44 protein-coding genes are annotated in these 51,272 nt (G+C 71.5%); 16 read left to right on the top strand and 28 right to left on the bottom strand.

The genetic code is table 11. The features are described from left to right. Window positions 1-986 precede the first annotated feature (986 nt). Entirely contained in the window at window positions 987-2,189 is a 1,203-nt protein-coding gene (locus FM076_RS16225; RefSeq protein WP_173871451.1) for a LacI family DNA-binding transcriptional regulator, read from the bottom strand. Between the two features lie 356 nt (window positions 2,190-2,545). Between FM076_RS16225 and hisC the strand changes: the two genes are divergently transcribed. From hisC to cydD, 4 genes are all read left to right on the top strand, one after another. Next, window positions 2,546-3,670 carry a histidinol-phosphate transaminase gene (gene hisC, locus FM076_RS16220; RefSeq protein WP_173871449.1) on the top strand — a complete coding sequence of 375 codons (1,125 nt, stop codon included), beginning with the start codon at window positions 2,546-2,548 and terminating at the stop codon, window positions 3,668-3,670. Window positions 3,671-3,899: 229 nt separating this feature from the next. Beyond that, window positions 3,900-5,450 (top strand): cytochrome ubiquinol oxidase subunit I, encoded by a 1,551-nt coding sequence (locus FM076_RS16215; RefSeq protein WP_345945046.1) that lies wholly within the window; start codon window positions 3,900-3,902, stop codon window positions 5,448-5,450. A 28-nt stretch (window positions 5,451-5,478) separates the two neighbouring features. Beyond that, on the top strand, window positions 5,479-6,486 hold the full coding sequence (gene cydB, locus FM076_RS16210) for a cytochrome d ubiquinol oxidase subunit II (RefSeq protein WP_173871448.1): 1,008 nt from the start codon (window positions 5,479-5,481) through the stop codon (window positions 6,484-6,486). 155 nt (window positions 6,487-6,641) lie between these two features. Next, window positions 6,642-10,265 carry a thiol reductant ABC exporter subunit CydD gene (cydD, locus tag FM076_RS16205; RefSeq protein WP_173871445.1) on the top strand — a complete coding sequence of 1,208 codons (3,624 nt, stop codon included), beginning with the start codon at window positions 6,642-6,644 and terminating at the stop codon, window positions 10,263-10,265. Here cydD and FM076_RS16200 read toward each other — a convergent pair. The 6 genes from FM076_RS16200 to FM076_RS16175 form a co-directional block, all read right to left on the bottom strand. Beyond that, entirely contained in the window at window positions 10,228-10,425 is a 198-nt protein-coding gene (locus tag FM076_RS16200; protein WP_173871443.1) for a hypothetical protein, read from the bottom strand. The genes cydD and FM076_RS16200 overlap by 38 nt on opposite strands. A 403-nt stretch (window positions 10,426-10,828) precedes the next feature. Then, window positions 10,829-11,056 carry a hypothetical protein gene (locus FM076_RS16195; RefSeq protein WP_173871441.1) on the bottom strand — a complete coding sequence of 76 codons (228 nt, stop codon included), beginning with the start codon at window positions 11,054-11,056 and terminating at the stop codon, window positions 10,829-10,831. Window positions 11,057-11,141: 85 nt separating this feature from the next. Beyond that, complete coding sequence (locus FM076_RS16190) at window positions 11,142-11,651, bottom strand: hypothetical protein (protein ID WP_173871440.1); 510 nt, start codon at window positions 11,649-11,651, stop codon at window positions 11,142-11,144. Between the two features lie 91 nt (window positions 11,652-11,742). Next, window positions 11,743-14,100 carry a DUF6571 family protein gene (locus FM076_RS16185; protein ID WP_173871438.1) on the bottom strand — a complete coding sequence of 786 codons (2,358 nt, stop codon included), beginning with the start codon at window positions 14,098-14,100 and terminating at the stop codon, window positions 11,743-11,745. A gap of 33 nt (window positions 14,101-14,133) precedes the next feature. After that, window positions 14,134-14,550, bottom strand: a complete 417-nt coding sequence (locus tag FM076_RS16180; RefSeq protein WP_173871436.1) for a type VII secretion target — start codon at window positions 14,548-14,550, stop codon at window positions 14,134-14,136. A gap of 223 nt (window positions 14,551-14,773) precedes the next feature. Next, complete coding sequence (locus FM076_RS16175; RefSeq protein WP_173871434.1) at window positions 14,774-15,655, bottom strand: Cof-type HAD-IIB family hydrolase; 882 nt, start codon at window positions 15,653-15,655, stop codon at window positions 14,774-14,776. A 220-nt stretch (window positions 15,656-15,875) separates the two neighbouring features. Here FM076_RS16175 and htpX point away from each other — a divergent pair, with 220 nt between their 5' ends. The 3 genes from htpX to FM076_RS16160 all read left to right on the top strand — a co-directional run bounded on the left by htpX (window position 15,876) and on the right by FM076_RS16160 (window position 18,506). After that, window positions 15,876-16,781: a zinc metalloprotease HtpX gene (gene htpX, locus FM076_RS16170; RefSeq protein ID WP_173871432.1), complete on the top strand. Its 906-nt coding sequence runs from the start codon at window positions 15,876-15,878 to the stop codon at window positions 16,779-16,781. A 333-nt stretch (window positions 16,782-17,114) separates the two neighbouring features. Then, window positions 17,115-17,723: a PspA-associated protein PspAB gene (gene pspAB / locus FM076_RS16165; protein ID WP_173871430.1), complete on the top strand. Its 609-nt coding sequence runs from the start codon at window positions 17,115-17,117 to the stop codon at window positions 17,721-17,723. 162 nt (window positions 17,724-17,885) lie between these two features. Further along, complete coding sequence (locus tag FM076_RS16160; protein ID WP_173871429.1) at window positions 17,886-18,506, top strand: hypothetical protein; 621 nt, start codon at window positions 17,886-17,888, stop codon at window positions 18,504-18,506. A 122-nt stretch (window positions 18,507-18,628) separates the two neighbouring features. On the opposite strand, the gene FM076_RS16155 is transcribed toward FM076_RS16160, so the two are convergent. Further along, the gene (locus tag FM076_RS16155) at window positions 18,629-19,333 is read right to left on the bottom strand and encodes an isochorismatase family protein (RefSeq protein ID WP_173871428.1); all 705 of its coding nucleotides are present in this window, start codon (window positions 19,331-19,333) and stop codon (window positions 18,629-18,631) included. Window positions 19,334-19,374: 41 nt separating this feature from the next. Between FM076_RS16155 and arsC the strand changes: the two genes are divergently transcribed. Beyond that, the gene (arsC, locus tag FM076_RS16150) at window positions 19,375-19,728 is read left to right on the top strand and encodes an arsenate reductase (glutaredoxin) (protein ID WP_173871427.1); all 354 of its coding nucleotides are present in this window, start codon (window positions 19,375-19,377) and stop codon (window positions 19,726-19,728) included. 829 nt (window positions 19,729-20,557) lie between these two features. Here the strand turns inward: arsC and FM076_RS16145 are convergent. Continuing rightward, on the bottom strand, window positions 20,558-21,199 hold the full coding sequence (locus tag FM076_RS16145) for a PhzF family phenazine biosynthesis protein (protein WP_173871426.1): 642 nt from the start codon (window positions 21,197-21,199) through the stop codon (window positions 20,558-20,560). On the opposite strand from FM076_RS16145, the gene FM076_RS16140 reads away from it, so the two are divergent. Next, window positions 21,188-21,361 (top strand): hypothetical protein, encoded by a 174-nt coding sequence (locus FM076_RS16140; protein ID WP_173867896.1) that lies wholly within the window; start codon window positions 21,188-21,190, stop codon window positions 21,359-21,361. The genes FM076_RS16145 and FM076_RS16140 overlap by 12 nt on opposite strands. On the opposite strand, the gene FM076_RS16135 is transcribed toward FM076_RS16140, so the two are convergent. After that, window positions 21,356-21,853: a hypothetical protein gene (locus FM076_RS16135; protein ID WP_173871425.1), complete on the bottom strand. Its 498-nt coding sequence runs from the start codon at window positions 21,851-21,853 to the stop codon at window positions 21,356-21,358. The genes FM076_RS16140 and FM076_RS16135 overlap by 6 nt on opposite strands. Window positions 21,854-22,043: 190 nt before the next feature. Here FM076_RS16135 and FM076_RS16130 point away from each other — a divergent pair, with 190 nt between their 5' ends. Then, window positions 22,044-22,940, top strand: coding sequence for an LLM class flavin-dependent oxidoreductase (locus tag FM076_RS16130; protein WP_173871424.1), 897 nt, complete (start codon window positions 22,044-22,046; stop codon window positions 22,938-22,940). A gap of 73 nt (window positions 22,941-23,013) precedes the next feature. On the opposite strand, the gene FM076_RS16125 is transcribed toward FM076_RS16130, so the two are convergent. From FM076_RS16125 to FM076_RS16115, 3 genes are read right to left on the bottom strand one after another with little or no spacing between them, the layout of a single operon-like run. Beyond that, entirely contained in the window at window positions 23,014-24,051 is a 1,038-nt protein-coding gene (locus tag FM076_RS16125; protein WP_173874792.1) for a MerR family transcriptional regulator, read from the bottom strand. Between the two features lie 46 nt (window positions 24,052-24,097). After that, complete coding sequence (locus FM076_RS16120; protein WP_173871423.1) at window positions 24,098-25,939, bottom strand: SDR family oxidoreductase; 1,842 nt, start codon at window positions 25,937-25,939, stop codon at window positions 24,098-24,100. After that, window positions 25,936-26,787 (bottom strand): M24 family metallopeptidase, encoded by an 852-nt coding sequence (locus FM076_RS16115; protein WP_173871422.1) that lies wholly within the window; start codon window positions 26,785-26,787, stop codon window positions 25,936-25,938. Before FM076_RS16115 ends, FM076_RS16120 begins: the two co-directional genes overlap by 4 nt. Window positions 26,788-27,116: 329 nt before the next feature. On the opposite strand from FM076_RS16115, the gene FM076_RS16110 reads away from it, so the two are divergent. From FM076_RS16110 to FM076_RS16095, 4 genes are read left to right on the top strand one after another with little or no spacing between them, the layout of a single operon-like run. Then, window positions 27,117-28,082, top strand: coding sequence for an ATP-binding cassette domain-containing protein (locus FM076_RS16110; protein WP_173874791.1), 966 nt, complete (start codon window positions 27,117-27,119; stop codon window positions 28,080-28,082). Beyond that, complete coding sequence (locus FM076_RS16105; RefSeq protein WP_173871421.1) at window positions 28,072-28,989, top strand: ABC transporter permease subunit; 918 nt, start codon at window positions 28,072-28,074, stop codon at window positions 28,987-28,989. Before FM076_RS16110 ends, FM076_RS16105 begins: the two co-directional genes overlap by 11 nt. Next, entirely contained in the window at window positions 28,986-29,936 is a 951-nt protein-coding gene (locus FM076_RS16100; RefSeq protein WP_173871419.1) for an ATP-binding cassette domain-containing protein, read from the top strand. Before FM076_RS16105 ends, FM076_RS16100 begins: the two co-directional genes overlap by 4 nt. Before the next feature lie 22 nt (window positions 29,937-29,958). After that, window positions 29,959-30,681, top strand: coding sequence for an ABC transporter permease subunit (locus FM076_RS16095; protein ID WP_173871417.1), 723 nt, complete (start codon window positions 29,959-29,961; stop codon window positions 30,679-30,681). A gap of 118 nt (window positions 30,682-30,799) precedes the next feature. Here FM076_RS16095 and FM076_RS16090 read toward each other — a convergent pair whose 3' ends face one another. The 5 genes from FM076_RS16090 to FM076_RS16070 all read right to left on the bottom strand — a co-directional run bounded on the left by FM076_RS16090 (window position 30,800) and on the right by FM076_RS16070 (window position 37,044). After that, the gene (locus FM076_RS16090) at window positions 30,800-32,242 is read right to left on the bottom strand and encodes a CynX/NimT family MFS transporter (RefSeq protein WP_173871415.1); all 1,443 of its coding nucleotides are present in this window, start codon (window positions 32,240-32,242) and stop codon (window positions 30,800-30,802) included. 277 nt (window positions 32,243-32,519) lie between these two features. After that, on the bottom strand, window positions 32,520-33,233 hold the full coding sequence (locus tag FM076_RS16085) for a FadR/GntR family transcriptional regulator (protein ID WP_173871413.1): 714 nt from the start codon (window positions 33,231-33,233) through the stop codon (window positions 32,520-32,522). Window positions 33,234-33,663: 430 nt separating this feature from the next. Further along, a complete protein-coding gene (locus FM076_RS16080) occupies window positions 33,664-34,467 on the bottom strand; it encodes a hypothetical protein (protein WP_173871411.1) in 804 nt (267 codons plus the stop codon). A 268-nt stretch (window positions 34,468-34,735) separates the two neighbouring features. After that, window positions 34,736-36,199, bottom strand: coding sequence for an FAD-binding oxidoreductase (locus FM076_RS16075; protein ID WP_202034921.1), 1,464 nt, complete (start codon window positions 36,197-36,199; stop codon window positions 34,736-34,738). A gap of 230 nt (window positions 36,200-36,429) precedes the next feature. Then, window positions 36,430-37,044 (bottom strand): TIGR03086 family metal-binding protein, encoded by a 615-nt coding sequence (locus FM076_RS16070; RefSeq protein WP_173871409.1) that lies wholly within the window; start codon window positions 37,042-37,044, stop codon window positions 36,430-36,432. A 154-nt stretch (window positions 37,045-37,198) separates the two neighbouring features. Between FM076_RS16070 and FM076_RS16065 the strand changes: the two genes are divergently transcribed. Next, on the top strand, window positions 37,199-38,320 hold the full coding sequence (locus FM076_RS16065; protein WP_173871407.1) for a WYL domain-containing protein: 1,122 nt from the start codon (window positions 37,199-37,201) through the stop codon (window positions 38,318-38,320). 767 nt (window positions 38,321-39,087) lie between these two features. Here FM076_RS16065 and FM076_RS16060 read toward each other — a convergent pair. Further along, complete coding sequence (locus FM076_RS16060; protein ID WP_173871405.1) at window positions 39,088-39,423, bottom strand: hypothetical protein; 336 nt, start codon at window positions 39,421-39,423, stop codon at window positions 39,088-39,090. Between the two features lie 450 nt (window positions 39,424-39,873). On the opposite strand from FM076_RS16060, the gene FM076_RS16055 reads away from it, so the two are divergent. After that, a complete protein-coding gene (locus FM076_RS16055; protein ID WP_173871403.1) occupies window positions 39,874-40,779 on the top strand; it encodes a MerR family transcriptional regulator in 906 nt (301 codons plus the stop codon). Between the two features lie 171 nt (window positions 40,780-40,950). Here FM076_RS16055 and FM076_RS16050 read toward each other — a convergent pair whose 3' ends face one another. From FM076_RS16050 to FM076_RS16010, 9 genes are all read right to left on the bottom strand, one after another. After that, on the bottom strand, window positions 40,951-41,208 hold the full coding sequence (locus FM076_RS16050; RefSeq protein ID WP_173871401.1) for a hypothetical protein: 258 nt from the start codon (window positions 41,206-41,208) through the stop codon (window positions 40,951-40,953). Window positions 41,209-41,463: 255 nt separating this feature from the next. Then, on the bottom strand, window positions 41,464-42,327 hold the full coding sequence (locus tag FM076_RS16045) for a Cof-type HAD-IIB family hydrolase (protein ID WP_173871399.1): 864 nt from the start codon (window positions 42,325-42,327) through the stop codon (window positions 41,464-41,466). After that, window positions 42,324-43,601 carry a serine--tRNA ligase gene (gene serS, locus FM076_RS16040; RefSeq protein WP_173871397.1) on the bottom strand — a complete coding sequence of 426 codons (1,278 nt, stop codon included), beginning with the start codon at window positions 43,599-43,601 and terminating at the stop codon, window positions 42,324-42,326. Before serS ends, FM076_RS16045 begins: the two co-directional genes overlap by 4 nt. A 669-nt stretch (window positions 43,602-44,270) precedes the next feature. Then, window positions 44,271-45,200: a prephenate dehydratase gene (gene pheA, locus FM076_RS16035; RefSeq protein WP_173871394.1), complete on the bottom strand. Its 930-nt coding sequence runs from the start codon at window positions 45,198-45,200 to the stop codon at window positions 44,271-44,273. Window positions 45,201-45,243: 43 nt separating this feature from the next. Next, entirely contained in the window at window positions 45,244-46,734 is a 1,491-nt protein-coding gene (efeB, locus tag FM076_RS16030; protein WP_180217782.1) for an iron uptake transporter deferrochelatase/peroxidase subunit, read from the bottom strand. A gap of 19 nt (window positions 46,735-46,753) precedes the next feature. After that, window positions 46,754-49,021, bottom strand: a complete 2,268-nt coding sequence (locus FM076_RS16025; RefSeq protein WP_430625927.1) for a copper resistance protein CopC — start codon at window positions 49,019-49,021, stop codon at window positions 46,754-46,756. Window positions 49,022-49,032: 11 nt separating this feature from the next. Then, window positions 49,033-49,524, bottom strand: a complete 492-nt coding sequence (locus tag FM076_RS16020; RefSeq protein ID WP_173874787.1) for a copper chaperone PCu(A)C — start codon at window positions 49,522-49,524, stop codon at window positions 49,033-49,035. A gap of 92 nt (window positions 49,525-49,616) precedes the next feature. Beyond that, a complete protein-coding gene (locus FM076_RS16015) occupies window positions 49,617-50,300 on the bottom strand; it encodes an SCO family protein (protein ID WP_428814877.1) in 684 nt (227 codons plus the stop codon). A gap of 213 nt (window positions 50,301-50,513) precedes the next feature. Then, a complete protein-coding gene (locus FM076_RS16010) occupies window positions 50,514-51,230 on the bottom strand; it encodes a YcnI family protein (RefSeq protein WP_173871392.1) in 717 nt (238 codons plus the stop codon). Between the last annotated feature and the right edge of the window lie 42 nt (window positions 51,231-51,272).

Below are 51,272 nucleotides of genomic sequence, written 5' to 3'. Positions count from 1 at the left end.
GTCCGGGGCGCCGGGACGCCGGAGCCGCCGGCAGCGGTCGGACCAGCCGGCGCAACCACTCCGCCCGGCACCCGCGCCGTGACGGCACCCCCCGATTCCACCTGGGCGGCGCCCGAGATCGTGGGGGCTTGAGCGGCGCTTGGGGTTGTGGGGGCCTGGGCAGCGCCTGGGGTTGTGGGGACGGGGGCGGCGCCTGGGGCCGTGGGCGCCTGGAGGGCACCCGAGGTCGAGCGGGGCTGGGCGGCACCCGGAGTCGTGGGCTCCTGCGAGGTTCCCGAGGTTGTGGGCGCCGGGGCGGCGCCCGGAGTCGTGGGGGTGTGGGCGGCGCCCGGTCCCGTCGGGGCGGGGGCCGGGAGGGTGTCCGGAGCCGCCGATCCGGTCCGGTCGGCAAGGGATGCCGTGGGGGCGTGGGGGGTGGCCGGCACCATCGGGGTCGCCGGTCCGGTCGCGCGGGACCGAACCGCGGGTGGCTGAGGGGCCGTCAGTGGGCCGGCTGGCGGGGTGGGACGGGCCGCGGCGGCCTTCGGGCCTGCGGCGTCAGGTGCCGCCGTCAGCGGTGGGACGGGGGCGCCCGGCGCGCCCGGCTCCGCCTGGGCGGGCGACAGCGTCCGCGCGTTGCCCGCGCCACCTGTCGTCGCCCCGCCGTGCCATACGTCGGGTCCCTGACCGGCCCCCTGAGTCATCGACCCCTCCACCATCGCGCCGCCGCCGTGCACCGCAGGACCTCCCCCTTCCCATGGGGCCCCAGTCGCTGGTCTTTCGGCCGGGGTGCCGCCCCAGGTCGGGAGCCGGTCCCGGTGTCGTCCTCCCCCGGCCTCGGGCCGGGGTGCCCCCAATCATAGGAACGCTGGTCGCGGCTTGTGACGCACCTGGGGGCGCCCATCTGGCGAGGTGGCCCGACGGGGAGTGAATTCCTCCTGAATTCTCCCGCTGACGTACCCTACGGAATCCGTGCCCGGGACCCGTACGGCACGCCAGCGGGCCGTTCACTCGGCGGCGGGCGCGCGTGGCGGGCTGACCGTGGTCCGTGCTCCGGCGCGCTGCGAGGACGTTCTCACGAGCAGTTCGGTCGGCATCACCTGCTGGACGGGGCGGGGCGGGGAGCTGCCCTCGATGGCGTCGATCAGCAGTTGGACGACGGTGGTGCCGATGCGGCCGGGCTTCAGCGAGAGCGTGGTGATCGGCGGCGCCGTCGTCGCGTACGAGGCGGACTCGCTGCAGCACACCAGCAGCAGGTCCTCCGGCACCCGCAGTCCGTAGCGGCGGGCGGCGGCCAGCAGGTCGGTGCCGTTGGGGTCGAAGAGGCCGTAGACGGCGTCCGGGCGGTCGGGGCGGGCGAGCAGCCGGTCGGCGGCGACGGCGCCGGCGCAGGGGTCGTGTGCGGGGTAGCGCTCGTAGACGGGGTCCTGGCCGACCCGCCGGCACCAGTCGAGGTAGGCGGCGGTGGAGACCCGGGTGTAGGTGTCGGTGCTGGTGCCGGTCAGGAGCCCGATGCGGCGGGCGCCGGACTCGGCGAGGTGGTCGAGGATGCGGCGGACGGCCGCCTCGTGGTCGTTGTCCACCCAGGCCGCGACGGGCAGCGACTCGCCGGGTTTCCCGTCGGAGACGACCGGCATGCCGGAGCGGACCAGTTCGGTGACGATGGGGTCCTTCTCGGAGGGGTCGACGACGATGGTGCCGTCGAGTGCGACGTTGGACCACACGTCCGGCCCCGACGGGCCGGAGTGGCCGGGGCGGCCGGACAGTCCGGCCACCCCGCGCCGGGCCGGGGCGGGCAGGATCACCAGCGCGTAGCCGCGGGCGAGCGCGGTGGAGGTGGCGGCTCTGGCCATCTCCGCGAAGTAGGGGAACTCGGTGAAGGTGAACGGTTCTTCGCCGTACGTGGTGACGGTCAGGCCGATCAGGCCGGACTTTCCGGTGCGGAGTGTGCGTGCGGCGGCCGACGGGCGGTAGCCCAGCCGCTCGGCGACCTCGCGGACGTGGCTGCGCGTCGTGTCCGGGAGGCGGCCCTTTCCGTTGAGGGCGTCGGAGACAGTCGTGATGGAGACACCGGCTGCGGCGGCGACATCCCTGATGCCCGCCCGCCCGGACAGCCGCCCCCCGCCGCGGGGCTGGGGGCACCTCCCGGCCGGCGGCTGGGGGACGGCGGCCGGGTTGCGGCCCGCCTGATGCTTCTCTGCTGCTGTCATGGCGAGCCGATCGTAGGCCCGCGCCGGGCTGCCGCAGGGGTGGGCGGAATCGGCCCGCGCAGGCACGATTCTGCATGAGCGACTCTTCCTGACGACCATGGAAACCGCAGCTCAGAATGGGGGCATCCTGGGCGTATCCGTCAGTGGTGGCGTGGCTTGCCGTGGCGTACGCCAGGGTCGGGGCCGGGCGCAACTCACCTTGACGAGTGATGCGCGCCACCGCGTCCGCCACCCGCGTACGGCGCGCGCGTCGGCGCACGCGCCCGGCGAGGGAGCCGGTCGCCGCGGGGGGTACGCCGCGCGGGTGAATCCTCTTAAGGTGAAGAGCATTGGCGCGCGACGGAGGAGGAACAGCGGTGAGTGACAGGAACGCGACCAGCCCGCGGTTGCGCGGTGTGCTGGAGGGCATCCCCAGCTACAAGCCGGGGCGTCCGGCCGCCGCCGGGGGGCCGGTCTCCTACAAGCTGTCCTCCAACGAGAACCCCTATCCGCCGCTGCCCGGTGTGCTGGAGTCGGTGACCGCCGCGGCCGGCTCGTTCAACCGCTACCCCGACCTGGCCTGCACCGCCCTGTGCGAGGAACTCGCCGAGCGGTTCGACGTCCCGGTCTCCCACCTGGCCACCGGCACCGGCTCGGTCGGCCTCGCCCAGCAGCTCGTCCAGGCGACCGCCGGGCCCGGCGACGAGGTGCTCTACGCCTGGCGCTCCTTCGAGGCGTACCCGATCATCACCCAGATCTCGGGCGCCACCTCTGTCCCCATCCCGCTGACCGGCGCCGGCGCGGGGCACCTCCCGGCCGGAGGCGGGGGGACGGAGGCGCACGACCTGGACGCGATGGCGGACGCGATCACCGACCGCACCCGTCTCGTCTTCGTCTGCACCCCCAACAACCCCACGGGCCCCGCCATCCCCGGTGCGGATCTGAGGCGGTTCCTCGACCGGGTGCCCGGGGACGTGCTGGTGGTGCTGGACGAGGCCTACCGCGAGTTCGTCCGGGACGAGCGGGTGGTCGACGGCCTGGACTTCTACCGCGACCGGCCGAACGTGTGCGTGCTGCGGACGTTCTCCAAGGCGTACGGCCTGGCCGGGCTGCGGGTCGGGTTCGCCGTCGCCCACGAGCCGGTGGCCGCCGCCCTGCGGAAGACCGCCGTGCCCTTCGGTGTGAGCCAGCTCGCACAGGAGGCGGCGATCGCCTCGCTGCGCAGTGAGGACGCCCTGCTGGAGCGGGTCGAGGCGCTTGTGAAAGAGCGCACACGCGTGGGGGACGAGCTGCGCGCACAGGGCTGGACGGTGCCCGATTCGCAGGCCAACTTCGTGTGGCTGCGGCTGGGCGCCCGTACGGCGGACTTCGCCAGGAAGGCGGAGGCGGCCGGGGTGATGGTGCGGCCGTTCGACGGCGAGGGCGTGCGGGTGTCCATCGGCGAGACCGCGGCGAATGACCTCTTCCTGCAGGTAGCGGCCTCTTTCCGGAAGGAGCTGTAGCCCCTTCCACGGAGGCTGTAGTTCCCTCCCGGGAAGGCTGTAGTTCCCTCCCGGGAAGGAGTGCGGCTCTTCGGCGCCCACGGTGCGGCTTCGGCGCGTGCCGTGGGCGTTCGCGTGCCCGTCCGGAGGACCCCCCCGCGCGCATGTCCGAAATGGGGGCGTCGTACGCTAGGTCTTGTGAATGTGAACGCATTCACGAAGTCCGCCGGGATGTGAGGGAGCAAGTGACGTGACAACCCTGGCATTGGCGCCCGAGACGCTGGCGCGCTGGCAGTTCGGCATCACGACCGTCTACCACTTCCTCTTCGTGCCCCTGACGATCTCGCTGGCCACCCTCACCGCGATCCTCCAGACGGCCTGGGTACGCACGAACAAGGAGAAGTACCTCAAGGCCACCCGCTTCTGGGGCAAGCTCTTCCTGATCAACATCGCGATGGGCGTCGTCACCGGCATCGTGCAGGAGTTCCAGTTCGGCATGAACTGGTCCGCCTACTCCCGCTTCGTCGGCGACATCTTCGGCGCCCCGCTCGCCTTCGAGGCGCTGATCGCCTTCTTCATGGAGTCCACGTTCATCGGACTGTGGATCTTCGGCCGGGACAAGCTGCCGAAGAAGCTGCACCTGGCCACCATCTGGCTGGTGGCCCTCGGCACCATCGCCTCCGCCTACTTCATCCTGGCCGCGAACTCCTGGATGCAGCACCCGGTCGGCTACCGGCTCAACGAGAAGACCGGCCGCGCCGAGATGACGGACTTCTTCGGCATCCTCTTCCAGAACACCGCGCTGGCCCAGTTCTTCCACACCATGACCGCCGCCTTCCTGACCGGCGCCGCGTTCATGGTGGGCATATCCGCCTACCACCTGCTGCGCAGGAAGCACATCCCGGTGATGCGCAGCTCGCTGCGGCTCGGGCTGGTCACCCTCGTGGCCGCCGGACTGCTCACCGCCGTCAGCGGCGACCGGCTCGGCAAGATCATGTACGAGCAGCAGCCGATGAAGATGGCCTCCGCCGAGGCGCTGTGGGAGACGCAGGCGCCGGCCCCGTTCTCCGTCTTCTCCTACGGCGACGTGGACAAGGGCCACAACAAGGTCGCCATCGAGATCCCCGGCGTCCTCTCCTTCCTCGCGCACGACAACTTCCACGACGCCGTCCCCGGCATCAACGACACCAACGCGCACCTCAAGGAGAAGTACAAGGACACGGTGGGCCTGGACGACTACCGGCCCAACATCCCCGTCGCCTACTGGTCCTTCCGCTGGATGATCGGCTTCGGCATGGCGTCCTTCGCGCTCGGCGCCGCCGGCCTCTACCTCACCCGGCGCCGGTTCTGGCTGGCCGAACGGCTGCGCACCGGCGAGGACGAGGTGCCGCGGCTCGCCCTCACCCGGAACCGCGAGCTGAACCCGAAGCTCGGCACCTGGTACTGGCGGATCTCGGTGCTCACCCTCGGTTTCCCGCTGATCGCCAACGCGTGGGGCTGGATCTTCACCGAGACCGGCCGCCAGCCCTGGGTCGTCTACGGGGTGCTGCCCACCGCCTCCGCCGTCTCCCCCAGCGTCTCGCAGGGCGAGGTCCTCACCTCGCTGATCGCCTTCACCTCGCTCTACGCGATCCTCGCCGTCGTCGAGGTCAAGCTGCTGGTCAAGTACGTCAAGGCCGGGCCGCCCGAGCTGACCGAGGCCGACCTCAACCCGCCCACCAGGATCGGCGGCGACCACACCGGCACGGGCACCGATGCCGACGCCGAGTCCGGCGACCGGCCCATGGCCTTCTCCTACTGACCCGCACGACAGACTGGGGCGCTGAGCTATGCAACTGACCGACGTCTGGTTCGTCGTCATCGCCGTTCTGTGGACCGGCTACTTCTTCCTGGAGGGCTTCGACTTCGGGGTCGGCGTCCTCACCAAGCTGCTGGCCCGCGACCGGGCCGAGCGGCGCGTGCTGATCAACACCATCGGGCCGGTGTGGGACGGCAACGAGGTGTGGCTGCTCAGCGCGGGCGGCGCCACCTTCGCCGCGTTCCCCGAGTGGTACGCCACCCTCTTCTCCGGCTTCTACCTGCCACTGCTGCTCATCCTGCTGTGCCTCATCGTGCGCGGCGTGGCCTTCGAGTACCGCGCCAAGCGGGAGGGGGAGCGCTGGCAGCGCAACTGGGAGCACGCCATCTTCTGGACCTCGCTGATCACCGCGTTCCTGTGGGGCGTGGCCTTCGCCAACATCGTCCGCGGCGTGAAGATCGACCAGCACATGGAGTACGTCGGCGGGCTGACCGACCTGCTCAGCCCGTACGCCCTGCTGGGCGGGCTGGTCACCCTGACGCTCTTCACCTTCCACGGCGCCGTCTTCACCGCGCTCAAGACCGTCGGCGACATCCGTACCCGGGCCCGGCGGCTGGCCACCGGGCTGGGGGCCGCCGCCGGAGTGCTCGCCGTCGTCTTCCTGCTGTGGACCCAGGCCGAGCGCGGTGACGGCTCCTCGCTGACCGCTCTCGTGGTCGCCGCAGCCGCGCTGGCCGCCGCGCTCGTGGCCAACCTCGCCGGGCGCGAGGGCTGGTCGTTCACCTTCTCCGGCCTGACCATCGTCGCCGCTGTGGCGATGCTCTTCCTCTCCCTCTTCCCCGACGTCATGCCCTCGACGCTGAACGAGGAGTGGAGCCTCACCGTCACCAACGCGGCCTCCACCCCCTACACGCTCAAGATCATGACGTGGTGCGCGGCCATCGCCACCCCGATCGTGCTCCTCTACCAGGGCTGGACCTACTGGGTCTTCCGCAAGCGCATCGGCACCCAGCACCTCGCCCCCTCCGGCGGGCACTGAGACCGGGAGCGGGTCTGGGATGAAGCGAGCTGAGATGAGCGAGCCCAAGATGAAGCGGGCTGTGATGAGCGGGTCTGGGACGAAGCGGGCTGTGATGAGCGGGTCTGGGACGAAGCGGGCTGTGATGAGCGAGCCCGAGACGAAGCGAGCCTGAGATGAAGCCCGTCGATCCGCGGCTGCTGCGGTACGCCCGCACCACGCGCGTCTTCCTCGCCGCCTCCGTCGCCCTCGGACTGGCCGGCGCCGGACTCGTCGTCGCCCAGGCGGTACTGCTGGCGGACATCGTCGTCGGCGCCTACCGCCACGGCGTCTTCCACCGGGACGCGCTGCTGCTCCTGGCGGCCGTCTCCGTCGGCCGGGGCCTGGTCTCCTGGCTGACGGAGCTGGCCGCCCACCGCTCCGGCGCCGCCGTCAAGTCCGAGCTGCGGCTGCGGCTGCTGGAGCGGGCCACCGCGCTGGGACCCGGCTTCCTGACCGGGCAGCGCACCGGTGAACTGACCACGCTGGCCACCCGCGGCATCGACGCCCTCGACGACTACTTCGCCCGCTACCTGCCGCAGCTGGGCCTGGCCGTCGTCGTCCCGGTGGTTGTACTGGCCCGGATCGTGACCGCCGACTGGATCTCGGCGGCGATCATTGTCGTCACCCTCCCGCTGATCCCCCTGTTCATGGCGCTCATCGGCTGGGCCACCCGGTCCCGGATGGACCGCCAGTGGAAGCTGCTGTCCCGGCTGGCCGGCCACTTCCTCGACGTCGTGGCCGGGCTCCCCACCCTCAAGGTGTTCGGCCGCGCCAAGGCGCAGGCCGACAACATCCGCGCCATCACCGGCGACTACCGCCGCGCCACCCTGCGCACGCTGCGGCTGGCCTTCCTCTCCTCCTTCGCGCTGGAACTGCTCGCGACGATCTCCGTCGCCCTCGTCGCCGTCGGCATCGGCACCCGGCTGGTGCGGGGGGAGATGGACCTCTACACCGGCCTGATGGTGCTGATCCTCGCCCCCGAGGCGTATCTGCCGCTACGGCAGGTCGGCACCCACTACCACGCAGCCGCCGAGGGACTCGCCGCCGCCGAGTCCGTCTTCGACATGCTGGAGAGGCCCCTGCCCCCCTCCGGCAGCGCGCGCGTGGACATCCGGAAGGCCCCGCTCGTACTGGAGGGGGCCGCCGTGAGGCACGAGGGGCGGGACGGGTACTCCCTGGCACCGACCGACTGGACGGTACGTCCCGGGGAGACGGTCGCGGTGACGGGCCCCTCGGGCGGCGGCAAGTCCACACTGCTGTCGGTACTGCTGGGCTTCACCCCGGCGACCGAGGGCCGGGTCAGGGTTGGAGACGTCCCCCTGGCCGACCTGGACCCGGCCGCCTGGCACCAGCAGATCGCCTGGGTCCCCCAGCACCCCTACCTGTTCGCGGGAACGATCGCCGACAACGTCCGGCTCGCACGGCCCGACGACACCGTGGACGACGCCGCCGTCGCCCGCGCCCTCGCCGAGGCGGGCGCGCCGGACCTCGACCCGGCACGCGAACTGGGGGAGTCCGGCGCCGGGCTGTCCGCCGGGCAGCGCCGCCGCGTCGCCCTGGCCCGCGCCTTCCTCGCCGACCGCCCCCTCGTCCTCCTGGACGAGCCGACCGCCGCGCTGGACGGCGCCACCGAGTCGGCCGTCCTGGAAGCGGTACGCCGCCTCTCGGCCGACCGCACCGTCGTACTGGTCACCCACCGCCCCGCCCTCCTGGCCGCCGCCGACCACGTCCTGACCCTGACCCCGCAACACCCGGACCAGGCCGTCCGCCACCAGCAAGCCGCAGGGCGGTCTGCTGCCAGGGGCGGCAGTGGGGATGTCCCCGGCCGAAGGCCGGGGGAGGACCACGGCGGCCCGCGGACGCCACCCGTCCCGCACGCCCAACCCACCACGGGCGCCCCCCTCCGCACCCCCGCCCCCACCCACACCCCCACCCACAAGAACCCCCTCACACGGGTGCGCTCCACGGCCCAGGGCCTCAACAGGAAGTTCGCCCTTGCCCTCCTCCTGGGAACCCTCGCACTCGCCAGCGCGGTGGGCCTCATGGCGACCTCGGGCTGGCTGATATCGAGGGCCGCCCAGCAACCCCCGATCCTGTACCTCATGGTGGCCGTCACCGCGACCCGGGCGTTCGGCATCGGACGCGCCGTCTTCCGCTACGCGGAGCGCCTGGTCTCGCACGACGCCGCGCTCCGCGTCCTGGCGGCGCTGCGGGTAGCCGTCTACCGACGCCTGGAGCGCCTGGCCCCGGCGGGCCTCGCGCGGACGGCCCGCGGCGACCTCCTCACCCGCCTCGTCGCCGATGTGGACGCCCTCCAGGACTACTTCCTGCGCTGGCTGCTCCCGGCGACCGTCGCGGCGACGGTCGGCACCGGCGCCGTCGTGTTCACCGCCTGGCTGCTTCCGGCCGCGGGCGCGGCCCTGGCGGCGGGGCTGGCGGTGGCGGGCATCGCCGTACCGGCGCTCACGGCCGCGCTGTCCCGCCGTACGGAGCGCCGGCTCGCCCCGGCGCGGGCCGCGCTGGCGACCCGTACGGTGGACCTCCTCACGGGGACCGCCGCCGGTGAACTGCCGGTCAGCGGCGCGCTGGGGGCCCGCCGCCGGGCGGTCGCCGACGCGGACGCCGTCCTCACACGGATCGCGGCGCGCTCGGCGTCCCGTACGGCGCTGGCCGCCGGTCTCAGCGCGCTGGCGGCCGGGCTGACGGTCACGGCGGCGGCGTGGGCGGGCGCGTCCGCGGCCACCCACCACACCCTCGGCGGGGTGCTCCTGGCAACCGTGGTGCTGACGCCGCTGGCCACGTTCGAGGTCGTCACGCCGCTGCCGCAGGCGGTGCAGTTCCGGCAGCGGGTGCGGCGCTCGGCGGAGCGGGTGCACGAGGTACTGGACGCGCCCGCGCCGGTCCGGGAACCGGAGCACCCGGCTCCGCTGCCCCCGGACCCGTTCCCGCTGCGCGTCCACCGGCTCACCGTCCGCTATCCGGACGCCCCCGCCGGGGCGCCGCCCGCGCTCGCCGGGCTGGACCTGGAGCTGACGCCGGGGCGCCGCGTGGCCGTCGTCGGCGCGTCCGGTTCGGGCAAGACGACGCTGGCGCACGCGCTGCTGCGGTTCGTGGACGCCGAGTCCGGCAGCTACACCCTGGGAACCCCCGCCGTCGCGGCGGCGGACGCCGACGCGGACGCGGTACGGCGGCACGTCGGCCTCTGCGCCCAGGACGCCCACCTGTTCGACAGCTCGCTGCGGGAGAACCTGCGCCTGGCCCTCCCCCGGCCCCCGGCCGGAGGGACCCCCGCGTCCGCGACCGAGGCCGAACTGCGCGCGGCGCTGGCCGCCGCCCGCCTCGACGACTGGGTGACCACCCTCCCCGAGGGCCTCGACACCCTCGTCGGGGAGCACGGCGCCAAACTCTCCGGCGGCCAGCGGCAACGCCTCGCGCTGGCCCGCGCCCTGCTGGCAGACTTCCCCGTACTCGTCCTGGACGAGCCCGCCGAACACCTCGACCTGCCCACGGCCGACGCCCTGACCGCCGACCTGCTGGCGGCGACGGAGGGCCGCACCACCCTCCTGATCACCCACCGCCTCCAGGGCCTCGACGCGGTGGACGAGATCATCGTGCTGGCCGAGGGCCGACCGGTCGAGCGCGGTACCTACGGAGAACTGGCGTCCGCGGGTGGGGCCTTCGCCGCCATGCTCACCCGAGAACGTGAGGCAGAACTCGTGCCTACTGCGGGGCTACCTGGTCCGGGTCGGGGTAGGTGATGTTGTTCTGGCAGTGCATGAGGGGGATGAGTTTCTTCGCGGCGTTGAGGAGCAGCCTGGCGCGGGAATTGTCGCTGAGGGGGATCTCATCGAACATGTAGAGCTTGACCGTGTCGTATTCCGTACCTATTTCCTTGCCGCCCGGGTTCTGGCAATTCACCCTGATTTGTCCTGCTCCGCGCCCGCCTTCGGACGGGGGGAGCCACTCGACGGATCTCCCTCTTTTCGGGCCGATGGCGTCCCAGAGTGCCTGAACGCTCAACAAGTCTCCGGCGACCGGATCCTTCGCTGTGGTGAGGTCACAAATCACTTGTGTGGATTCGAACTTGTGTGAGTCCGGCCGTTTCAGGTAAGCCGCTGTCTTCCGGTAGCCGTCGCTCTTGCGGGCGTGCACATGTGAACGCTTCGCTTCTTTGGCAGCCTGCTCGTCGAAGATCCCTCCACAAGTCTTGGTGATCGGGGTCTTTGCCACCCTTTCGCGCTCTTTTCCGTGATCTGAAGAGCACCCAGTGACCACCAAGGTGAGGAGCATGGCCGCACCGACCGCAGCTACCCGGTTCGGGTCAGTCGCGATCGCCTTGGTCTCCCTGGACGGCCCCGATTCCGTACATCTGCTCCATTGCAGAACTCTGTACGTTGTACCATTCCGAATCATCGGAAATCCCGTGACCCTTGCGGTAGGATTCCAGCCGGTTGGCGACACGGTTCTGGCTCAGAGTGAGGAATTCTCGCTTCGACTCGATGCCGTCCCAGGAGAACTGCTTGCTCTCTTCCTTCCACCGCTCCAGCACCTGCCTGTCGATCTCATTGTTGACGTGCGTCGCCAGCGCACCACTCGCCGCTCCGGTGGCGAGCGGGACACCGAAGGCGGCGCTTCTACCGCGGAGCGACCATGTCCGGGTCGGGGTAGGTGATGTTGTTCTGGCAGTCCATGAGGGGGATGAGTTTCTTCGCGGCGTTGAGGAGCAGCCTGGCGCGGGAGTTGTCGCTGAGATTCACGTGATCGTACATGTACAGCTTGACTGCCTCGAATTCAGTACGGATTTTCTTCTCGCCGGGGTTCAGGCAGGTCACGGCGATCTGCCCGGCTGCTCGTCCCCCTTCGAGGGAAGGGCGCCATTCAACCGGCTTGCCGTTCTTCGGGCCGATGCTGTCCCAGGTCGCTCTGATGTTCAGCAGGTCACCCGAGACAGGGTTTTTTGCGGTGGTGAGGTCGCAGAGTACCTTCCCAGGCTCGGAACTGTGAGAACTTGGCCGCCTCAGGTATTCGGCAGTCTTCCGGTAGCCTTCTCTTTTCCGGGAATGCACGTATGAGTGCCGGATCTCCTTGGTCTCCTGTTTGCTGAAGATGCCCCCGCATGCCCGAACCAAGGGGATCTTCGTCACGGGTTCTGGTTCCTTGTCGGCTCCTGCCGAGCAGGAAGTGATCCCCAGGACGAGAGGCAACGCAGTACCGAACACGGCCGCACGGGCCGTTTTAGTCGCCATCGCCTTGGTCTCCCTGGGTGTCGCCACCGTTGTACTGAGTCTCCATGCGGAAACTGTGCTTGTCGTACCAGGGTGAAGCGTCGTCTATTCCGTGGGAATTCCGGTAGATTTCCAGCCAATTCATGATCCGGTGTTGGCTGATGTCGAGGAAGTCATCTTTTGTTTTGATGGCACTCTCGGTGAACTTTCTACTCTCTTCCTTCCACTGCTCCAGCACCTGCCGGTCGATCTCGTTGTTGACGTGCGTCTCAAGCGCACCGCTCCCCGCTCCGGTGACGAGTGGGATGCCGAAGGCAGCGGCCTTGGGTACCCCCTCAATGCCAAGGGGAAGTTCCAGGGTGCCTTTGAAGGCTCCGAGCCCCTGGCCCACGGCGTACTTCTTCCACGCGGCAGCCGCGGTGAGGTCCGCACGCAGGTCGGTGCTCTTGTCATTGGCACCGGCCTGAACAGCATCGGCGCGTGCGTGATCGAGGACACCCTGGCTCTTCGCCCCCGTCTCCAGCAGAAGGCCGAGTTCCCTGTCGGGCTTGGGGTGCGCCTTCATGGCGCTCAGGACGTACTGGTCCTGCGCGGCGGAGAGGATCTCGTAGGCACCGGGCTTTCCCCCTACCTCCCTGAGGAACGCCATCGCGTCCATGTTGGGGATCACCTTCATGTGGCCTTCTCCGCGATTGCCGAAGGCGGCGTCGCGGAGGTCCTGGCCCCCTTCCCGGTCACCGAAGTTCGACACGCCCCGGTTCAGATCGTCGATGTATCCCGCGCCCATCTTGGCCATGCTGTTCTCGATGCCGGGGCGATCACCCACAATGCCGGGGTGTTCGGCGACCGAGGTGACGACCTGCTGCATGACGTTGGCGCTGTCGGCGGTGCGGTGGAGGCCCTTCTCCGGGGCATCCCAGGGGTGTCCGAGAGCGGCGGCCTCAAGAGCATGACCCAACTCGTCGTACCCGCGGTCCCGGTCGCCCGGGAGATCAGGGCCTCCGGTGGGCCACTCACGTTTGCGGAGCAAATAGTCCAGGTCGGGGTTCAGCCTGTAGGTGCCGTCTGGATTCTTCTCGAACGTGCCGTCAGGGTTCTTCTCGCTGCGGAACACCTCTTGCGCCGCCTCCGGGTTGTGACCGAGCGCTTCCATGTAGCCGGTCATGGGGTCCATACCCTGGTCGCCACCGCTGCCGTAGTTGAGAAGGTGGTCGTACTCGAAGGGGGGCCTTCCCTGCCAGAGGGCCTGAGGGTCGGGGTGCCGCTTGTCGTAGTCGATGAGCCCCGGCACGTGCCTCTTGTCGCTCCCTTTGCCTTCGGTGAATCCCTTGCCGTAGTCGTGGAGAAAATCCTTGTCCCAGCTTCCGGAGCGCATGAGGCTGCTCATCAGCTGGAAGCCGCGTACATCGTGGGGATTGTTGCCGTAGGTGCTGGCGAAGCGCTCGGGTCCCAAGCGGATGACGTCCTTCTTCCACTTCTCCATGGCAGGGCTGTCCGTATGTGACGCCGTGGCAAGGGTGAAGCTCAAGGATTTCTGGAAGTCGCGGACAGCGGAGAACCGCTCCTTGTCGGGCTTGTTCTTCAGGGTCCATGTGCACCGCTCCCACCATTCCAGGGTTCCCCTGGCGTTCAGCCGGGTGGCGAGCCGTTCCGCGAAGTATGGATCCCCTTCGTGCCGGGCCATCTTCTCGGCCATCTTCCGGATGGTTTCCGCGCTGGGTTTTTCGGAGCCTTCGTAGGACGAGGCGAGCCTCACGAGGGCATCGGCGTCCTTCCGGGCCTGCTTCCGCGCCTGGTTGGCGTCGCTCATGCTGGTGACGCCGTCTCCGTCGAAGCCCTTGGCCCGGCCGTTGTGGTCGTTGGAGAGAGCCCAGTGCAGGGTCTCATCGGCCGCGGTGGCGGAATCCAGCACCCAGGAGATGTAGTTGTTGTGGGCGTCCACGATCTCGTGGTAGCGCTTGTTCTGCGGGCCGATCTCGTCGGGTTCGAGGTCGTCGAGATTCTTCGGCTTGTAATGGACGGTGCCCTTGGAGTCGATTTCGAGGTTCTTGTCCTCGCCTATCTCCTTGACCCTCGCCTTGAGCTTGTCGTGCCACTTCTTCAGCGAGGTGTGGGCGCTGTGCAGGAAGTGCCAGGTGTCCTCGGCTTCCTCGACAGCCTCGTCGATCTGCCGGCCGACCCGGCCCAGGGCCTTGAACACCGCGTCGGCGGTTGCTCCCTCCATATCGGATTTCCACAGGCCCTTTTCCACTTCCCGCGAGAACGTGCCGCGCACCTCGCGGTAGTTGCCCGGGACTTTGTGCCATTTCTGCGCGGCCTCCTTGAGAGGCTGGAGGTCGGCGTGCAGTAACGAGTGGTAGGAGACCACGTATTCCTCCCCCTCCGAAGCGGCCGGTCGCAACTAGCGGTGGCGACGAGCGCCCAGCTTGTCGACCTCGTGCTTGGCCGCGTGGTCGGTGTTCTTGAAGGCGTCGGCGGCGTTCCGCAGGGCGTCGGCGAGCCCGTCCCGCAGGAGCGACTTCACGTGTTTGACCTGGGCTTCCCAGCGGTGTTCGAACGTGGCGAAGGCACTGGCGCTCTTGAAGCCGGACAGGCCCTTCTCGACCTGCCCCGTTTCCTTGATCGCGCTGTTGTCGGCTTTGCCGAAGCTGGTGGCGACCTTCTCCGCGTCCCCGGCCCGGTCCCGCAGCAACTTGGCGCTCACGTGCAGCAGGCCGCGTCCGTGTGCGTCCGGGCCGTATCCCGCCAGTTGCATGTGGGTGTCCTGGCGCTGCTCTGCGTCGGCTTTGAGTCGCGCCCACTCCTGCTCGAAGTTCATGTCCCCCCTGGCGCTCCTTACGCGTTGCTCGTGCTCGTGCTAGCGCTCGTGTCACGGTGAGTGCTTCTTTACCCAACCTTGCGTGACGAAGCGGGGCAAGCGGTTCCAGGATTCAGGCGCACGTTTTTACGATTCCTCCAAGGAGAAGGAACGTCCGTGGCAGGCGGTACGGCGGCTTCAGGGCGGCGTCACCGGCTTCGGGAGGGTGTCATCGGGAGGGGTGTCACAGGAAGCTTTCGATCACCTTGGCGACGCCGTCCTCCTCGTTGGAGGCGGTGGTGTGGGTGGTGCACAGGAGGACGTCGGGGTGGGCGTTGGCCATGGCGTAGGAGGTGCCGGCCCAGGTGAGCATGGCGAGGTCGTTGGGCATGTCGCCGAAGGCGACGACCTCCTCGGGCCTGATGCCGCGCTCCTCGCAGGCGAGGGCGAGGGTGCTGGCCTTGCTGACGCCCCGGCCGGAGATCTCCAGGAGGGCGCTGGGGCTGGAGCGGGTGAACTCGGCGTGCGCGCCGGCGGTCTTGCGGCCGAGGGCGAGGAACTCGTCGGGGTCCATCGTCGGGTGGTGGGCCAGCAGTTTGACGACGGGCTCGGCGTGGTGGCCCTCGCGGCTGTCGGTGAGCAGGTCCTCGACGGGGGCGAAGGAGGCGCCGGGGTCCATGGGGAAGGAGGGGTACTCCGGCTCGTAGTGGATGCCGCCCGTGCGTTCGACGGCGAAGCTGACGCCGGGTGCGGCGGCGCGCAGCGCGTGGGCGACGGCGAGCGCGTCGTGGCGGGCCAGTTCCCGTACGCGTACGACACGGTGCCCGTCGTGCAGGTCCACGACGGCGGCGCCGTTGGCGCAGATGGCGAGGCCGTGGCCGTGGACGTGGTCGCTGACGACATCCATCCAGCGGGCCGGGCGCCCGGTGACGAAGAACACCTCGATGCCGGCCGCCTCGGCCGCGGCCAGTGCCGCGATGGTGCGGGCGGAGACCGTCTTGTCGCTCCGCAACAGCGTGCCGTCGAGGTCGGTGGCGATGAGGCGTGGGGCGACACGCGCTCCGTCGGGGTGGGGGCGGGGGCTCTTCGGCGTCAGATGTTCGGGGGGATGAGTCACAGGCACCATCTTCGCGCATATGCCTGAACATGCGTGCGAAGCGCCGCACGGATGAGAGCACACCACGCGGTGGAGAAGCACGTCAGGCGCACGACAGGGCGCACGAGGGGGCATCGGAGCACAATCGAAGAGAGAGCCCTTCACGGGGAGCGTGCGGTGCTGTGCCCCGGGCCTCCGGTGGTCGCGGTTCCGGGAAGTCTCCGGAAAGCTCCGGGAAGGAGGGGCCGTCATGGCCCGTCACTCGCGCTATGTCGCCGACCGTGGCCTGACCACACGGATGGTCACCACGATGTTCTTCATCGGCCTGCTCTACGTCGTCCTCGTCGGGGCCCTGGTGGCCGCGCTGGGCCATTCCTGGCCGCTCGTGCTGGTGATCGCGGGCGGGCTGTTCATCGCCCAGTTCTGGTTCAGCGACAAGATCGCCGCGTTCAGCATGGGCGCCCGCGAGGTCACCCCGCGGCAGGCGCCGGAACTCCACGGTGCCGTCGACCGGCTGTGCGCCCTCGCCGACATGCCCAAGCCCCGCGTCGCCCTCGCCGACAGCGACGTCCCGAACGCCTTCGCCACGGGCCGTAACCAGCAGAACGCGATGGTGTGCGCCACCACCGGCCTGATGCGCCGCCTGGAGCGGGACGAACTGGAAGGGGTGCTCTCGCATGAGCTGTCCCATGTCGCGCACCGTGACGTCGCCGTCATGACGATCGCCTCGTTCCTCGGGGTACTGGCCGGAATACTGACCCGGTTCGCCCTGTGGGGCGGCATCGGCCGCAGCGCGGGCCGGGACAACAATGGGGTGGGGCTGCTGGTGCTGATCATTCCGCTGGTCAGCGCCGTCGTCTACGTGCTCAGTTTCCTGCTGACGCGACTGCTGTCCCGCTACCGCGAGCTGTCCGCCGACCGCGCCGGCGCCCTGCTGACGGGCCGTCCCTCCACGCTCGCCTCCGCCTTGACGAAGATCAGCGGAGACATGGCCCGCATCCCCACCCGCGACCTGCGCAAGGCCGAGCCGTACAACGCGTTCTTCTTCGTCCCCGCCTTCTCCGGCCAGAGCATCGCGACGCTGTTCTCCTCGCATCCCACGCTGGACAAGCGGCTGGAGCAGCTCCGCCGGATCTCCGCCCAGCTGGGACAGTGACCATGTGCGGCGGGGCCGGGCGGGGCCGGGCGGGACCGGGCGGCGGACGTGGGGAGTCGCGGAGCAGGGTCCCAGGGTCCGCGACCCTGGGATATTGGGGCCCCGGGACCATGGGGCCTTGGGGTCATGGGGCCCCGGGACCATGGGGCCCCGGGACCATGGGGCCCCGGGACCATGGGGCCTTGGGAGCATGGGGCCATGGGGCCTTCGGGGTGGGACCCGGTGCCGGGACCGTGGGGCTGGATCCGGGGCCGGGACCGCCGGAGCGGGGCTCGGGATCAAGACGGGGGTCCGGGACGGGCCCGTGCAGCAGCATCTGCGAAGGGAGACGCCGTGGGCTTTCTGGACGCGCTTCTCGGCCGCAGCAAGCCCAAGCGGCCGGACCTCGACCAGCTGTTCGCGCTGCCCGCCGCCGCGCTGACGCTCCAGGCGGGGACCTCGTTCGTGCCGACCGGTGTCGGTGCCGTCTGTTTCGCCAGCGTCGAGGGCGGCGCCTTCACCCGGCTCCAGGGCGACGTGCGGGAGCTGCTGGACGCGGACACCGGGCGGGGCGGCGTCCCGGTCGAGTTCGGCCGGGACGACTACGGCTACACATGGCTCACGGCCCGCCACCCCGCCGACGACATGGCCTCGCTGGTGAACGATCTGCACGCCGTCAACACCCTGCTGGCCGAGGGCGGTTTCGGGCCACAGTTGCTGTGCTCGATCGTTGCCTTTCGTGAAGGTTCCGGGGAGGAACCCGCCCGCACGTCCCCGCGTACCCTCGCGCTGATCTATCTCTACAAACGCGGCACCTTCTACCCCTTCGCCCCGGTGCCCGGCGGTGCGGAGAAGCGTGACAACGCGCTGGAACTCCAGGTCAGCGGGCTACTGGCGAACGATCTGCCGGTGGAGGAGTACCTGGGACGCTGGTTCCCCGTCTGGGGCGCGCCGGGGATGTGACGCCGCGGATGCTGCCCGTCCGCTTGCCGCCCCCTGCCCGTTCCTGCCCGCGGCATCTCTGGCAGGATCTTGCGCCTGAACGAGTCCGGTCACGCGGGCGCTCCGACGCGCCCGTTTGACGTGACCGTGGCAACGGGGACCCAACGGGGAAAGTGAGGAAACATGCGTACGTGGACTCGCGCTGTGCCGGTGACGGCGGGCGCGCTGGTGCTGGCCCTGGCACTGACCGGGTGCAACTCGTCGGGGAAGAAGGGCCACAAGTCCGACTCGGACTCCTCGTCCTCGTCCTCGTCGTCCGGTGGCTCCGGTTCCGCCAAGGAGAAGACCACCTACCGCCTCGGCCAGGCCAGCCCGGTGCAGAAGGGCGACTCGGAGGGTGCCAAGGGCAGCTTCACCGTCACCCCCACCAAGGTCCAGACGGGCACCAAGGCCGACATGGCCAACTCCGGCCTGGAGAAGGACAAGGACGAGGGCCCGAAGATCCCCGTCTACGTCTGGTCGACCATCACCCACAAGAGCGGTGAGCCGATGAAGGTCGGCGACATGGACGACGACCTCCAGGTCAAGACGGACAAGGGCCAGCGCACCAAGGCCCTCATCGTCCTCATGGGCGAGGCGAAGTGGCCCAACTGCCCCTCCTTCGACCGGGACGAGAAGCTGAAGGCCGGCCAGTCCAAGAAGATCTGCACCGCCTTCCTGGTCCCGGAGGGGCAGAAGGCGACGGCCGTCGAGCTGAGCAGGGGCTTCTACAAGAAGCCCCTGCAGTGGCGGGCCGACAGCTGATCCCCGGCCCCGCCCGCCTCCGCGCGGGCGGAGCCTCGTTCCCTTCGGCGGGTGAGGCTCCGCCCGCGGCGGTTTCGGGAGCCCTCGACGGCTCGGAGCGCACGGTTGAGGGGCTTCCGGGCTCATGGTCGGTGTGCCTGTGCGCCCTCCGGGGTTTGTGGGGCTCCACAGGCTTGAGCGGGCTGAGAGGCGACCGGGGCCGGCCGGGTCGCCGGGGCCTGCCGGGTCGCCAGTGTCGGCCTGGCCGCCGGTGTCGGCCGGGGCGCCGGAGACCGGAAGCGGACACCGGACGCGTACGGGACGATCTCGACCTCGTCACCCAGTGCCCATTCGGCCGCGCGGGCGGCCATCGCCGCCGGTACGACCTCGCTGATGTGCGGGGCCGCCGGGATGTCGTACGTCCCGTGCGCGTCGTGCGGGAGGACGACGCGGTAGCCCAGGCGCAGGGCCGTGCGCACCGTCGCGCTCACACACATCTCGGACATGACACCGCACACGGCGAGGGCGCCGACCCCGTGCGCCTCCAGCAGACCGCGCAGCTCCGTGTCGTGGAAGCCGTCGTCCTCCTCCTTGCGGATCACGTGTTCGCCCGGGGCGGGTGCCAGGTACAGCTCCCAGCCCGGAGTGCCCGGCTCGTCCGAGGCGCCCTCGGGGCCGTCGTTCTGGAGGTGGACGACGAGCGCGCCCGCCTCACGGGCGGCGGCCAGCAGGGTGCGGGTGCGGTCGAGCACCCGGTCCGCCTCGACCACGGTGTCCTCGCCCGCCACGAACGCGGTCTGCATGTCGACGACGATCAGCCCCTCGACGGGGGCTCCTTCTCCACACACGGCGTACGGATCCTTCTGGTCGGGCGGCCTAGCATGGCCGCATGGCGAAGACGGCGACGATCTATCACAACACCCGTTGCGGCACCTCCCGGACCGTTCTGGCCCTCCTGGAGGAGGCCGGGTACGAGCCCGAGATCGTGGAGTACATGAAGACCCCGCCCACCGCGGTTACCCTGCGGACGCTGATCGCCGACGCGGGACTGAGCGTGCGGGAGGTCCTCAGGACCAAGGAGGCGGAGTACAAGGAACTGGGCCTCGACCAGCCGGGGCTGAGCGACGAGGAACTGCTCACCGCGATGGTCGAGCACCCGAAGCTCATCCAGCGGCCTTTCGTCGTGACGGAGAAGGGCACCCGTCTGGGCCGGCCGGCCGAGGCCGTGAAAGAGGTTCTGTAGGCCCTGGCCCTGGCCCTGGCTCCGGCCCTGGCTCCGGCCTTGGTCCCGGTGCGCCGGGGGCGGTACGGGCGTGCCGGCGGGCGTAGTCCTGGGCGACGGCGAGGACGAGGAAACCCCAGGCCGCGGCAGGCACGTAGAGGAGGCCCACCCAGGCCGGGGGTTTGTCGAACTCCCGTTCCTGCTCGATGAGGCGGGGGCCCTCGTCCACGAAACCGAAGGCGGCGTTCAGGGCGCCGTAGAGGGTGAGGAGGACGAGGAACGCCCCGCCGGTACGGGCGACCCGGACGACGGCCCGCGCGGGTACGGGGCGGCTCCCGACGAGGGGGAGGGCGCGGGGGAAGGTATCGCCCCAGTCGCGTACGAGGCCGACCGTGAGGAAGGCCGGCCCCAGCGACAGGGCGCTGAGCAGCAGCATGTAGCCGGCCTCCGTGGGGAGGTGGCCGGAGCCGAATGCCGTCATGGTGCGCCACAGGGCGGACGGCAGTACGCACAGGGGCGCCGCCCAGGCAGCACGTACGGCCCAGCGCGCGGGAGGGGGAGTGGGAGTGGGAGTGGGGGTCGCGGACACGGCTGCTCCCTGGGGTGACGGGTCTGTTCCGCAGCCAGTCTTCGCGGCGGGTCCACGCGGTACGTCGCTCCGCGGAACGACTCCGCTCCGCCTCCGGAACGGTTCCGCTCCACCCCTCGGCCTACTCTCCTTCGGCTCCTCGCCCTTCCCTTCGGCTCCCCTCGCCTCCCGCTTTCGCTCTCTCCTTCTCCCTCCCGCCCCCTGCCTCCTGCCCCTGTCGCGTTGCATACCGTCCGGTCGGTCTGCGGCCGGACCTCGGCCTCAGCCGCGTCGCACCCGGCCGCCGATCTCGATCACCTCGCCGCCCTTCGGACGGGTGTGGATTCGGGACCCGCGCCCCTGGACGATCTCCAGAGCGCGGCCCAGCCGGTCCGTCAGCACGAGCGCGGCGGCTCCGGTCGCCTCGTCCTCGTCGATGCCGTCACCGCGCCCGGGGAAGCCGCGGGCCCGCACCCGGCCGATGGCCTCGTCCTGCCAGGCCCAGGCGTACACCCACGCGCCGGGCGGCGGCACCGGCAGCGCCTCCACCTCGGCCGCCGAACCGTACTGGTGGAGCGTACGCCCCGGCGCCCAGGCGGCCCGGCCCTCGATCCACGTCAGACCGTCCGCACGCCGCACCGCCACCGGCCCGGCCCGCGTGACCAGCCCGTCCACGCCGAGCAGCCAGGCGGCGCCCACACACGGGTGACCGGCGAACGGCAGTCGCGTCGAGGGCGTGTAGATGTCGATGGCGCCGCGCTCGGCGTCGTCCACGAACACCGTCTCACTGAAGCCGAGTTCGGCGGCGATCGCCTGGCGGTCACCGCTCGCGGGCAGCGCCGCCCCGTCCCGTACGACCCCCAGCGCGTTGCCGTGCGCCCCCTCGGCGTCGCAGAAGACATGGAGCACGTCATGAGCGATCATGTGAGCCAGTCAACCACGCGCCCCCTGGAGGACCTGCAGGCCCTGGAAGAGCGCACGGGCCTGGGCGCGAAGTGGCTCCGCGAGGTCTGCCACGACCACGCGGCCCGCATCTTCGAATCTGACCGCATCCCTCGGCCCGTCCTCCGAACCGCGAACTCATGACCTGAGCGAGGCCAGCCAGCGGGAGAGACCGCCGTAGGCCATGGGCACGACCTCCTTGTAGGACAGTTCGTCGTCCAGCGCCACCACGAGCCGGCAGAACGGCGGATACCACGTCCGGCGCAGGTGGGCACGCCTGTCGAAGACGGCCTCCAGGAAAGCGGGGGTCGCCTCGCGCGGCAGATCGTGGAACGTCACATGGTCGAGGGTGATGTGCGCGTCCCCCTCCTCGAAGAGCTGGACGGTGATCCTCGGGGTGAGTGGCGCACCGTTCGGACCGTCCGTCGCGGGGATCTCCAGCAGCGCCTCGTGCGGAAGGGAACCGTCCTCGTCGGTGACCGCGAACGCACCGGCCGCCGTCCGGCGCGACGACTCGTCGGCACCTATCGCATGCTCCACCGCCACGGGCAGGCCCCTCCGCTCGGCGAGGGCGGACAGCACCCTCACGGCGGCCTCGGTGCTGTGGATCTGCGGCGGATGGTGCGAGTGGTCCATACCACTGAGGATGCCCGCTGCCGCCGCCGTCCGCGAACAGAGGACGAGCGGCGAACAAGCGGCGGGCGACGGAGCGGCGGGCGAAGGGCGGGGAAAAGTAGGGGGAGCACCGAGGAGAAACAACGAGGGGAAACAACGGGGGAAACAACAAGGGGGGAGCAGGGGAGCGAGGGGCGCATAGGGTCGGGGTATGCGTCTGAGCACTGTGATCCTCCCCGTACGCCGCTGGTCCGAGGGCGGACGGGACATGTGGCAGCGGGCCGAGCAGCTCGGGTTCCACACCGCGTACACCTACGACCACCTCACGTGGCGGGTCCCCTTCCGCGACGGCCCCTGGTTCGGCGCCGTCCCCACCCTGACCGCCGCCGCTGCCGCCACCACCCGGCTGCGGCTCGGCACCATGGTGACCTCGCCGAACTTCCGGCACCCGGTCCCCCTCGCCAAGGAGCTGATCACCCTCGACGACCTCAGCGACGGCAGGGTCACCCTCGGTATCGGCGCGGGCGGTTCCGGTTTCGACGCGACGGCGCTGGGCGGTCACCCCTGGACCCCGCGCGAACGCGCCGACCGCTTCGCCGAGTTCGTCCCCCTGCTCGACCGGCTGCTGACCGAGGACGAGGTCACGGCCGAAGGCACCTACTACGCCGCTCACCAGGCGCGCGGCCTCCCCGGCTGCGTCCAGCGTCCGCGCATCCCCTTCACCATCGCGGCGACCGGCCCGCGCGGACTGCGGCTGGCAGCCCGCCACGGGCAGTCCTGGGTGACCACGGGCGACCCGGCCGCCAACGAGAACGGCACACCCGCCGACTCCCTGGCCGCCCTCGCCCGCCAGACCGAGGCGCTGGAGAAGGCGTGCGCGGAGGCCGGCCGCGACTCCGCCACTCTCGGCCGCACCCTCCTGACCGGCTTCACCCCCGACCGCCCGCTCGACTCGCTCGGCGCCTTCGTGGACTTCGCGGGCCACGTCCGCGCTCTCGGCTTCGACGAACTCGTCCTCCACTGGCCCCTCCCCGACACCCGCTTCGCCGCCGACGAAACGGTCTTCACCCGCATCGCCACAGAAGGGCTCGCCCAACTGGGCGGCTGAAACCGCACACACGCCGTCATCACCGCGCCCCCGCCACACCCCTCCCGCGCACATGCCGCGCCACCGCCGGGCATCACCCCCGCTCGGCCGCCATCCGGTCCATGGCCCGGGCCCGCACCTCCCTCTCCGCCGCCGCTGCGATGAACTCCCCGGTGCGGGCCTCGCCCACGAGCGCCCGCACCTCCCGCACGGTGTCCGCCGGCAACCGCACCTGCTCGGTCCCCGGGCCACCGGCGCCCGGAGGGAACGTCCCCGGGCCACCGCCGTCCGGAGCGGACCTCGCCGGGGAGGCCGTTGCCGGCTCGGGCCTCGCCGAGGTCCCCGTTGCCGGGGCGGCGGCCGACCGCAGGTGTGCGCGCAGGCTGCGGGCCGCCAGTTTCTGCATGGCCCGCGCCAGCTCCGCCTCCACGGTGCGCTGCGCCAGCGGTCTGAGCCGGCGCACCAGGTCCGCGGCCTCGGTGGCGTCCGTCTCGGAGAGCTGGGCGCCCGTGTAACGGGCGAAGACGTGCTCGTCGGTGAACTCCAGGAAACGGGCGGCTATGTGCTCCACCTGCCCGCGCAGCTCCCGCAACTGCTCCGTGACGGCCAGCAGCGGAACCCCCGCTCTGTGCAGCTCGACCGCCACCGACAGCTCTTGGGGGCTCGGCACCCGGAACTCGTCCTCCCTCCCCGGCAGCGGCTCCAGCACTCCCAGTTCCATCGCCTCGGCGACGGCCGTCTCGTCGTGCTCGCCGCCGAACAGCTCCTCCAGCTCCGCGCGTGAGAGGTGGCCGGACTGCTCGTCCGTCCACGGTCCGTCCACCTCCGCGACCAGGCCGAGCACCCCGCCCAGCCCCCGGCCCTCGTCCCACGCCTGGAGCAGCTCCTTTATCGAGGCCAGGGTGTAACCCCGCTCCAGCAGGTCGGCGATCTGCCGCAGCCGCGCCAGGTGGGTCTCGTCGTACACGTTGGCCCGGCCGCGCCGCTCCGGCTTGGGCAGCAGGCCCTTGTCCTGGTAGGCGCGGATCGTGCGCACCGTCGCACCACTGCGGTGCGCCAGGTCCTCGATGCGGTACTCCGGCTCGGACGGCGGTTTCGGGGTCCACTCCGGGGGAGGGGGGAACGGGGGCATGGTCGCGGTCTCCTCAGTCACTGCGCCACGGTCGGTGCGCCACAGGTCAGGTCGGTGGCTGGATGCGGGCTATGCCCCGCAGGGCCCGCGGGGCGATACGGGACAGCAGCCGAGCCGCACGGGCCTCCGGCGTCACCGGCACCACTGCCTGGTTGCGGACCACGGCCCGCAATACGGCGTCGGCCACCTTCTCCGGCGGGTAGTTCCGCAGCCCGTAGAGCCGTGCGGTGCGGCGCCTGCGGCGGCGCTGCTCCTCTTCGTCCGTCCCCGCGAACCGGGCGGCGCCCACGATGTTGGTGTTGACGAAACCGGGGCAGACCGCCGTCACACCGATTCCCCGGCCCGCCAGCTCGGCGCGCAGACACTCGCTGAGCATCAGCACGGCGGCCTTGGAGGTGCTGTAGGCGGACAGCACCCGGGAGGGCTGGTAGGCGGCGGCCGAGGCGGTGTTGACGATGTGCCCGCCCTGGCCGCGCTCGGCCATCTGCCGGCCGAAGACGCGGCAGCCGTGGATGACGCCCCACAGGTTGACGTCCAGGGTGCTTTTCCACTCCTCGGTGGTGGTCTCCAGGAAGGGGCCGGCCGTGCCGATGCCCGCGTTGTTCACCAGCACGTCCACCGTGCCGTACTCGGTGGCGACCTTCTGGGCGAGCTTCTCCATCTCCTGCTCGTCCGCGACATCCACCCGCTCCGCCCATGCCTCCGGCGCGCCCACCAGGCGGGCCAGTTCGGCGGTGCGCTCCGCGCTTCCGGCGTCGCGGTCCACCGCGACCACCCGGGCGCCGGCCTCGGCGAACGCGAAGGCCGTCGCTCGTCCGATACCGCTGCCCGCGCCGGTGACCAGCACCAGCCGGCCCCCGAACCGGTCGGCGTACTTCCCGGTGGCCGCGGGCTCCCGCACGGGGGTACCGGACTCGTTGCCGGTGACGAACTCGGTGATCCAGGCGGCCAGGTGGTCGGGCCGGGTGCGCGGTACCCAGTGCTTGGCGGGCAGTGTGCGGCGGGTCAGCCGGGGCGCCCACTGCTCCAGCTCGTCGTAGAGGTGCTCGCTGAGGAAGCTGTCCTCGGTGGGGGTGATGAGCTGCACCGGCACATGGGCGTAGCAGTCGGCGCGGGGGCGGCGCAGCCTGGCGCGGACGTTGTCGCGGTAGAGCCAGGCGCCGTGGGCCGCGTCGCGGGGCAGGGAGGCGGTCGGGTAGCCGTCGGCGGGCACCTTCTCGGTCAGCTCCAGCAGGCGCGGCCAGCCCTTTCCCAGGGGCCCGCGCCAGGCAAGCTCGGGCAGCACCGGGGTGTGCAGCGCGTAGACGTACCAGGACTTGGCGCCCTGGCCGAGCAGTTGGGCGGCCCGGCGCGGGGTGGGCCGGGCGACGCGGCGTTTGATCCAGTGGCCGAAGTGGTCCAGCGACGGGCCGGAGATGGAGGTGAAGGAGGCGATCCTGCCCTCCGTACGGCGTGCCGTGGCGAACTCCCAGCCCTGCACCGATCCCCAGTCGTGCCCCACCAGATGGACCGGCTCTCCGGGGCTGACGGCGTCCGCGACCGCGAGGAAGTCGTCGGTGAGCTTCTCCAGCGTGAAGCCGCCGCGCAGGGGGGTGGGCGCAGTCGAACCGCCGCAGCCGCGCACGTCGTAGAGCACCACATGGAAGCGGTCCTTGAGGCGGTGGGCCACCCGGGACCAGACCTCCTTGCTGTCCGGGTAGCCGTGCAGCAGCATCACCGTCGGCCGCTCGGCGTCCCCCAGTTCGGCGACGCACAGCTCGATGCCTCCGGTGGCCACCCGGCGCTCCCGCGCCCCCTCCAGCAGACCTCCGCCGTGCTCCTCCGCGCCGATGCGAGCGCCCCGGCCCGCCCGGGTGCCGTCCTGCCGGTTCAGCTTCTTGCCGTTCATGCCGCCTGTGCCTCCTTGTGCTCGCGCCGCACGTGCGGCAGGTCGTCGTCCAGCCAGAACGCGCTCTCCTCGGGGTCCCTGGAGTCGGTGACCACCAGGAGTTCCTCGAACTTGGCGCCCGTGCCCCGGAATCCCAGGTGGGGTTCGACCGCCCACAGCCCCGGCCGCGGCGGGTGGTCCGAGAAGCGGTACGGGCTCCACAGCGGGGACCAGCCGTCCCGGTGCCCGTGCAGTGCGTCCCGCGCCAGTCCTCTGAGCGCGTTGGTACCGAAGCCGAGGACGGTGGGGGACCAGCGGCGCTCGGGGACGCGGTCCACCTTGTGCGCGATGACACCGAACGGATAGGCGCGGTGCCTGTTCGCGTACCCCTGCCTGATCATCAGCCGCTCCACCTCCTGGTAGATCTCGCGCAGCGGGCGCCGCTCGCGGACCCGGGCGAGGATCAGTTCGCGGTGGTCGAGCAGGTCAGCGAGCAGCCGCTCGTGCAGTGGGTGGGGGCCCAGGCAGCCGGAGTAGCCGATGTCGGCGGTGCGGCCGCGGTGGATCGGGGCCATGTCGAGGATGAAGGGCATGCCCGGCTCCAGCCGCCGGTTCGTCGGGAAGAACTGGAGGGGGGACTTGAAGCCGGCGAAGGCCGTGCGGTCCCCGAACCAGGCGAAGGGCAGGTGGAACCAGTCCCGCACGCCGCGCTCGCGCAGCCACTCCCGCTGCATCCGCGCCGCCTCCCGTTCGGTCACCCCCGGCACGAGGCGGGCGGCCACCGACTCCGCGCAGGCGTAGGCGAGTTGCTGCACTTCCCTGAATCCGCGCAGGTCGTCCGCGCGGTAGCCGTTCGTTGCCGGGCGCATCGCCAACCTTCCGTCCGTGCGTGGTCGTGCTGGGCCGTGATCGTCGCGAGCCTTCCGTGTGCGGGTCGCTCCGCTGCGTGATGACGTTGACACCGACGAATGTGACATCGGGCCGTGGCGGGGTCAAGGGGTCCGCTCAGCCTGTGGATAACTCTGGCGCCCCCGTGGTCCCGGCCCCGGACACCACCCGGGGGCGGGGGCTCCCCTACGGGGTTCTCCGACCTGAGAGGTACGTCCACGACGGACCTGAGAGGTACGGCCGGGCCCCCGGAACCCGCGCCGCGTCTGACGCGGACGCGACGAGCCGCCCGTAGCGTCGAGGTGTGACTGTGATCGCGATCGAAAGCCTCAGCAAGCGGTTCCCGAGGGTGACCGCACTGGACCGGCTGACCGTCGGCATCGAGCCCGGCGTCACCGGCCTGGTCGGCGCGAACGGAGCCGGGAAATCCACCCTGATCAAGATTCTGCTCGGGCTGTCCCCCGCCTCCGAGGGATCCGCCACCGTCCTCGGCATGGACGTGGCCACCCAGGGCGGCGCGATCCGGGAACGCGTGGGCTACATGCCCGAGCACGACTGCCTGCCGCCGGACGTCTCCGCCACCGAGTTCGTCGTCCACATGGCGCGCATGTCCGGCCTGCCCGCCACCGCGGCCCGCGAACGCACCGCCGACACCCTGCGCCACGTGGGGCTCTACGAGGAGCGCTACCGTCCCATGGGCGGCTACTCGACGGGCATGAAGCAGCGCGTGAAGCTGGCGCAGGCCCTCGTGCACGATCCGCGGCTGGTCCTGCTGGACGAGCCCACCAACGGTCTCGACCCGGTCGGCCGCGACGAGATGCTCGGGCTCATCCGCCGGGTGCACACCGACTTCGGCATCTCGGTGCTGGTCACCTCGCACCTGCTGGGCGAACTGGAGCGCACCAGCGACCACATCGTCGTCATCGACGGCGGCAAGCTCCTGCGCTCCTCCTCCACAGCCGACTTCACCCAGCGCACCGCCGTCCTCGCGGTCGAGGTCACCGACACCGACGCGCACCCCGACGGTGCCGCCGCACTGCGGAAGGCCCTCCAGCAGGCCGGGCACGCGCCGCACGAGCCGGACCCCGCCCAAGGGGCCGCGCCCGGTGCCGGACACCTGGTCACCCTCGACGTCGGCGACGACGTGGGCGAGGCGGTCTACGACGCCGTGCGCGACGCCGCGGTCCACCTCGGCCTCGGCCTGGTCCGCATGGAACAGCGCAGGCACCACATCTCCGAGGTCTTCACGGAAAGGAGCGCCGGCGATGTCGCCTGAGGGCACCCCCGCACCCGCCACGTCCACCGGCCGCGGCCAGGACGTCATCCACAACATCGGCTACCGCGGTTACGAGGGCCCCCGGCTGGGCCGCGCGTACGCCCGCCGTGCCCTGTTCACCCAGTCGCTGCGCGGCGCCTACGGACTGGGACGTTCGGCGAAGTCGAAGGTCTTGCCGATGCTCCTGTTCGCCGCGGTGAGCGTGCCCGCGGTCATCGTCGTCGCCGTCGCGGCGATCAGCAAGAGCAAGGATCTCCCCGTCGGGTACGCGGAGTACGTGCTGATGATGCAGCCGCTCATCGGCATCTACCTGGCGGCCGCCGCGCCTCAGACGTTCTCCCTGGACCTGCGCTTCAAGACGACACCGCTGTACTTCTCGCGCCCCCTGGAGCGCGGCGACTATGTGGCGGCCAAGTACGCGGCACTCTCGGCGGCCCTGTTCCTCTTCACCGCCGTACCCGTTCTCATCATGTACGTCGGCGCGCTGCTGGCGAAGCTCGGTGTCGGCGACGCGACCAAGGGGGCGGCCCAGGGGCTCGTCTTCTGCGCGCTGTTCGCGCTGCTGCACGCCGCCATCGCCGCCTGGATCGCGGCGCTCACCCCGCGCCGCGGCTTCGGCATCGCCGCGATCATCGTGGCGGTCACGGTGCCGTACTTCCTCGTCACCGCCCTCCAGGGCATCGCCTCCGTCTCCGACCACGCGGACGCCATCGGCTGGCTCGGAGTGGCCTCCCCCGGAACCCTGATGGACGGCATTCAGAGCAGGTTCCTCGGCGGCACCTCCGGGTTCCCCCAGGCACACACCCTGGACGCCGCCCAAGGCGCCGTCTACCTCGTCGTCTTCGCGGCGCTCCTGGCGTGCTTCTGCACCCTCCTGCTGCGCCGCTACCGAAAGGCCGGACTGTGACTGAGATCCACATCGACCGCGTCTCCCGCTGGTTCGGGAACGTCGTCGCGGTCAACGACATCACCATGGACATCGGCCCCGGTGTGACCGGCCTGCTGGGACCCAACGGCGCCGGCAAGTCCACACTCATCCACATGATGGGCGGCTTCCTGGCCCCCTCCAACGGCAGCGTCACACTGGAACCCTCGCCCGGTCCCGACGGGGTGCGCGCCCCGGCCGCGCCGATCTGGCGCAACGAGGGCGTCTACCGCCACATCGGCCTGGTGCCCGAGCGGGAGGGCATGTACGACTTCCTGACGGGGCACGAATTCGTGCTGGCCAACGCCGAACTGCACGGCCTGCCCGACCCGCGGGCCGCCGCCGCGGAGGCGCTGTCCACCGTCGAGATGGAGCACGCACAGGACCGCCGTATCTCCACCTACTCCAAGGGCATGCGGCAGCGCGTGAAGATGGCGTCCGCCCTGGTGCACCACCCCTCCGTGCTGCTGCTGGACGAGCCGTTCAACGGTATGGACCCGCGCCAGCGGATGCAGCTGATGGAGCTGCTGCGCAGGATGGGCGACCAGGGGCGCACCGTGCTGTTCTCCTCGCACATCCTGGAGGAGGTCGAACAGCTCGCCTCGCACATCGAGGTGGTGGTCGCCGGGCGGCACGCGGCCAGTGGCGACTTCCGCAAGATCCGCCGTCTGATGACCGACCGTCCGCACCGCTATCTGGTGCGCTCCAGTGACGACCGGCGGCTCGCGGCGGCACTCATCGCGGACCCCTCCACGGCGGGCATCGAGGTGGACCTGAGCGAGAACGCGCTGCGCGTCCAGGCCGTCGACTTCACCCGCTTCACCGCCCTGCTCCCCCGTCTCGCACAGGAGCACGGCATCCGGCTCTACACCGTCTCGCCCTCCGACGAGTCCCTGGAGAGCGTCTTCTCGTACCTCGTCGCGGCCTGAGCGGCGGAAAGGAGCTCACCAGATGTTCAATACGACGGTCGCGCGGCTCACCTGCCGCGCGCTCCTGGGCCGCCGCCGCGCCCTCATCCTGTGCGCGCTGCCCGCACTGCTGCTCGTGGTGGCCGCCGCCGTACGCGCCATGAACGGCGCCGACGACGCGACCGCCAGCGAACTGCTGGGCGGATTCGCCCTCGCCACCCTGGTGCCGTTGATCGGCGTGATCGCCGGAACCGGCGCGATCGGCCCGGAGATCGACGACGGCTCGGTCGTCTACCTGCTGTCCAAGCCGGTACCGCGCCCCACCGTCATCGTCACCAAGTTCCTCGTCGCGACCGGTGTGACCGCCCTCTTCTCCGCCGTACCGGTGCTGGTCGCGGGCTTCGTCCTCAACGGCAACAGCCAGCAGATCGCCGTCGCCTACGCACTGGCCGCGGCGGTCGCCTCCGTCGCCTACAGCGCGCTGTTCCTGCTGCTGGGAACGGTCAGCAGGCACGCCGTCGTCATCGGCCTGGCGTACGCGCTGATCTGGGAGGCGCTCATCGGCAGTCTCGTGGCTGGCGCCAAGACGCTGAGCGTGCAGCAGTGGGCGCTCGCGCTGGGTGAGAAGGTCGCGGGCGGCGGCGCGGACGTCAGCTCCTCGGTGGGGCTGCCGGTCGCCGTGGTGCTCCTCCTCGTCGTCACGGTCGGCGGCACCGTCTTCGCGGGACAGAAGCTGCGCACGCTGACGCTGGCGGGGGAGGAGTAGGAGCGCGGCGCGCGCACGAAGGGCGGGTGGGAGCCGGGGGTTCGCTCCCACCCGCCCTTTCGGCGGGGCGGTGTGCCAGCCGTGTGCCAGCCGGCCGGGGCGCCGCTGGGGCGCGGCCTCAGCCGGCCGGGGCGCCGATCTTCCGGTCGCGCCCCGCGCCCAGGCCGAGCAGCACCAGCCCCGCGCACACGCACAGCAGCAGCACGATGGGCACCGTCCAGCCGCCGGTCACCTGGTGCACCGCGCCGAGCACCAGCGGCCCGGCCGCGGCAAGGAGGTAGCCCCAGGTCTGCGCCATGCCCGAGAGCCGCGCCGCCGTGTGCGCGTCCCCGGAGCGCAGCACCATCAGCGTGAGGGCGATGCCGAGCGCACCGCCCTGGCCCAGTCCCAGCAGCGTCGCCCACAGCCAGGCGCCACCCACCGGCGCGACCAGCAGACCGGCGATGGCGACGGCCATGAACAGCGCCACCACCGTGCACAGCAGCCGCTGACCGCGCATCCGCCCGGCCAGGGTCGGCACCACGAAGGAGCCGCCCATCTGCACCAGCGTGCTGAAGGCGAAGACCAGCCCGGCGCTCGCCCTGCTCATCCCGTGGTCGGTGAAGATCGTCGGCAGCCAGGCGATCGTCACATAGGCGATCAGCGACTGCGAGCCCATGAACAGCGTGATCTGCCAGGCCAGCGCGGAACGCGTCAGACGGGGACCGGAGGCGGCCGGCGCCGGCGCCGGCTCCTGCGGGCGACCCGGCTGCTGCGGGCGACCCGGCTGCTGCGGGCGACCCGGCTCCTGCGGGTGCCCTGGCACCTGCGAGCGGCCGGTCTCCCGCCGCTGTGCGGGCACGGCGGCGGCCTGGCCGTGGTGGGTGCCGCTCCGGGCGAGAACGGCCTGCGGAAGCCAGGCACAGGCCGCGACCGCGGCCAGCAGCGCCCAGGAGACCAGCGAGCCGCGCCAGCCGCCCAGCGCGTGCTCCAGCGGCACCGCCGCGGCGGCGGAGACGGTCGCGCCCAGGATCATCGCCGTCGAGTACAGCGCCGTCATCCCCGCGGCCCGCTCGGGGAAGTCCCGCTTGATCAGTCCGGGCATCAGCACGTTCAGCAGCGCGATACCCGAACCGACCACCGCGCACCCGGCGAACAGCGCCACCAGCGGCGGCGCGATCCGCAGCACGATGCCACCCGCCAGCAGCACGAGCGCGCCCAGCAGCACCGTCTCCGTGCCCCAGCGCCGCGCCAGCTTCGGTGCCAGTGGGGAGACCACGCCCATGAAGACCAGCGGAATGGTGGTGACCAGACTGCTGACCGTCGACGTCATCCGGAAGTCGTCACTGATCTCGCCCAGCACGGGAGAGACCCCCGCGAGCGCCGCGCGCATGTTGAGCGAGGCGAGCACGATGCCGACGAGCAGCAGCAACGGATGGGCCCGCAGCCTCCTGCGCGCCTCCGCGACGGGAGGCGCGGGCCGCAGGTCCTCCTCGGCGTCGATCAGTTCGGCCTCGAGCAGCTCCTCGGTGGTGAGCCCTTCCGCGGAGGATGTGCGTCCTTCCCTGGATGACGGGGACATGGATGGTGCCTTTCTCGGGAGCGGTGGCGTGCTCGCGCGCCCACCTGGGGCGTGGTGCTCGCGCGCTCACCAGTGGTGCGGTGGTGCACTGGGCGTGACGGTGCTCACGGGCGGCGACCGGACGTCGGACGGGTGATGGCCGGTCGCCGGCGGGTGAAGACCGTTTCGTCGGGCGGGTGCGGCCGGCCGGAGACTGGCCGGCCGGGAGGACCGGGACGCGGGCCCGGGGCGTGGAACGGGCAAGCGGTCAAGAGGCGTCCGCTCGGTGGTGAGCCGGTTACTCACCGCCGCCGAGCAGCGCGTCCACGGCCTGTTTCGGCTTGGCGAGCAGCGCCCTCGCCGCCCGCTCGGCGACCTCCGGGTCGCCGGTCTCGATGGCGTTCACCAGGTCGTAGTGGTCGGTTTCGTGGATGCGGGGCATCAGCCGGTCGTGCAGCGAGGCGACCAACGCGTCCCGCACGGAACTGCTGAACCAGGCGTACGTCGCGCTGAGCGCGGCGTTGTGCGCCGCGTCCACGACGGCCACGTGGAACTCGATGTCGTGCTCCGCGTACAGCTCGTACTGCCCGTCTGCGGGCTGGCCGTTGCTGTCGCGGAAGGCCGCCTGTGCGGCGAGCGCGGCCCGCATCCGTGCGATGTCGGCCGCCTGGTGCCGCAGGGCGGCCAGCCGCGCGCCCTCGGCCTCCAGGGCGATCCGCAGCTCCAGCACGTCCCGTACGTCGGCGCGCTGCACCCCGCGGACGATCTCGCCGGGGTCGGCGGTGGCCACGACGAACGTGCCCTCGCCCTGCCGCGATCGCAGCATCCCGGCGTGCACGAGCACGCGGACGGCTTCCCGCACGGTGTTCCGGCCGACCTGGAGCTGCTCGGCCAGCGCGTGTTCGGTGGGAATGCGTGCCCCCACCGGCCACTCGCCCGCCGTGAGCTGCGCCCGCAGCTCACCGACGACGGTGTCGACGAGCGACTGCCGTCCGGCGGCCCGCAGCGCCATGCCTCTCAGCTCCCTGTCGTGTCCGTGTCCTGCTTCGCGTTCCGGTCGTCGTTCCCGCTCGTGGGCAACCGGGCTCTCCGGTCGTGGACGAAACCGATTCACCCGGTTGCCCAGTCATCCTACAACCGCTCCCTCATGGCTCCACCACCGGTGGGCGAGACCCGCCTCACACCCTTGCGGAAGGACGGCATACGGACGCCAGGCGCGTACCCGCAGCCCGCGTGCGGAGGGCCTCACAATGCCGGGGCCTCGCGGTGCGGGCCGCGCCGCACCTCGCCGGCCAGATCGGGCCGGCCGGCGGGGCGCTCGGACGGACGCACAGGTCCTCTCCCGTCCCGAGAGGCCTCCCGTCTTCGGGAGGGTGGTGCCCCGGCTGTCCGCCCGTGGGGAAGTGGCCGGGGCGCCAGGGCTCACCGAGTGGCGCCGCGCGTCACTTCTTCTCGTCGGTGTGCCGGGGAGCGGGCGGCACATCCAGGGCCCGCATCACGCCGCGCAGGTCGCCGCGCAGCGCGCGCATCTCCGCCCCCAGGTCGGCGACCCGTTGGCTCGTCGCGCACACCACCTGCTCGGTGCGCTCGGTGCGCCGCTCGGTCTCCACCAGACGGTGGTCCATCCGCGCGATGCGCTCGGACAGCCGCCCGATGAGGGGCCCCAACTCCTGGAGCACGGTGCCCAACTCGGCACCGGCCGCCTCCAGACTGCTCACCCTCCGGTCGAGCGCGCCGTACCCGGCGGCCAGCGTGCGGACGGTCTGCCGCAACTGCTCCGCCGACCGCCGTACTTCCTCGACGCCGGGGTGGGCGGCCGGGCGGAGGTGCGTGCTCTCCTCCGCGTGCAGGAGGTAGGCGCGCACCCGCTGGGCGACGGCACTGTCCCGCAGCAGCATCGCCACGCTGAGGACGGCGCGGCGGTTGAAGACGGTGAGACGGCGGCGGCGCTGTGGATAACTCGGCCACTCGGAATTTGAGACCGACATCCTGTCGGTCTCAAATTCCTGCAGGTCAGGGCCGTTGAGCACGGTCATCCCGTTGCTTTCCAGCTCCTCGCGGTGCCGCTCGGCCAACTTTTCCACAGTTTTCACCGGCACTTCGAAGTAGTCGGCCACATCCCGGGTGGTGGCCTGTGCACGGCCTGTGGAAAACGCCAACGCCTTCACTTTGTCGAGCACTTCGACCCTGTGTGCCACTCCGGAGCGCGCACTGCGCGACTCCAGCAGAACGGAATCGGTGTACATGGAAGAGCTCCTGGTCCTGGTCGCGGACATGTCTGTCGGACCCCGTTCGCCTGGGGGTCGCAGGTGTCCGTATCCAGGAGCCAGGAGCGGAGATCAGCTCATGTCTTCCCACGTACCGCACTACCGGCAAGGGGCCCTCGCGGGCTGCGCCTCAACCGGCCACCACCACGTCACACACTCTCGTCGTCGTCTGCTCCAGTCGCCTCCGCGCGACCGGTTCAACGAAGCGGCAGTCGTACAGTTACGCGATTGTCGGAGAGGTTTTCGGTCAGTCCGAGCCGGGAGCCTCCCCGGCCGCCACCGCGCCTCGCGGGGTCCCGGCCCCCGCGTCCCGCAGACCACCGGCTGCCGCGCCGCGCAGGGTGAACCGGAAGAGCCCCTCGGGGTCGCACCGGGTCTCCAACCGGGACAGCCGGGCGCCCGTCTCGCCCGGGTACACCGCCTGCGCCACCTGGGGACTCTGCGGCCCGTACAGGAAGTTGGCGTTCCGTCCCACTACATGCTCGGCGGCGGGGGCCAGCACCCGGTCGTGCCGGGCGCGTACGGCGTCCGCGTCGGGGCCCTCGCCAGGCCGCGCCACCGGGGAGAGCACGTACAGCAGGTAGGCGGCGTCGCGGTGCGCCACCGCGTTCGGTACGGCGGGCGGGCGGGAAAAGGCGCCGCCGAGGTGGCGGATGCCCAGGACGCACATGACGTCCGAGTCCGGCCCGGCGGCGGCCAGGACGGACTGCCGCGCGGCCTCGTCCAGACCGCCCGCGTCCAGCAGGACGTTGGCGCTCCGGTACGCGTGCGGGGTGTCGGGCTCCATGAAGACGGAGGCGCACTCCGCGTACGGCATCTCCCTCAACTCGTCCACCAGGACTGCGCCGATGGCCCGCAGTGGCTCGGCCAGGCGTTCGCCCTCCTCGCGGCTGCCGGTGAAGGCGAGGTGCACCTGGGCCAGATAGCGCCCGCGCAGCGACTCGGGTACGGCGGGGATGTCGGGCATCGGCAGCATGGTGACGGCCGAGGTCAGCTCCTCGGGCGACGACTCCGTCCACTTCTGCCAGGTGCGCAGCACCTCTTCGGCGACCTCGCCGCCGTCGAAGACGAGCCGCCCGCCGTAGATCCGCTGGACGGGCAGGAGTTCGATCTCCATACCGGTGACGACGCCGAAGCCGCCCCCGCCGCCGCGCAGCCCCCAGAACAGCTCCGGGTCGCTCTGGGCCGTCACCACGCGCAGGGGCGTGTCCGCCTCGCCCGTGACGACCTCGATCCGGCGCACCAGGTCGGCCGCGTAACCGAACCGGCGGCCGAGCAGCCCGACGCCACCGCCCAGCGCGTACGAGACGACGCCGACGCCCGGCGCCGAGCCGTTGAGCGGTGCCAGTTGGTGCCGGGCCGCCTCCGCGACCAGGTCACCGGCCCGGACGCCCGCCTCGACCCAGGCCGTCCGTGCCGTCGCGTCGATCCGGATGCCCGTCATGTGCCGGGTGCTCACGAGCACGCCGCCGCGGGCGGCCTCGCCCAGCCCGTGCCCGGACGCCTGCACCGCCACCGGCAGCCCGTGCCGCCGTGCGTGGGAGACGGCCGCCCGTACGTCGTCCGCCGTGCGTGCCGCCACGAGCACATCCGGCCGGTGCCGGTCGCCGGCCTGGAAGCCGGCACACTCCTGTTCGTAACCCTCGTCGCCCGGTAGGAGCACACTGCCGTGCACCGCCGCGCGCAGCGCGTCCAGTTCCTCGAACCCCATCTGTCCTTCTCCCCGCTTCAAACCGCTCGCTCCAGCGACCGTGGTGGCCGCTGTGGTCCTCACGCCGGGCGCGAGCGCCGCCGGTCCGCGCCCTCCCGGACATGCCCGCCGGGCCGCGCGCCGCTCACTTCCGTACTGCCGCTCATGTTCGTACCGCCGTGGACTTCCGCGCCGCTGTGTGCACGTGTGGCCGAACGTCCCCGTGCCGCCTCTCGCATCCGTGCCGGTGCTCACTTCGGCGTCGGCGCGCTCCACCCGGGGTCGCGGCCCAGCCACCCGGCGAGTCGTGTGTAGGTGCCGGCGTCCGGTGCGACCTGCCGCGCGTCCTCGAACGGCATGTTCTCCCGCCCCTCGGCCGGCAGCGACTGCTGGGCCGCACCCAGTGCGAACAGGCCGACCTGCTCGTCGAGTTCACCGTCCCAGCCGATGGCGCGTGCCAGGTCCCAGGTGTGGGTAGCGGCCTCCATCACACAGCCCGCCAGGGCGATGCGGCCCGGCATCTGTCCCCAGGGCACGGCCACGACGGCGTCCAGGCGGGCGTCATCGGACCAGGCGGCCGTCATACGCGCGTGCGCCTCGTCCCACAGGCGGGGCCAGCGCTCCGCGGGAACGTCGCTCACCCAGCCGGGAACGTCCTCTCCCTCCGCGTCGCCGCCCTCACCGACGGCGGCGATGCGACGGGCACCGCAGACGATGTGGCCGAGCAGGTCGCGCACGGTGAACTCGGAACAGGGGGTCGGCGCGTCCAGTTGCTCGGGCTTGGTGGCGGCGAACAGCTGGGCCACCTGCTCCGCCGCGCGGGCGTACACCGGACGGGGGTCGGGGATCTGGGGGGTGCTGTTCACGGTCAGCTCCTCGGTGAGGTCGGGCGGCGCCGCCGGCACGGGCCGCGGCCGGAACCCGTCGGTTCCGGCCGAGAAGCAGTCTTCCGCAGAAATGTGACATCCGTCGTCAACTTATCCAGACGATCTCCGCCGGATTCCGGCGCACTCTGGAGGGGTGAAATCCGACCGCCTGCTGGCCATCCTGCTGCTCCTCCAGACGCGCGGCCGTGTACCGGCCGACGAACTCGCCAGGGAACTGGAGGTCTCCGCGCGCACCATCTACCGTGATGTGGAGGCCCTCTCGTCCGCCGGAGTGCCGGTCTACGCGGAGCGGGGACGGCACGGCGGCATCTCACTGCTGCCCGGCTACCGCACCGATGTGACGGGACTGACCGAGGACGAGGCCCGCGCGCTGTTCGTACTCGCCGCGCAGGGCGCGCACACGGCGCTCGGCCTCGACAGCGCGCTCGGGTCGGCGCTGCGCAAGGTGATGGCCGCACTGCCCGCACCGCACCGCCCGGCCGCCGAACTCACCAGCCGCCGCATCCTGGTGGACCCCGACCGGTGGCTGAGCGGCCCCCCGTCGGACGTCCAACTCGACGTCCTGCACACCGCTGTCCTCGCCGACCGCAGACTGCGCATCCGCTACCGGCACAGCGGGGACAGCCGGACGCACACCTACACCGTCGATCCGTACGGTCTCGTCAGCAAGGCGGGGGTCTGGTACCTGGTCGCCGACCGGCGGCGCTCCCCCGCGCTCTTCCGCGTGGACCGGATCTCCTCCGCGAAAGCGGTCGAGGAGCCGGTGCGGCGCCGTCCGGGTACCGAACTGGCAGACGTGTGGCAGCAGCTGCGCCGCCGCGTCGAGGAGCGGCCCTCGCGGTTGCTGGTGACGGCACGGGTGCACCGCTCCCGGTTCGATCTGTTCGCCCGTATAGCGGGCCCCTTCCTCACCGACGTACCGGAGGGGGAAGGGATATCCGGGAGGGGCGGGACGGCGGAGGGAGAGAGGGAGGGCGAGGGACCGGGCGCGCGGGGGGCCACCGGGCCGGCCGAGGCGGACAGTCCGACCGCACCGACCGGGACAGCCAGTTGCGCCGACGCGGACGAGTGGGTCCTCGTGCGCCTCACCTACCCCGTCCTGGCAGCCGTCAGCCATCTCCTCCAGTTCGGCAACTGGGTCGAGATCCTCGACCCGCCCGAGGCCCGTACGGAGATCGCCCGCCGCGCCCGGGAGGTCGCACGCCTCTACGACGCTGGCGAGGAGACCGCGGGCGGCCCCGGCCCGGCCCGCTAGGACTTGTCCGGTCGGTGACTCGGCCTTTACGCGATTGGCGTGATCTTCGGGGCGTCCTGTCAGTGGCGGGTGACAGGATCATCGCAACGCGTCGCTGAAGGAGTTCCGTCATGCGCCCCAACACCCCACTGTCCGTCCCCGAGTGGCGCGAGTTCCTCAGCGCTTACAGCGCCAAGTACCTCGCTGGCCTGTAACGGCTGGCACTCGATCGGCCTCCTCGGCCTGCTGCAGGCCGAGGAGACCGGGTGGTTCGCCGATAAGGCGGCCGACCTCCTCGAAGTATGGGAGGAACTGGAGGACCTCACCGAGGAACTCGCGATACTCAGGCGGTGCCTGCTGATCTCCTTTGATGACGGCGGCAGCGGCGGCAACTGGCTTCTGCACGCGGACAGCGTCGGGAAGGACGGCGAGTGGACCGCGTACGAGTGGCGGCCTGGCCACGGCGGGGCTCCCGAGCCGTACGAACTTCGCCACGATGGCGAAGCACGCGTCGGGCAGGGTTACCGAGGTGTGCCGCCGCAGGGCGCCGGCCGCTCGACGCCGCTCAGGTCGCTGACCCGCTTGCCCGGGTCGGTCCGGACGGCCCACTCCGGGCAGCCGCTGTCAATCAGGCCCACCTTTGCCGAGCGCCGGTTGACCGCGCCCCTGAGCCGTGGACGAGCGGGTGAGGCGGGGAGCGGGACGGAGGGCCGGTGACGGACACGTCGGGTGCCGCTTCCCGCGCCCTCCGCGGATCTACTCTCCGCGCTGGGTCTGCTGCGCCGCGGCTACTCCTGGTTGGACCAGGCCGCCCAGTCGCAGTACTCCAGCCCCTGTCCGTTGCCGATCAGACAGATCCGGAACCAGTACGTCCTGCCCTCGGTGAGATTGTGACCGTCCGACGCGCGAGCCACGGCGGGAACGCCGTCGGCGCGGTCGTCACGCAGCGAGTACACCAGGTCCCCGCGCGTGGTCGAGTTGACGTACTCGTACACGTAACCAATGGCCCCGAACCCGTCGCCCGCCTGCTGGTCACTGACCGAGACGACGTCCCCGAGGGTGCGGAACTCGATGCGTCCGCCCGGGTTCCCGTCGTCCGTCTCCATGCCGTAGGTGGCCAGCACGCCGGCATCGGCCGGCGCCGGGGTGGTGGCGGCATGAGCCTGGGCGGACGTGGCGGCCGCCAGTCCCGCAACGGCTGCCGCAATGGCCAGCGCCTTCCGCAGTCCCTTCCTTCCGCTCGCCGGGCGGTGCTCCGCTGACGCATCAGCCAGGCGAACGCTTTCCACTGTCCCGTTGTCCATGTCCACTGGTCCTCCGTCGTGTTGATCGCTCGATTCGCGGTCGGTGCTGGAGTCGTCGAGACGTTTCCGCCCCACATGACCGGTGCCGCGACCGCGTCCGCCAGAGCCGCCCACCGGAGCGCGGCTGCACGTCCCCCGTCAGCCGTAGCTCTTGAGCAGCGCCCTGGAGCCGCCCCTTCCGAATGTGGGCTCCCCCAAGAGGCCGGTATGTGGCTGCGGTTCCCGGCTGACGCCTTGTACGTTAGGAGCTCCAGCGCACTGGAGGTTCAAGTGACTGTGACCCATAGCACATGGACTATCGGCGAGCTGGCTTCGGCAACGGATCTGTCGGTGAAGACGGTCCGCTACTACTCGGACAGCGGCCTGCTGCCCGAGACCGGACGAAGCATGGGGGGTCACCGTCGTTACGATGCGGACGCGTTGGAGCGGCTGCGGCTGATCCTGCGGTTGCGCGCGCTGGACATGCCGATCGCCACCATCTCCCGGGTGGTGAACGGGGAACTGTCGCTGGCCGAGCTGGTGGCTGGTGAACTCGACCAGGTGCAGTCGAGGCTGAGCCGGCTGCGTTGGCAACAGGCCACCCTCCAAGCCCTGGACGGCTGCTCCGAGACAGAGCGGCTGCGCCGTCTGGACGTACTGGCCCGTGTGCAGCGCTTGCCGGACGCCCACCGCGATCTGCTGCGGATCTGGGAGGACACGCTGCCCCGGACGCTGCCCGACCGCCTGGTCTCGGCGGTCGTCGCCGGCGCCGTTCCCGACCCGCCGTGCGAGCCGACCCCCGAGACGGCGCTCGCGTACGCGGAATTGCACGTGCTCGCCGCACACCCGGGCATCCGGGGCTACTACGCCGCCCCCCACGCGCGGGACGCGGCGTCGCTGTACGAGGGGTTGATCGACGCCTGCGACCTGGCCTACGAGGCCGTGGCGGAAGGACTGGCCCCGCAGCCTGGAGAGGCGCTGGACACCTTCGCCGGCGCCTGTGCGCGCGGCCGGGGCGAGGAGGACAGTCCCGGCTTCCGGGCCTCCCTGGCCGCCGTCCTCGGCAGGGCCGTCCCCCTTTTCAGCCGCTACTGGCGGAACGTCGCCACCGTCACCGGCAGCAGCGATCCCACGGACGGCGCGACGCACGTCTGGTGCGTGGCCGCGCTGTCGGCGTCCGTCCCGGCGCGCTGGTAGTGCTTCGTTAGGTTCTGGCTCTGGTTTTGCTGGTGGTGAGGGGTCGGCCGCAGGTGGTGCAGATGCTGGCCCAGCACCTCAGTAGGTCCTGAAGTGCGGCCAGGATCGGAAGGCCGGCCCTCGGAGGGAATGGGCGGAGCGCGGGCCACGGCGTTCCGCCCACCGCGGGGCTCACTTCATCAGGTCGAGGTACCACTGACCGTTCTCGTCGCTCCAGCAGGCGTAGCCCTTGTACTCCGCGTTGGCACCCTGGGTGAAGAGCTTTCCGAAGTCGTGGCAGTTATCGATCCCGTTGACCTTGTAGGTCTTGTCGGGAATGCCGTCCCCCGGCGTGCCCGGACCGTCGGCCAGTGCGGAGCCGGCCGTCATTCCGGAGAAGGCGGCGACACCGGCGACGACGAGGGCCATCTTCGTGAGCTTCCTACGCATCTCTCTCCCTGCGCGTTGGTGAGGTCGTACGCCTTGTTCGATGGCGGACGCGGCTGGGAAGTTCACGGACGACGCGAGAAAGGCTTTACGCCCGGAGCGGCCCGGGCAGCCGTCGGTGCTCCGCGGAGTCCGGCCGACGGCCCCTGGCGGGAGGCCACGAGACCCAGCGGGACGCCACAGGACCCTGGCGACGTCGCGGATGCCATGGCCGCCCGGGTCCCCGCTCACCCGCTCATACCGGATCGGCGACCGGTCTCAGCCCCGGCCCGCTGACGCCGCTTCCGTGAGCAGCCGCTCCAGGACCAGCGCGATGCCGTCCTCGTCGTTGGCGGCCGTCACCTCGTCGGCGACGGCCAGCAGCTCCTCGTGGGCGTTCGCCATGGCGACGCCGTGCCCGGCCCACGCGAACATCGGGAGGTCGTTGGGCATGTCCCCGAACGCCAGCGTCTCGGCGGCCCGGACCTTCAGCCGGCGGGCCGCCAGCGCCAGCCCCTTCGCCTTGGTGAGCCCCAGCGGCAGCAGCTCCACGATGCCCTCGCCGGCCATCATCACGCCGACCAGGTCGCCGACCGCGGCCCGAGCCGCCTTGGCCAGCTCGTCGTCGCCCAGCTGCGGGTGCTGGATGTAGAGCTTGTTGAGCGGCTGCCGCCAGATCGTCTCGCGGTCCTCGAAGGGCACGTAGGGCAGCGGGCCGTCGTGCACGCGGTAGCCGGGGCCTGCCAGCACCTCGCCGTCCACGCCGTCGCGGGAGGCCGCCAGCGCGACGGTGCCGACCTCCTTCTCCAGCTGGGCCAGCGCCTGCTGGGCCACCCGCCGGTCCAGCGTGACGGAGGTGAGCAGCCGCCCGGAGCCCGCGTCGTAGAGCTGTGAGCCCTGCGCGCACACCGCCAGGCCCCGGTACCCCAGGTCGGCCAGTATCTGCTTCGTCCACGGCACGGCCCGCCCGGTGACGACGATGTGCGTCGCGCCCCGCGCGGTGGCCGCCGCCAGGGCGGCACGGGTGCGCTCCGAGACGGTGTCGTCGGAGCGCAGCAGCGTGCCGTCGAGGTCGGTGGCGATCAGCCGGTAGGGGAAACCGGACGCCGCGAAGGAGCCGGGGGCCTGGGGGGCGGCGCTCACCGGGCGACCGGTTCCAGCGCCTCACGACCGCCCAGGTACGGGCGCAGCACGGGCGGTACCCAGACCGAGCCGTCCTCCTGCTGGTGGTTCTCCAGCAGCGCCACGATGGTGCGCGGGACGGCGCACAGCGTCCCGTTCAGCGTCGCCAGCGGCTTGACGTTCTTGCCGTCCCGCATCCGGATGGACAGCCGGCGGGCCTGGAACTCGGTGCAGTCCGAGGTGGAGGTCAGCTCGCGGTACTTGCCCTGGGTGGGGATCCACGCCTCGCAGTCGTACTTGCGCGCGGCGGAGGCGCCCAGGTCGCCGGTGGCCACGTCGATCACCTGGAACGGCAGCTCCAGGGAGGACAGCCACTGCTTCTCCCACTCCAGCAGCCGGAGGTGCTCCGCCTGGGAGTCCTCGGGGTCGACGTAGGAGAACATCTCCACCTTGTCGAACTGGTGTACGCGGAAGATGCCGCGGGTGTCCTTGCCGTAGGAGCCGGCCTCGCGGCGGAAGCAGGGCGAGAAGGCGGCGTAGCGCAGCGGCAGGCGGTCCGCCTCGATGATCTCGTCCATGTGGTACCCCGCCAGCGGCACCTCGGAGGTGCCGACGAGGTACAGCTCGTCCCGCTCCAGCTGGTAGACGTCCTGCGCCGCCTGGCCCAGGAACCCGGTACCGTCCATGGCCTGCGGCTTGACCAGCGCGGGCGTCAGCATCGGCGTGAAGCCCGCCTCGGTGGCCTGGGCGATGGCCGCGTTGACCAGGGCCAGCTCCAGCAGCGCGCCGACGCCGGTGAGGAAGTAGAAGCGCGAGCCGGACACCTTGGCGCCGCGCTCGACGTCGATGGCGCCCAGCTTCTGGCCCAGCTCCAGGTGGTCCTTCGGCTCGAAGCCCTCGGCGCCGAAGTCCCGCGGGGTTCCGACGGTCTCCAGGACGGTGAAGTCCTCCTCGCCGCCGACCGGCACGTCGGGGTGGACGAGGTTGCTCAGCGCGCGCAGCAGGCGCTGCGTCTCGGCCGCCGCCTCGTCCTTCTCCGCGTCGGCCGCCTTGACCGCGCTCGCCAGCTCGCCGGTACGGCGCAGCAGCTCCGCCTTCTCCTCGCCCTCGGCCTTGGGGATGAGCTTGCCGAGCTGCTTCTGCTCGGCGCGGAGTTCGTCGAAGCGGAGACTGGAGGCCCTGCGCCGCTCGTCGGCGGAGAGCACCGCGTCGACCAGGTCGACGTCCTCTCCACGGGCGCGCTGGGAGGCGCGCGCACGGTCGGGGTCCTCACGGAGCAGGCGAAGGTCAATCACCCCGCCAGGGTACCGGTGGCCTCCGTCAGCGCTCGACGTGAAATCCCTTTACCTCCAATTTGTCCGAATTGGGAGTTTTAAGAAGTGGAGGGATGAGGCCTCTTCCGGAAATTGACGGGGTCCCTCGACCGGGCGGCGGGAATGGTCCGGCAGGCGCCTGGGGCGGGACGGACTCGGCGCTCGTCGGGGCGAGTTGGGGGCGCTGTTTTCCGTGTTTATCCACAGCGAAGACGAGGAACGGCGGACTTTTCCACAGAGGGAGAAGCTGGGCTGTGGAAATAGGGGCTTACGGTTCCGGCACCTGTGCGGTCCGTCCGGAATTCCCCGCCCAAACCCCGCATGCGTCCCCTTTCGAGGGGGATCAGCTCACCCCAAAGAGTTCTTCGGTGGAATTGTGGTGACGAGGAGGAGGCTGGGAGCTGTGGACGGAGATGGGGTCTGCATGCCGGTTTGTCGACAGAGTCCGTTTTGCCTGTCGACTTGTGCACAGGTCGCCACCCGAGCCTGTGGATAACTTCACCGAAGCTGTGCACAGTGCTGTGGGCCGTCTCACTCCGGCCGGCCCGGGCCGCCGGGACCGGGCACGCTGCCCGAGGCAGCCCGACCCGGGCACCCTCCCGCCCCGTCCGGCCCCATGGCGCGGTCCCGTCGGCGCTCAGTCCCGTCGGCTCAGTCCCGCCCGTCCAGGCACCGCGTCAGCCAGTCGGCCGCCGCGAGGAAGTCCTCGTCGGCCATGCCCGAGCGCAGCGTCGGCGGCTGCTCGTCGGCGCGCGGATACGAGCCCAGGAAGCGCACCGCGCGGCACGAGCGCTTCAGGCCCATCAGCACGTCCCCCACCCTCCGGTCCTGCACATGGCCCTCGCAGTCGACCGAGAAGCAGTACTGGCCGATGCCCTCACCCGTGGGACGCGACTCGATCCGCATGAGGTTGACGCCCCGCGAGGCGTACTCGTGCAGCACCTCCAGCAGCGCGCCCGGCTGGTCGCCGCGCAGCCAGAACACCACCGAGGTCTTGTCGGCACCCGTCGGCGCGGCGGGGCGCGCGGGCTGCCCCAGCAGCACGAACCGCGTCGTCGCGTTCTCCGCGTCGTGGATGCCGGTGACCAGCGGCTCCAGGCCGTAGGTGGCCGCCGCGAACTCGCCGGCGAACGCCGCGTCGTACCGGCCCTCCTGGACCAGCCGGGCACCGTCCGCGTTGGAGGCCGCCGACTCCCACACCGCGTCCGGCAGGCGCGCGGCCAGCCAGTTGCGCACCTGCGGCTGCGCCACCGGGTGCCCGGTCACCGTCTTGACCGTCTCCAGCGTCGTCCCCGGACGCACCAGCAGCGCGAACGTGATCGGCAGCAGCACCTCGCGGTAGATCATCAGTCTGCGGCCGCCGGCCAGCTCGTCCAGGGTCGCGGTGACCCCGCCCTCCACCGAGTTCTCGATCGGTACGAACGCCGCCTGCGCCTCTCCGTTGCGTACGGCGTCCAGGGCCGCCGGGACCGACACCATGGGGACGAGCTGACGGGTGGCGGCCTCGGGGAGGGTGTGCAGCGCGGCCTCGGTGAAGGTGCCTTCGGGGCCGAGGTAGGTGTAGCGGCTCGCAGATGACATGCGAGCCACGGTAGCCGCGCCGGGCACCGGCCGGGTGCGGGTCTCAGCCTTCGAGCAGCCGCTGCCCCACGTACTCGCCCCTGGCCGGTCCGCCCGGCACCGCGAACAGCCCGCTCGCCTCGTGCCGCAGGAAGGCCGACAGCGCGTCCCCCCGGTCCAGCTTGCGCTGCACGGGGACGAAGCCGCGCAGCGGATCGGCCTGCCAGGCCAGGAACAGCAGCCCGGCGTCCGGGGCGCCGTCGTCGCGGAAGCCGTCGTGGAAGGAGAACGGCCGCCGCAGCATCGCGGCGCCGCCGTTGGTCTCAGGTGCGGCGACCCGGATGTGCGCGTTGGCGGCGATCGCCGGCAGCCCGTCTGCGCCGCGCTTGTCCAGGTCCGGCTTGGTGTGCTCGTGCCCGCCCGACAAAGGCGCGCCGTCGGACTTGCGGCGCCCTATGACCTTCTCCTGCTCCTCCAGGGAGCGCTTGTCCCAGGTGTCGAGCAGCATCCGGATACGCCGCTGCACCACATAGGAGCCACCCGCCATCCACTCCGGCTGCCCGGAGGAGGCGACGAAGACACGCTCGGCGAAGTCCTTCTCATCCGGCCTGGGGTTGTTGGTGCCGTCCACCTGGCCCATCAGATTGCGCACCGTGCGCGGTCGTTCCGTGGCGCCGCGGGAGCGGTTGAAGCCGGACATCTGCCAGCGCACCCGTGCCGTGCCCGCCGCCTCGCGCTGGAGGGCGCGCAGCGCGTGGAAGGCGACCAGCGAGTCGTCGGCGCCGATCTGCACCCACAGATCGCCGTCGGAGCGCTTCTTGTCGAGGGCGTCGGCGGAGAAGTCGGGCAGCGGCGCGAGCTGCGGGGGCAGCTCGTCCTTCATACCCGTACGGGTGAAGAACGTACGGCCGAAACCGAAGGTCACCGTCAGCGAGGAGGGCCCGGCGTCCAGCGCGATCCCCGTGTCGTGCTCGGCCGCCCGCGGCGGCTCGCCCGCCATCATCCGCCGTGCCGCGTCCGACCAGCGGCGCAGCAGCGCGGCGGCCTGCTTCCGCCCCGCGCCTGGCACCAGGTCGAAGGCCACCAGGTGGCCGTGCGCCTGCGCCGGGGTGAGGATGCCCGCCTGGTGCGTGCCGTGGAAGTCCACGCTGGTGGAGCCCAGCGTGGACAGCGCCGTGGGCGGCTCTTCTTCCGCCGCCGCGTGCGCCCACGCGCCCCCCGCACCACCGGCCGCCAGCCCGGCCACACCCGCCACCGACGCCGTGCCCAGCAGCCGCCGCCGGGACGGGCCCGGAGCGCCGGCACCGGCAGCGGCACCACGGCCGTCCACGCCGCCACCACTGGCAGCGGAGCCACCACCTGCAGTGGAGCCACCACCTGCTGCGGGACCACGGCCGGGCGAAGGCCCGTCGCTGGACGGGACCCCGCTGCCGGACGCGGCGGTGCCGGTGCTCCGGCCCGGTCGCCCGGCGGGGGACGGGGAGGCGGCGGAGGGCGTCGTGCGGGCCGCCGCCCGCTTCTTCTTGTTCTTCTTCTTGTTCTGCTGGCTGCTCATCGTGTCGCTCGGTTCCGGCTCAGCCGATGGTGGCGGTCGTGTAGACGGTGATCTGGTCGATGTCCGAGGTGCGGACGGTGACCGCGATCCTCCATTTTCCGGCCATCGGAAGCCGCACATCGGTGGCCCTCCAGTGACCCTTCTCGCCCCTGACCGGTTCGAGGGAGGCCGGAAGAGGGCCGAGGTTTTTGGCGGGGAGGGTGAAGGAGACCTGCACCTCGGGTGCCTCGACGGGGCGCCCGCTGGGGGCGGTGGTGCGCAGATCGAGGGTGTTGCCGCCGCCTGCCCTGCCCGGGTCCAGCTCCAGCTCGGCGGTGCCCTTGCCGTCCGGGCCGCCGGTGTCGAACCGCACCTCGGCGTCCACCGGCCCGCTGGGCGCGTTCCGCGCCGCGCTGCCCGCCGCACGGGCCCGCTCCTCGGTACGGCCGGGCTCGGTGCTGGTCAGGACAGTGGTGACGGCCAGCAGGACGACGGCGATGACGGCCTCCGTCAGCACCGACTGACGCAGTCCGCTGCGCTGTGGGTCCGCCTCGCGCTCCTTGCGGCGCTTCGCGGCGTTGGCGGCGGCACGCTGCCGCGCCAGTTGCGCGGCGCGGACGGGGTCGGCCGGGTCGTGCTCGCCGGATATGCGGCCGGCGGACCGGGCGGTACGGGAGCGGGGAGGGGCATCGGGCGAGACGCCGGAGGAGACCCGCTCCGGGGTGCCGTCGCGGTCCGCCCCCGCCGGAACCTCCGTCAACCTGGTTGTCCATCTGCGGGAGAACCAGCCGACCCCCACCAGGGCAGCCACCAGCACGGCCTTGACGAGCAGCAGCTGCCCGTACGAGGTGCCCGTCAGCGCGCTGAACGAGCCGACCTGGCGCCACGACTGGTACAGCCCTGTCGCCGCCAGCACGGTCACACAGACGAAGGCCGTCCGGGAGAAGCGCAGCACCACTGTGCGCGACGGAGAGGGTCCCCAGCGCAGCAGGCAGAACAGCGCTGCCAGTCCGCCCAGCCACAGGGCGACGGCCAGCAGGTGCAGGACGTCCACCGGCATGGCCAGTGCCGTCTGGAGACCTGTGGAGGCGTGCTCGGCCATCGCCCAGGTGGCCGCCAGTCCGGCCGCCATCACGGTGCCGCCGACGGCCAGTCCGTACAGCAGGTCCCGCCGCTCCCGCGCCACCTCGTCGCTGTCCGCGCCGCCGTCGGCGCGTACCGCGGCACTGTCCGTGCCGATGCCCGCACTTTCCGTTCCACCGTCCGAACCGTTCGCCCCACCGCCCGAACCGTTCCTCCCACCGTCCGAACCGTTCCTCCCACCGTCCGAACCGTTCGACCCACCGTCCGGACTCTCCTCACCGCGCCGCGCCCAGGCCCCGAAGAGCACCGAGACGAACAGTGCCGAGGCGGCGAGCAGCAGCAGTCGGGCGACGAGGGCGGTGCCGGACTTGGTGGCCACCACGTCGGCCAGTCCGCCCAGGTCGGCGACGTCGGAGAGCTTCCCCGACCCGGTGTAGGGGTTGCGCAGCAGCAACAGCGCCAGTGTCGCCGCCGTGAGGGTGAGCCATCCTGTGACCGTCAGCCGCTGCACCGCGCGGGAGGAGGCGGCGCGCGGCGAGCACACCAGGACGAACGCCGCCCCGCCGACCAGCAGCACGAACCCCGCGTAGGCGGCGTACCGGCCGATCCCGTACAGGGTGCCCACGACACCGCCGCCCGCGGCCGGGCCGTCGGTCTGCCGCGGCACGGAGGCGCTCGTCTTGGAGGGCTTCCCGACGGAGAAGGTGAAGGCCCCCGAGACGGGGTGGCTGTCGGCGGAGACGGCCTGCCAGGCGACCGTGTAGGTGCCCTGCGGGATACCGGACTTGAGGGAGACGGCGCGCCGCACCTTCCCTCCGCTCCCGGCGTCGCGGACGGTCCGGGTGTCGGCCCGTTCGCCGTGCGGGTCCAGGACGCGGATCGAGCCGTCGGACATGGACACGCCCTCGGAGAAGTCGAGCGTGACCCGGGCAGGCGCCTCGCGCACCACCGAGCCCTCCGCCGGGTCGCTTCCCGTCAGCGCGGCGTGCGCCGCCGCCGGTCCCGCGGTGGCCAGCACTCCCAGCAGCGCCAGCCCGCTCAGCAGGAGGGCCAGCACGGTGCGGGACAGCGCGGTGCGGGGCAGCACCGCGGCACCGGGCTGTGCGGTGCGGCTCCCGGAACGGGCACCGGTACGGGCCCCGGCCCGGTCCCCGGCGCGGGCGCCGCGTCGGGGTGGGCCGGGGCGGCCGGCGGGGCCGGAGGGTGGCTCGGTGGTGTACGGCACGCCTGCGAACCTCACTTCTCGGGTGTGTAGTTCGTCGCCTCGACCGGGGCCTTGACCGTGACGGAGCCGGACTTGGCGAAGTGCAGCACGAAGGTCACCGTCTGGCCCTCGACCGGCTTGCGCTCCAGGTCCATCAGCATCAGGTGGTTGCCGCCGCGCCCCAGCTCCAAGGTGCCGTGCGCGGGGACACGCAGGCTCTTGACCTGCCGCATCTGCCGCTTGGTGGTCTCGTGCATCTCGACCACGCCCGCGATGTCGCTGGAGACGGAGGTGAGCTTGTCGTCGGTACCGCCGCTGTTGCGCACGACGAGGAAACCGCCGGCCATCTTGTCCGTCGGCGGCTGCGGCACGTACGCGCCGCTGACCTTCAGCTCGGGACGGCCCGCTTTCCCGGCGGAGGCGGCCCCCTTGCCGGAGCCGGTGTCCTTGTCCTGCGACGAGGAGGACGAGGAACAGGCGCCCAGAGTGAGGGCCAGGACCGCGCCGAGCGCCACGGCGGCCACCGGGCGGAGCGCCGCGGAGGCCGGGCGCGGTGCCGGGACCCGGCGGTGCGCGGTGGCCCGGCGGGAGGACGCAGGGGCCGGGGGACGGGCGGTCACGGCGTCTCCCCCTTGAGGAGCTCGGGGAGGTCCTTCTCCAGGGTCTTGGGGTCGGTGTTGCCCTCCGTGTAGAGGACGTGGGCCTTGTCGTCCTTGGGGGAGAAGGCGAGGAGCTGGGCGCCGTGGGTCGACACGATGTCGCCGTTCTTCTTCTTGTACGACGGCTCGACGCTCACGCCCACACTGCGGGCACCCGCCTGGATGGAGTCGAAGTCGCCGGTCAGCCCGATGAACGAGGGGTCCTGTCCGCGCAGCCACTTCCGCAGCTCCTCGGGGGTGTCCCTCTTGGGGTCGGTGGTCACGAAGACGACCCGCAGCTCCTTCTGCTGCTCCTTGGGCAGCTTCGACTTGGCCACCGCGATGTTGCTCATCGTCAGCGGGCAGATGTCCGGGCAGTTGGTGTAGCCGAAGTAGAGGAGGGTGGGGTGGCCCTTCGTCTCCTTGATGAAGTCGTAGGACTTGTCGTGCGTGTCGGTCAGCGTCAGGTCGGGCTTGCTGAAGGGCTGGTCGAGGACCGTGCCGCCCTTCTTCTGCTTCTCGACCGTGGCCGGCTTGTCGATGGCGGCCTTGTCGCTGTCGTCTCCGGAGCCGCAGCCGGTCAGGGCGAGGGCGGCGGCCACGGCGAAGGCGGCGGCTGCTGAGGCTGTTCTGGTGGTGCTGCGCATAGTGCTGGTCCGCATCGTGCTCGGGGTCGGGGGTGTGAGGCCGGGGGCCGGTGCTCCGCGGGGACCGGCCCGTGGGGAAGGACCCGGAAGGGCCCGGCCCTCAAGGAAGCCGCGAGGTGGTGCCCTTGAGGGGGCCGCGAGGCGGCGTACGGCCACCGCGCGGGGGGTGCCGCGGGGTGGTGCGGAGGGGTACGTACGCCCCTCCGCACCACCCCGCCCGCACCCGGGTCAGGAGGCCCGGCGGCGACCGGCGAGGACGCCGAAGGCGATGCCGGCGAGGCCCACGACGATCCCCACCGCGCCCAGGACGCGCGCGGTGGTGTCGGAGCCGTCGGAGTCCGCGTCACCGCTCGCCGAGGCCGTCCGCTCCGTGGCCTTCCCGTCGCCGGAGGAGGCGTCCGCCTCCTCCTTCCCGGCGGCGGTGAGCTGGAGGACGGGAGCCGGGTGCTCGGGCTCGGGAGCGCCCTTCCGCGGCTCCTCGATCCACCGTACGACGTCGTCATCGTCGTAGGTCTGGAGGGCCTTGAACACCAGCTGGTCCCCGTCCTCGGGGAGTTGGCCCATGGAGACGGGGAACTGCTGGAACTGGCCCGGCTTGATCTTCCCGCCGCTCCAGGTGACCTTCGAGACGGCCTCGGTGATCTTCTCGCCGTGGGTCTCGATCGGCTTGTCCAGCTTCTTCTTGTCCACCTTGACGTCCCAGCCGGGCACCGGCTGCGGCATCACCGAGGCCAGCGGGTGGTCGGTGGGGAAGGTCACCTCCAGCTTCACCGTGGAGGCGTCGTCCTTCTCGTTGGGGACCTTGAAGTCGACCGTGCTGTAGCCGCCCTTGGGGGCTTGCTGGGGATCGACGCCTACGTGTGCCGACGCGGGCCCGGCGAGCAGCAGGACGGTGCCGGCGGCGAGTGCGCCGACGGTCGCGGCACGGCGGTTGGCGATCTTCATGAATGCGCTCCTGAACAGACACAGGACGGATGGCATGACATG

The organism is Streptomyces albus subsp. chlorinus, assembly GCF_013302895.1.
GTDB lineage: Bacteria > Actinomycetota > Actinomycetes > Streptomycetales > Streptomycetaceae > Streptomyces > Streptomyces chlorinus.
Note: the sequence above shows the minus strand (reverse complement) of the source record. Positions and strands in the feature narration are given on the sequence as shown.

What these genes read in the sequence shown, in the direction of transcription:
- FM076_RS16105 (WP_173871421.1), top strand. Translation starts at nt 28,072, where the DNA reads ATGTCGCCTGAGGGCACCCCCGCACCCGCCACGTCCACCGGCCGCGGC.
- FM076_RS16095 (WP_173871417.1), top strand. Translation starts at nt 29,959, where the DNA reads ATGTTCAATACGACGGTCGCGCGGCTCACCTGCCGCGCGCTCCTGGGC.
- pheA (WP_173871394.1), bottom strand. Translation starts at nt 45,200, where the DNA reads ATGTCATCTGCGAGCCGCTACACCTACCTCGGCCCCGAAGGCACCTTC.
- FM076_RS16090 (WP_173871415.1), bottom strand. Translation starts at nt 32,242, where the DNA reads ATGTCCCCGTCATCCAGGGAAGGACGCACATCCTCCGCGGAAGGGCTC.
- efeB (WP_180217782.1), bottom strand. Translation starts at nt 46,734, where the DNA reads ATGAGCAGCCAGCAGAACAAGAAGAAGAACAAGAAGAAGCGGGCGGCG.
- FM076_RS16115 (WP_173871422.1), bottom strand. Translation starts at nt 26,787, where the DNA reads ATGCGCCCGGCAACGAACGGCTACCGCGCGGACGACCTGCGCGGATTC.
- htpX (WP_173871432.1), top strand. Translation starts at nt 15,876, where the DNA reads ATGGCCCGTCACTCGCGCTATGTCGCCGACCGTGGCCTGACCACACGG.
- FM076_RS16010 (WP_173871392.1), bottom strand. Translation starts at nt 51,230, where the DNA reads ATGAAGATCGCCAACCGCCGTGCCGCGACCGTCGGCGCACTCGCCGCC.
- FM076_RS16135 (WP_173871425.1), bottom strand. Translation starts at nt 21,853, where the DNA reads ATGGACCACTCGCACCATCCGCCGCAGATCCACAGCACCGAGGCCGCC.
- cydB (WP_173871448.1), top strand. Translation starts at nt 5,479, where the DNA reads ATGCAACTGACCGACGTCTGGTTCGTCGTCATCGCCGTTCTGTGGACC.
- FM076_RS16075 (WP_202034921.1), bottom strand. Translation starts at nt 36,199, where the DNA reads ATGGGGTTCGAGGAACTGGACGCGCTGCGCGCGGCGGTGCACGGCAGT.
- FM076_RS16050 (WP_173871401.1), bottom strand. Translation starts at nt 41,208, where the DNA reads ATGCGTAGGAAGCTCACGAAGATGGCCCTCGTCGTCGCCGGTGTCGCC.
- FM076_RS16225 (WP_173871451.1), bottom strand. Translation starts at nt 2,189, where the DNA reads ATGACAGCAGCAGAGAAGCATCAGGCGGGCCGCAACCCGGCCGCCGTC.
- FM076_RS16130 (WP_173871424.1), top strand. Translation starts at nt 22,044, where the DNA reads ATGCGTCTGAGCACTGTGATCCTCCCCGTACGCCGCTGGTCCGAGGGC.
- FM076_RS16085 (WP_173871413.1), bottom strand. Translation starts at nt 33,233, where the DNA reads ATGGCGCTGCGGGCCGCCGGACGGCAGTCGCTCGTCGACACCGTCGTC.
- FM076_RS16160 (WP_173871429.1), top strand. Translation starts at nt 17,886, where the DNA reads ATGCGTACGTGGACTCGCGCTGTGCCGGTGACGGCGGGCGCGCTGGTG.
- FM076_RS16175 (WP_173871434.1), bottom strand. Translation starts at nt 15,655, where the DNA reads ATGGTGCCTGTGACTCATCCCCCCGAACATCTGACGCCGAAGAGCCCC.
- FM076_RS16120 (WP_173871423.1), bottom strand. Translation starts at nt 25,939, where the DNA reads ATGAACGGCAAGAAGCTGAACCGGCAGGACGGCACCCGGGCGGGCCGG.
- arsC (WP_173871427.1), top strand. Translation starts at nt 19,375, where the DNA reads ATGGCGAAGACGGCGACGATCTATCACAACACCCGTTGCGGCACCTCC.
- FM076_RS16015 (WP_428814877.1), bottom strand. Translation starts at nt 50,300, where the DNA reads ATGCGGACCAGCACTATGCGCAGCACCACCAGAACAGCCTCAGCAGCC.
- FM076_RS16140 (WP_173867896.1), top strand. Translation starts at nt 21,188, where the DNA reads ATGAGCGATCATGTGAGCCAGTCAACCACGCGCCCCCTGGAGGACCTG.
- FM076_RS16180 (WP_173871436.1), bottom strand. Translation starts at nt 14,550, where the DNA reads ATGAACTTCGAGCAGGAGTGGGCGCGACTCAAAGCCGACGCAGAGCAG.
- FM076_RS16080 (WP_173871411.1), bottom strand. Translation starts at nt 34,467, where the DNA reads ATGTACACCGATTCCGTTCTGCTGGAGTCGCGCAGTGCGCGCTCCGGA.
- cydD (WP_173871445.1), top strand. Translation starts at nt 6,642, where the DNA reads ATGAAGCCCGTCGATCCGCGGCTGCTGCGGTACGCCCGCACCACGCGC.
- FM076_RS16125 (WP_173874792.1), bottom strand. Translation starts at nt 24,051, where the DNA reads ATGCCCCCGTTCCCCCCTCCCCCGGAGTGGACCCCGAAACCGCCGTCC.
- FM076_RS16145 (WP_173871426.1), bottom strand. Translation starts at nt 21,199, where the DNA reads ATGATCGCTCATGACGTGCTCCATGTCTTCTGCGACGCCGAGGGGGCG.